Source organism: uncultured Aggregatibacter sp. (genome assembly GCF_901873365.1).
Lineage (GTDB): Bacteria > Pseudomonadota > Gammaproteobacteria > Enterobacterales > Pasteurellaceae > Aggregatibacter.
The window spans coordinates 1-51,664 of record NZ_CABFLM010000043.1 but is presented as its reverse complement, the minus strand read 5'-3'; the positions used below and the strand labels follow the sequence as shown (position 1 = coordinate 51,664).

The following is a 51,664-nucleotide window of genomic DNA, read 5'->3' as shown; positions in this document are numbered from 1 at the left end:
GTGCAACTTGTTGCACGAATAATTAACCTCGATGCGTAATTCACGATTTCATGCGTAGCGTGCATCTTGATGCACGATCAAATTACGCACGGAACGTTATTTAACTCTTTCAGGTATTCATGATTTCGTGCAACAAGTTGCACGCTACGATTCACTAAAATAGTGATATGAAAATAAACACGCTTACCAGTTTTCACAAGCCCCTTGAGGTGGTTGTGAAGTATAGGCCCTTATAGGGGAGCCTAAAAGTGCGGTCGAAATTTACTTTAAATGCTATAATTCAGGTTCGTTTAATACGTTAAGTAACGTCAAACGCTTACGATAATTTTTCAAGACACTATCGATATGTGACTGTGGCATAAATGATTGCGAATAAATCCGCTCGACCTTCTCTCTTTCTTGTGTAATTTCAGGAATGAATTTTTGAATAATCACATTCTTACTTAATCCAATATTTTCCCCAAACTCGACAAAATCATCGCCGATATATTCGCCGTAGAGAAAGACTTTTCCCGAGCGGACTAAATTGCGCATAGCGATACTCCTAATGTTTGAGCGACAAGAAAAACGGTGGTAAATCGAACTTGGCTTGGATCTTGAAATAAGCGATTTAGCGTAGAAATAGACACGCCGGTTTGCAACTCCAACATACTCAGCTCAATACCAAGTGATTTCCGTTTATCATTTAGCATTTTCCAAATGCCTTGAGATCAGTAATTTTTCCGGCATAAAGCTGTTGCCTTAATAATCTACCTCCTCAAAGGGAGATGATTCATTCAAGTGAGCTGACAATGATGCCGTATCTGCACAATATGAAAATACAGAATAAAGTTGTGCTAATGCTTGGTTTATGAAACAATTTGTCGCTATTTAGTGTAAAAAATGAGACAGATTAAGGGATACGATAGTGATCGATTTCGATGGCTACCGTCCGAATGTAGGCATTGTTATTTGTAACGACAAAGGGCAAGTGCTGTGGGCGAAGCGATACGGACAGAATTCTTGGCAATTTCCGCAAGGGGGCATTAATGATAACGAAACTCCCGAGCAAGCCATGTTTAGAGAATTATTTGAAGAAGTGGGGCTAACGCCTAAAGATGTGCGTGTGCTATATGCGTCTAAACAGTGGTTACGTTATAAATTACCGAAGCGTTTATTGCGTCACGATTCCAAACCGATGTGTATCGGGCAGAAGCAACGTTGGTTTTTATTGCAGTTAGTGACTGATATCAAGAATATCAATATGCAGTGCAGTAAAACGCCCGAATTTGACGGATGGCGTTGGGTGAGTTTTTGGTATCCGGTGCGTCAAGTGGTGTCTTTTAAAAAAGAGGTTTATCGTAAAGCCATGAAAGAGTTTGCGGCAGTGTTATTTGAGGAAAACAGTAAAGCCTTGTCGCAGACTGAAACCTCAACTGTCGGCGACAAGAAACCCGCGTTCTCTTCTCACAAGCAACATTATTCTAAATCGCCCAAACGCACACCGCGTAAATATAGAGGATAATTATGTTAACCTTCTTTCTCTTCTGCTTACTTGCCGGTTGTGCTGCCGGCTTCTTGTCGGGGCTTTTCGGCATTGGCGGCGGCATGGTGATTGTACCGATGATGGTTTATCTACTGCCGATTGTGGGCGTGCCGGATTCATTGCTCATGTCCACCGCACTTGGCACGTCTTTTGCCACCATCGTGGTTACCGCGTTTTCCTCCGCACAACGACACCACAAACTTGGCAACGTGGTTTGGTCAACGTTGAAATATTTTGCGCCCGCGTTAATGATTAGCGCCTTTATTTCCGGGCAATACATCAGTAAATTGCCACCTGAAATTTCCGGTAAGTTATTTGCCTGCTTAGTCACCTATCTGGCGATTAAAATGATTTTGTCCATTAAGCCGAAAAATCTCGATCCGAACAAAAAAATCACGCCTTTATCCTCAATTATCGGCGGTGCTTTAATCGGTATAATATCAAGCGTTGCCGGTATTGGTGGCGGCGGCTTTATCGTGCCATTTTTAAATTCACGCAATGTGGACATTAAAAAGGCCATCGGCACCTCCGCATTTTGTGGCATGTTAATGGGCATTTCCGGTATGTTGAGCTTCATGCTGAGCGGTTGGGGAACACCGGGCATGCCGAATTATTCCATTGGTTTTGTGTATCTTCCTGCGGTCTTAGGCATTACCGTCACCTCATTTTTTACTTCCAAACTCGGCGCCAATATGACCAATCGATTACCGGTGCCGACCTTGAAGAAAGGATTTGCTGCCTTTTTAATTGTGGTGGCAATTAATATGTTATTGAAATAAGGAAAGTTATGAGTTCAGATTATTTAGTTCTCCCCCATTTCGACCCGGCAATTTTTGAATTTGGCCCGATTGGCTTGCGCTGGTACGGTTTAATGTATTTACTTGGTTTTATTTTCGCCCGCTGGCTTGGCGTACGTCGTGCCAAACAGCCAAACAGCGGTTGGACGGTAGATCAAGTGGACTCTTTGCTATTTAACAGCTTTATGGGGATTTTCTTCGGCGGACGAATCGGCGATGTTTTCTTTTATAATCTGGATCGTTTTTTACAGGATCCGCTTTATTTATTCCGTGTTTGGGAAGGGGGCATGTCTTTCCATGGCGGTTTAATCGGTGTGATTATCGCCATGATTATCACCTCTAAGATACAAAAGCGTCGCTTTTGGGCAACGGCTGATTTTATGGCACCCTTAATTCCATTCGGACTCGGCATGGGGCGTATTGGTAATTTCATTAACCTTGAATTATGGGGACGTCAAACTGATGTGCCTTGGGCGATGATTTTCCCAACGGATCCGTTGCTCTTGCCTCGCCATCCGTCTCAGTTATATGAAGCGGTATTGGAGGGTTTAGTGTTGTTCTTGATTCTCAATGGGTTTATTCGCAAACCACGTCCGACAGGTTCTGTGGCTGGGTTGTTCCTTATCAGCTACGGGTTTTTCCGTTTTATCGTTGAATATGTGCGCGAACCGGATGTAGAACTTTTCCTCAATGTGATCACGCGCGGGCAGTTACTTTGCGTGCCTATGATTGTGGGGGGCATTGCCATTATGCTTTGGGCATATCGCAAAAGTGCGGTGCAAAAATCCGTTAAATAATGCCTTTGGCATGATTTCATTTTCTTCATGTTATTACATAAACGACCGACTTCTGATTAAAAGTCGGTCGTTTTGTATTGGCTTGCCTATGCACCAATCCACGCCAAGAACTCCTCCTCACTCAACACCTGCACGCCTAATTCTGCTGCTTTGCTGAGTTTGGAACCTGCCGCTTCACCGGCGATAACATAGTCGGTTTTGGCTGAAACACTGCCGCTGACTTTAGCACCAAATTGTTGTAACAGCGCTTTGGCATCGTTGCGTCCCATTTGGGAAAGTGTGCCGGTGAGCACCACAGTCTTGTCTTTGAATGGATTTTCTTTCGCTTCCTGTACTTCAACGGTTTCCCAATGTATGCCTTGGGCGATGAGGTCATTCACCACCGCAACATTGTGTTCTTCACGCCAGAATACAAAAATGCGATTTGCCACGACTTCGCCCACATCAGGCACTTGTTGTAGCTGTTCTAAATCGGCATTTTGTAAGGCTTCTAAGGTTTTGAAATGGTTTGCCAGATTTAATGCGGTGGCTTCACCCACATCACGAATACCCAACGCAAAGATAAAACGGGCAAGGGTCGTGTGTTTGGCTTTTTCTAAGCTGGCTAATGCATTTTCAGCCGATTTCGGCCCCATACGTTCCAAGCGGATGAGAGTGGTTAAATCCAACTTGAACAAATCTGCCGGGGTATGAACCAATTCGCGATCCACCAGTTGCTCAATCAGTTTGGCACCTACACCGTCAATGTCCATGGCTTTGCGTGAGACGAAATGTTTTAGCGCTTCTTTGCGTTGTGCCGCGCAGAATAACCCGCCGGTGCAACGTGCCACCGCTTCGCCTTCAATGCGTACGATTAAGGAATCGCACACCGGACAGTGTGTTGGAAAAACAATTTGGCGCGCATTGGCCGGGCGTCGATCGTGTACGACGCCAATAATTTGTGGAATCACATCGCCGGCGCGACGAATAATCACCGTATCGCCGATAGCAATGTTGAGGCGCTCGATCTCGTCGCCATTATGTAAGGTTGCGTTACTTACCGTTACACCGGCAACGAATACCGGTTGTAGTTTAGCCACAGGCGTGATGGCACCGGTTCGACCGACTTGGAATTCCACGTCATTTAACACTGTCAGTTCCTCTTGGGCTGGAAACTTGTAAGCAATTGCCCAACGCGGTGCTTTGGAAATAAAGCCCAGTCTTTGTTGCAATTCAATGTCATTGACTTTTAATACCGTACCGTCAATGTCATAGCCCAAGGCACTGCGTTTTTCCATCATAGTGCGGTAGAAATTCAGCACGTTTTCAATGCCATCGCATAAACGGATCTCGCTATTTACCGGCACACCGACGGATTTCAACCATTGTAGGCGTTCATAGTGTGTTGGCGGCAAATCTACGCCTTCGGCAATGCCAATGCTGTACGCATTGAGCATTAATGGACGTTGGCTAGTGATTTTCGGATCCAATTGGCGTAAGGAACCTGCCGCCGCATTACGTGGGTTAGCAAAGGTTTTTTCGCCCTGTTCCAAGGCGCGTTCATTTAAGCGCTCGAAACCCTCGTGCGGCATAAACACTTCACCACGCACTTCCAAGCGTGCTGGCAGATTATCTGTTAGTAATTGCAACGGAATGTTGCGAATGGTACGAATGTTTTGCGTAATGTCTTCACCTGTTGTGCCATCACCACGGGTTGCCGCTTGGGTCAGCACACCATTCACATACAAAATACTGACTGCCAATCCGTCCAATTTAGGTTCGCAACAAAATGTCAATGGTTCTGGCACAAGTCCTAAACGATCTTGAATACGTTTCACGAACGCCAGAAATTCCTCATCCGAAAAGGCATTATCCAACGAGAGCATCGGAAGTTCATGTTTAATTTGCGCAAATTCTGATAACGGACGAGCACCCACGCGCTGGGTCGGCGAATCGGCGGTGATCAATTTGGGATGTTGTTGTTCTAAGGCTTTGAGCTGATGAAATAAGCGATCGTATTCGCTGTCGGGAATCTGCGGATCGTCTAACACATGATATTGATATTCGTGATAACGCAGGGTTTTTCTCAGATCGTCAATTTGTTGTTGGATTGAAGTTGTCATTGTTATTCCATAAAAAATAATCAAAAAAAACGACCACACTTTAGGGCGGCAAATTGAAGAGGGCAATGTGATGCACCTTGTCTAAACTATGGCGCGAGGACATCAAGCCGTTCAGTGAAAATACGGCACATTATAAGGGAAAAGCACGCTAACCAAGCAGTACTAATCAAATTTTCCACTGACTTTTTAGGCGATTTTTTGGTTCTACGGCGTTATTGTGCAAACTTCTACGGCGGATTCTGATAGAATAGCCCAACTTAAATCAATCGATAACCCATGAACCCATAGGAAAAATATGAAATTTATTGATGAAGCTTTGATTCGTGTCGAAGCCGGGGACGGAGGCAATGGTTGTGCCAGTTTCCGTCGTGAAAAATATATCCCGAAAGGCGGGCCGGACGGTGGCGATGGCGGCGATGGTGGTGATGTTTATTTAGTGGCGGATGAAAATTTAAATACGTTAATTGACTACCGATTTGAAAAACGTTTCGCTGCCGAACGTGGCGAAAATGGTCGCAGTGCAAATTGCACCGGACACCGCGGCAAAGACATTACATTACGCGTGCCGGTGGGGACGCGTGCTATTGATAACGACACCCAAGAAGTCATCGGCGATTTAACCCAAAACGGCATGCGATTATTGGTTGCCAAAGGCGGTTATCATGGGCTTGGCAACACGCGTTTTAAATCCTCTATCAACCGTGCGCCACGTCAAAAAACCATGGGCACCCCCGGGGAAAAACGCGATTTATTATTAGAGCTTATGTTACTTGCGGATGTAGGTATGCTGGGCTTACCTAATGCCGGTAAATCCACCTTTATCCGTGCCGTTTCCGCCGCTAAACCGAAAGTCGCGGATTACCCGTTCACCACCTTAGTGCCAAGTTTAGGCGTGGTGAAAGTGGACGATAACCGCAGCTTCGTGGTAGCCGATATTCCGGGCTTAATTGAAGGCGCCTCCGAAGGCGCTGGCTTAGGCATCCGCTTTCTAAAACATTTGGAACGTTGCCGCGTATTGATTCACCTGGTGGATATTCACCCAATCGATGAATCCGATCCGGCGGACAATGTGGCGATTATCGAATCGGAATTGTTTCAATACAGCGAGTCCTTGGCTGAAAAACCGCGTTGGTTAGTCTTCAATAAAATCGATACCATGAGCGATGAAGAAGCCCATGAACGCGCAGAAGCGATAGCAGAACAGCTCGGTTGGGAAGAGGATTATTATTTGATTTCTGCCGCTACCGGCAAAAACGTGCCACAGCTTTGCCGTGATATTATGGACTTCTTGGAAGCTAACCCACGCGAAATAGAGGTCGCGCCGGTTGAAAACGAAGAAGTGAAATTCAAGTGGGAAGAGTATCATCAAGCGCAATTAGAAAATGCCGATATTGATGATGAAGACGATGATGACTGGGATGACTGGTCGGAGGAAGACGAAGAGGGCGTAGAAATTATTTATAAGCCCTAATCCGATATAAAATGGGGTGAGCCTAGAGAATAGGCTCTCCCTATTGTCAATTTGTCAACAGACAGTTTAAACATGCCTACTGTGAAACAGTATTCTTCTGACTTGCTAAAATATTCCCTAAATTCATTTCCAACCAATCCACCAACTCAAACATTTTATTGGATGCCTGCGCGCCGAATTCCGTTAAGGTGTAATCCACTTGTGGCGGCACTGTGTTGTAGGATTTGCGAATTAACATGCCGTCCGCTTCCAGTTCTTGTAGCGTTTTTGTCAACATACGTTCACTCACACCATCAATAGCTCGGCGAAGTTCACTAAAACGCTTGGTGCCGGAATGCAAACTCACCAATACCAACGCCCCCCAACGACTGGTTAAATGCTGCAAAATTTGCCGGGAAGGACAGGCAGAAGCCAACACATTGCCACGCTCAACACTTTTTTCCATTTTTATTTCCTTAAAAATCAATAGATTAAAAATTATTTTCAAAAAATTTCAAAACTTACGTTTATGTAAGTACTTCTAAAAAGTAAGTATTGAAATATAATACGTCACATCAAGCGAACAAGCAAATGTTCAAACATCATTTCAACTTAACGAGAAGGAAAACATCATGACAACGAAAACTATCGCAATTACCGGTGCAACAGGTCGATTCGGCGCAATCGCGTTAAATTTATTAAAAGCCCAAAACGCCAACGTCATCGCACTTGTGCGTTCCCCGGAAAAAATTTCCGGCGTAGAAGCCCGCAAATTTGATTATTCAAAAACAGAAGGCCAAGTAGAAGCGTTACAAGACGTGGATACGTTAATTTTAGTCTCAAGCAGTGAAGTGGGGCAGCGAATTCAACAACATAAAAATGTGATTGAAGCGGCAAAAAAAGCCGGTGTAAAACACATTATTTACACCAGCTTACTCGGTGCCACTAACGACAATACGGTAAAATCCCTTGCCGGTGAACACGTTGAAACCGAAGCCGCCTTAAAAGCCTCCGGCATCACTTATACGATTTTACGCAATGGCTGGTACACAGAGAACTACACGGCTTCAATTCCAGCAGCATTAGCAAACAATGCTTTCTACGGTTCAGCAAAAAACGGAAAAATTTCCTCCGCACTTCGTGCAGAACTTGCAGAAGCGGCCGTAAATATTGCTTTAGGTGAGGGCCATGAAAACCAAACTTACGAGCTTGCCGGATCAACCAGCTGGACATTAGCCGACCTTGCTGCAGAAATCAGCAAACAAACAGGTAAAGAAATCCCTTACGTAGATATTCCGGCAGAAGACTACGCCACTGCGCTTGTTCAAGTAGGCTTAGACGCGGGCTTTGCAGGTTTAATTGCACAATGGGATGTGGATGCGTCAAACGGTGCATTATTCTCAGAAGACAAAACCCTTGAGAAATTGCTTGGACGTCCAACAGCAGGATTGGATGTAGCGGTGAAACAAGCTTTATCCCACTAATAACATTTGACTAAAACAAGGTGCGGTTATTATCGCACCTTTTTAAATGGCGTTTGTTTATTCGGGGAGTAATAAAAATAAGGAGAATGATCTGCCCCCAAAAAAGTTAGACTGATTTAGTTCAAGGACTGAGTTCTGTAATTCACAGGGCTGAGTCCTTTTAGTTTCCCCTGAATACGCTCATGGTTGTAATAATGAATGTACTCGAGGATTGTTTTTCCAGTTGTTTGAACGTCTCAAATAGCTTACCGTAATAATATTCCGTTTTTAATCGTCCTTTTGCTTCATGATTCTGTCCCTCATATCAAATATTGTCTTATTTTAGCACCTCACCAAAAATTTTCGAATAAATATTGACTTTAACCTTAGGTCAAGGTTTATGATTCGTGCTAATTCAGTTATCACATAGGAGAAAAACATGAAAAAACTTATGACTTTTATCACACTTAGCGCTGCTGCAGTTTCAATTTATGCCCAAGCTAATGAACAACCGCATCAAGCACACATGAATATGCCAATGTCGACAGATTCTGCAATGCAACAAGAATTAATGCAAGGTATGAATCAAATGCATCAAGACATGATGGCAGCTGCGCAATATAAAGATCCTGATGTTGCTTTTGCAGCAGGTATGTTGCCACACCATATTGGCGCAGTAAAAATGGCGGAAGTTGAATTAAAATACGGAAAAGATCCTGAGATGCGTAAGCTTGCTGAGAATATTATTAACGCACAACAAGCGGAAATTGAACAAATGCAAAAATGGCTTAAAGCACACAATAAAAAAGCTCCGTAAAATGATCTGACCCTAAAAGTTAGACTGATTTAGTTCAAGGACTGAGTTCTGTAATTCACAGAGCTCAGCCCTTTTAGTTTCCCCTGAATGCGCTCATGGTTGTAATAATGAATGTACTCATGAATCGTTTTTTCCAGTTGTTAGAACGTCTCAAATCATTTACCGTAATAACATTCCGTTTTTAATCGTCCAAAGAAGCTTTCCATCACACTATTATCTAAACAATTTTCCTTCCTTGACATACTCTGTTGAATGCCATTCTCTCGTAAAATCGCCTGATAACCGACCATTTGATACTGCCATCCTTGGTTAGAATGCAAAATGATTTTTGTGCCTTCAAGCCTTGTTACAGCTTGTACCACGTTAAGTTTAAATTCAGGTGAGTAATTTCACTTCTTATCCAGCGCTGTTAACCTATTGATTCTACTATGATTAAATTGGTTAACCCAATATTCTGATGTTGTTTCGGCAAGTTGAAAATGCCTGCGGGTAAGTGAACGATTTTTACTATTTTGAAGATAAAATTCGATGACTTGTTGTTTGAAAAGAAAATTGTATTTGGTCATAAAAAATCTGCACCTTAGTTAGTTGGTTGTTTAGTCCAACTGTTGGGGTACAGATCATGTTTTGAATTAATTAATGCACAAGACAAATTAGAAGCTACAGGCAAGGCAAAAATCACGCCGGCGTTTAATTTACCATCTAAATTTGTGTTACACACCGTCGGACCAATTATCTACGAAAACGTCAATGAAACTGACCGCACTTTGCTTGCCGATTGCTACCGTTCTTGCTTAGAACTCGCCAAAATAAACGATCTAAACTCTGTCGCATTTTGTTGTATTAGCGCAGGCGAATTTCGTTTTCCAAATCAATTAGCAGCAGAAATTGCGGTAGAAACCGTGCGAGCATTTTTGGACAAAAATCCGAAAATGAAGGTGGTGTTTAATGTGTTTAAAGAGGTAGATTGGGCGATTTATGAAAAACTATTGGCAAGATAATCAAGAAAGTGCGGTTGATTTTAAAAATGTTTTACACCAACCGCACTTTTTATTTTCAAATACTTCCCGCCTTTTCAATTACCAAAATCCGTGCTTCGCCTTGCGGGTGGGCAATGTGTTCAGTACCAATACCTGCATAGCATCGTAGCGTGCAACTTGTTGCACGAAATCGTAAATGCCTGAAAGGGTTAAATAACGTTCCGTGCTTGGTTTGGTCGTGCATCAAGATGCACGCTACGCATGAAATCATGAATTACGCATTGAGGTTAATCCTTCGTGCAACAAGTTGCACGCTACACATGAAATCATGAATTACGCATTGAGGTTAATCATTCGTGCAACAAGTTGCACGCTACACATGAAATCATAAATTACGCATTGAGGTTAATTATTCGTGCAACAAGTTGCACGCTACGTACGAAATCATGAATTGCGCATTGAGGTTAATTATTCATGCAACAGATAGCCAGACTTTGGCTGGCTATAAGAAAAAAATGCGGTCAAAATTTACCGTGAATTTTGACCGCACTTGGGATGAAAGGATTAGTGGGTTTTCAATTTGCTCCAATATTTTTCATAAATATCGACAGCTTCGCCCACATCACTTTGGATAATGCCTTTTTCCACTTCCGCTGCCGGTGGGAATAAAGTTGGATTTTCCGCCATAGCCGGTTCTAACAAGGCTTTCACCCCATTATTTGGCATAGAATAACCCAATCGTTCCAACACCACTTTGGCATTTTCAGGACGCAATAGGAAGTCAATGAATTTATAGGCATTTTCGACATTTTTTGCGCTTTTTGGAATCGCGTAGTTATCCATCCAGAAAATCGCGCCTTCTTTCGGATACACAAAAACAATTTTGTCGTTTTCTTTATGCGCTAAATAAGCGGAACCATTCCAAATCATGCCTAATGACACCTCGCCTTGCACGTAAGGCAATTCCGGCGAATCGGAGTTAAACACCGCCACATTTGGCAGCAGTTTCACCAAACGTTCATAAGCTGCCTTAATCTCTTCTTCATTGGTGGTATTCGGTGATTTGCCGTCTAACAATAACGCAATATGAAATACTTCGCGCGCATCACTGGTCAGCAATACTTTGCCTTTGTATTCAGGATTCCATAAATCCGCCCAGCTGGTGATTTTGCTTGGGTCAATATCTTCGGAATTCACCGCTAATCCCGTTAAGCCGTAAACATAAGGTAAGGAATACTCGTTGTTCGGATCGAAGTCTTTATGCAATAAATTGTCCGGAATTTGTTTGAAATTGCTTAACTTACTGTGATCGAGCTTTTGCAACATACCGTCTTTCGCCATTTTGTTCACATAATAGCTGGACGGAAACACCAAATCATAACCGGCGTTATCGGAAATCAGTTTGAGTTTGGCATACATTTCTTCGTTGCTTTCAAAGGTGGAATAAATCACTTCAATACCGGTTTCTTTGGTAAATTCAGCAACAAGACTGGAAGGGACGTAATCGGTCCAGTTATAAACGTACAGTTTTTCTTGCGCAAAGGCGGTGGTGGAAAGGAGAGTCAGCGTCAAGCCGAGGGTTTTAAGCGTTTTTGCAAACAAATTTTTCAATTTATTGTCCTCCAAAGCTAATCATAGCGAGTGGTTAATTTTCATAAAAGAATTGAGTAAAAACTCGGCGGGCAGTATAGCAGATTTTTAGGTTTTGTCCTGCTCTTTCAGGTGGAAGGCGTTAAGCAGAAAAATGCCTTCATACAAAACAGACCGATATGCACGCTTCCGCATTCGGTCTGTTTTCGGGATCGGTAATCAAATTAGTGTGAATTGAAGATTGTCAAACCAAACCCTAATCCTTGCAAAAAGCGATGTTCAAGCAGCAGTTCGTTTTTGATTAATGGGTTATGTTGCAAGTAATCCGCTGAAAATTGCAACGTCCAATGATGCAAAGTGCGGTCGATTTTTAAGGCGATTTCTTCTGTCTTTTCTGTGGCTTGGCGGGAACGATTAAGAATAATCGCCAAGCGCAAGATCCGAATCAACGCCAACACATCTTTTTCATGATAACGGGAGAATTTGAACATTTCCGGTAATTTAAAATTCCCCATGTGATAACGCACCAGCGTGGAAAGAAGACGATGTTGTTCGTTGTCGTAACCCGGTAATTCGGTGTTATATAAAATATACGCAGAATGTTTTTGCAGGTTTTTGTGGTTGATCACAATGCCCACCTCATGCAAGCGAGCCGCCCAAAACAGAACGTCTTGCATGTCGTCAATCAGTTCCGGATTTTGCCAACATGAATATTGTCCGAATAACAATGCGGCGGTTTGATACACCCGCTCCGCCTGCGCTTGGTCGATATTAAATTGTTCCGCTAAGCCTAATGCGGTGCGCTCACGAATGTTATTGACCTGAAAATTTTTTTCTAGGCTATACATCACGCCTTCACGCAATGCACCATCGGAATAACGCATTTTTTCGATTTGGAAATTTTCAAATATCGCTTTTAAAATCGCCAAGCCGGGAACAAACACATCAGCGCGATCAGGATTTAAGCCATGCAATTTCAGTTCGTTAAAATGAGAAAACTGCAAGGTTTGTTGAATAAGGTGATCCAACCGTTCTACGGTGATAATACCGTCCGAATCGATATTTTCACTGATTACTTGATGCACGGTTTTAATCGTCCCCGATGAACCGAGCACCGACTGCCAACCCAAGTTGCGATATTCCCATGCCAAATCTTCGATTTTATTCACCGCACTTTGTTTAGCTAAACGGAAATTTTCTTCGGAAATTTCGCCATTCGGGAAGAATTTCTTGGCAAAACTGACACAGCCCATGTGACGACTTTCATAAATTAAAGGGGTGAAATTATCGCCGATAATCATCTCAGTGGATCCGCCACCAATATCAATGACAAATTTTCGCCCCATTTCCGGTTGGGTGTGGCAAACCCCGGCATAAATGGTTTTAGCTTCGGTTTTGCCGCTGATGATGTTAATCGGATAAGGAAAAACGGTCGCGGCTTGACGTAAAAATTCTTCGTTATTAATGGCACGGCGTAGCGTGTAAGTGCCAACCACGCTGACATTCTCCACCGGAAAGCCTTGTAAACGTTCGGCAAACAATGCCAAGCAATTTACCCCGCGTTCAATCGCCGCTTGACTTAACACTTGATTTTCATCCAAGCCTTCCGCTAATTGTACTTTTTGTTTCAATCGCGATAACACTTGCAATGTGCCGTTGACAATGCGGGCAACGATCATATGAAAGCTGTTGGAACCGAGATCGATGGCGGCGATTTCGCGCACCTCGCCTCGTCGTGTGTGCAGTTCGCCGGCTTTGCTCAGTAAGTTTTCGTTATTCATAATTAGGGAGATTTTCTATTGGCTAAAATTCAAATTGATAGAGGAAATCAAAGGCCTGATTGACACCTGACACGGATTGTACATAAAGTTGCGGTAACAAGCGATAGCGCAATGTGACTTCGGCTAAGCCGTCAAATAGTCCAACGCCGTATTTCACTTGTAAACGCGGCGTAATGCTGCCGCTTACTACCACTTTTGAGCTGTCGCCAACCCCTTGCGTGCCGAGGTTCAAGTCATTGATACCAAATGCTTTTCCGATACCACCGACCACCTTACCTGTTTTTGCCAATCCCATGCCTAACAAGGCAGCACCAACAGAACCGCTGGATGTCGAATCACTGCTATTTTCTAATGAACGACCAGTTAAAATATAAGAAAGCGCCTGATCTTGCGGCATGCCCGGTTCAGCGAAAATCGTCACGCTTGGCGCGCTAGCGATACCGGTGACTTTCACCCCGGCGGTCACATGGCTGTCTTCCATCGCTTCCGGATTGCGAATGGCTTCAATGTTCAAAGAGGGTTGCGACGGCTGTCCCACGAAACTGATCAATCCTTTGCGAATCAATAAATCTTGACCAAAAGAGGCATAGCGCCCGTTTTTCAAATTCACTTCGCCATACAATCCCAAATTGCCGCGTTCTTGCTTCACGGAGAGTAAACCGTGCAAATTCGTATTCAACCCGTAAGCATTTAAACGGACATCATCACCGATTTTAATTTTAAGATCTGATCGGATTTCCATCCCGCCTCGTGTTTCCGATGGGATCGTTTTCGGCAAGGCTTTTGCGGTTTTTCCATCTAAAATGATCTCATCGGCACTCACTTCAACGGCGCTGTCCGGCAAGGACTCAATCGCAATTCTCGCCCATGGAATATCCACATTACCGGACAAAGACAACAATTTCGGTGAGGCACTGATTTCCACATCCGGGCTGATTTTTAAGCTCGCCATAGACGGAATATTCACTTTAAATTGATCCGCTTGCGCGCGCAAATGGGTGCGCCAATCGTTGATATTTTTCCAGTTGGCATCACCGCTAAGATGAAGACGACTCTCTACCGTTTGTAGATGACCTTTGAGCGTGGATTGCGTTCCAGTAAAGTGTAATGCCAGTTCACCGTCTTTAATATCAAACGGCAAAGAACGCATTTTGGCGGTGAGTTTATCTAAATTCACGCTTCCATTTAAGGTCGGCGCATTCAGATTACCGCCTAATGTCAGATTCGCCTTGAGTTCGCCATCAACCTTTTCATCGCTAGCTAACAATTGATTGGCAAGGCTTAAATTTAAGTTATGAATATGAAAAGTTCCACCAAGTTTACGTGCGTTAGCAATATCTTGTAAGGTTAAATCCGTGCTGATTTTGCCTTGATTGTGAATGTTCACTTCCGATTTAACCGCCAAATTATTATTGGCTAAATTTCCGTTAAGGCTAATTTGCGGAAAATCCAATTTGAGCGTGCGATTCTCCAACTTTTGCGCTAGGGAAAGATGGTTGCCTTTCACTTGCAGTTCCGCCAACATCGGTTTATCGCTAAACCAAGCCACGCGCCCCTTGCCGGAAAGATGGCCGGTGAGCATCTCCTGCGCCAAGATTTTATTCACTAACGCGAGGTCAAAACGTTTAATTTCAAATGGCACATCGCCATTCGCTCCCACCTTGAACGTTTGTGGAAAGCAGAGATCCGTGTTGCTGTGCATCCAACAATGGGCGGAAATTGTCGTCTCCGCCGTTTTATTATCAAAGGTTATCGCCACGTTTTGGTTGGTTTGGACATTGCCAAATTCCGATTTAATCATGGCTTGGCTTAACGTGCCTTGCCAACGCGCTAAAGTGCGATCGAAATTGCCGGTTAAATTCAGGTTTGCTGCCACCGGCTTGCCATCAGAAGTCAGGTGTAGCACGTGTTTTTGCTCATCGCCCGAGGCAGCAAGTTTCAGCTGGTTAATACTGATATCATTATAATGAAAACCGTTGAGGTGAAGATCCAGTTCGCCTTTTACGCGTTCTTCGCCGTTAATTTGACCTTTTATCACCGCTTGATTTAAATGCATTTGCTGAAAAGCCACGTGGTTAGCCGTGAGATCCACATCCACCTGTGGGCGCATCACATCGCCATTTAATTTTATGTGACCGGCAACGCCTGCAGATAAATCCGCCCATAACCCATGCAAATTCGGCGCATGAATGTTTAAGGTGAAATCTGATTGTTTACCCATCGAACCTTGCGCATTGATCTTATTTTCCCCATAAGTCAACACCAACTGCGGAATCGTTATCCCCTGTTGGTCGCCAGCCGTTAAACCGCCCTGTAACGCGAGAGAATGTTGTGCCAAGGTGCCTTGAATATCCACTTGTGGCACCGCCACTTGCCAACCTTTTTGATTAACCTGACCTTGTGAGCTTAACTCGCCCGATAACACGGCAGGAAACGCAGATAAATAACGACCAAGATTCATTTTGGCTAACTGCAAATGGCTATTCCATTCCACCCCATCACGCCAATTCACATCGCCTTTCAGTTCGGCTGAACCCTCTAAGGCGTTAAGTTTCAAGTGGTGTATTTCAATGTTGGATAAATGGCCGATCGCCTGTAAATCAAGATGATTGGCAGGAATGCCCATGCCGTTGACAGCGCCGTTTAACTGAATTTGAGAGGTCAATATATCGCCGTTAATCGTTAAATTAACGTCTTTTATGCTTAACGGATCATTGCCGTCAAAAGGATATTGACCACGAGCAACGGCTAATTTGATATTTAACGGTGTTTTCGGCGCGGTCAGCTGAGCTTCTGCGCTAAGCTCAGCATCTAATGCACCTTGTGTTTGAAACAAAAGTGCGGTCTGTTTTTTTAGCATTCCTGACAGCGTTAAATTCGCTTTCGTTGCCGGCAGCAGCACCGTCTCTTTCTGTTTTAAGGTATTTAAATCGGCGTTGATATTCAGTTGGAGCGGAAAATCTGCTTGCAACTGGATTTGCCCCTTGGCTTGTACTTCACCAAGTGAGCTTTTCACCGACAATGTTTGTAATTGCACGTTATCACCGGTGGCATCCGCCAACAAATCGGCAGCACTGACTTGAATCGCAAATTCGCTTTCGCCTTTTGTGTTAATGGCTTGGTATTGCCAGTTTGTGCCGTGAATGCCTTGAATATGCATATCAAAAGGCAGTTCGATTTGCTGCCCTAAATCCGCGAGAAGCGGTTGACTAAGCGTTTGTTCTAACGCCGTCCAATCAATCGGGTTATTAGGCGTGGCTTGCGGCTGTGGCTCATCTTCCGAGGTATCGCCGATTTTATGGATAAAGGCAAAATCCTGAATGGTTGTGGGTGCTAATGTTAAACCGCTTGCATGATTGAGAGATGCCGCCGTTTGAAATGTGCCCAACGTCATTTTCTGCTGATCAATGATGAGGCTCAGATCATGAATGGCGACCTGATGAATGTCTATGCCGATAGGCAGTTGAATCCGCTTCATGGGTGCGCTGTCGGTGTCCGGTTTATCTTCCGAAGGTGGCAATAACGCGGTGTCAATTTGAATGGAAGGCTTTTGCAAGCGAATGTCGTCAATGCAAATATCTGCCCGCCATAAACAACTTAATTGCAGTTGCAAGCGGGCTTCCGCCACTTGCGTATCGACACCGGCTGTTTGGAATCGGAGGTTTTTTAGCACCAGTCCTTCGCTCAAATTCCCTTCGACCTGTTCAATCGAAAGTTCATCAAGCAAGGCATCTGTCCATTGGATGAGTTTATGCTGTCCGCCTTGTGTCGCGAGTAGCCCGAGCAGCGTAAAAACAGGCAAAAAAATGACCGCACTTGATACGCATCCAATGCGACACCAAAGGGATTTTTTCTGTTTTTGGGGTTTAGGCGCTTCAGGCGCTTGTTCCTTGTGTTCTGTCATTATGGTATCCGTTTGACTGTTTAGATTTCGGCGCCAAGCCCAATATAAAATTGAATATTTTTGCTGTTGTCTTTGTCATGTACCGGTGTAGCAATATCGAATTTAATCGCGCCCACAGGCGATGCCCATCGCACGCCAACGCCGGTGCCATAGCGTAATTCGTCCGGATCAAACGTATTGGCTGCCAATCCGCTATCCACAAAGGTCGCCAACCACCAATTCGGATAAACCTGATATTGATATTCCAGCGTACCGGTCAGCAAGCGTGAACCGCCGATAAGTTTGCCGTTGCGATCTTTCGGTGAGATTTTTTTGTATCCGTAACCACGTACACTACGATCGCCACCGGCAAAAAAACGTAAGGCAGGAGGAAGGCGGTGAATATTGGCAGTATTCAATATGCCCACATCCAAACGGGTCAGAAAACGGTGATTTTGCGCATAGGTGCGAATCCACGCGGTAGAGCCTTGAATTTTCCAGAAATTCACATCTGATAGCCACAGTTTACGTCCGAAATCTGTCGTAATGCGTTGCGAATCACCCCAATCAGGAAAAGCCCCACCACGTAAACGGGTACGGCTTAAGGAGGCTGTTGGATAGAGTAATAGCGTGCTGTCGGAAATATCCGCTTGCGTAAAGGAATCATGGCGCACCCGCAAACCGAGCGAATATTGCCAGCCGGTCGGGTGATTCCAATAACGCAAGGCGGCAACCGTCGTGGCGGTGGTTTGAGTGTCGTTTTTATTTTCACGCTCAAAACCTGCCGAATATTCATAGTAATAATTCAGCGGATTTTTTAACAATGGCTGTTTATAGGTTAATTCAAGGGTTTGTTTCGGAGAAGAAAGATACAGATTGCTGCGGATACTGTGCCCGCGATCATTAATCCAAGGTTTGGTCCAACTCCATTGTAAACGAGGGCCAACATCGGTGGAATAGCCTATCCCGACGCTCATAATATTTTTCTTACGCGGATACAGTAACACATCTAAATCCACCGATTTGCTTTCTTCATTAAGATGCGGCTGTAATAACACGGAGCTAAACCAATTACTCGAAGAATAGTTATTGTTTAGCGTAGAAAGATCGCTTAATAAATAAGGTTCACCGGGTTTAATATTAAGCATATTGCGCAAAAATTCTTCACGAATTTGGGCGTGCAGAAAGTTAATTTTTCCATAGCGGTAACGTTTTTGGCTATTAAAGGCGAGTTTCCACCATGCCTCATGGGTGGATTTCATGACTTCCAAACGGGAAGTCTCAAATGCTGCATCAAAATAACCACGGGTGAGCGCCAGTTGTTGTAGTTGACTTTTATAGTCCTCATACACCTCATGATTCAGCACGGTGCCGACTTTCGGCAGTTGGGTCTTTAGCTTGAGAAAAAACGGATCCTGTTCGGCATCACCGCGAATCATGACCTCGGTTCCGGCAAGTTTCACCGGTTCTCCCGGTGACACATGCGCAATAAGCAAAGGCGCTTTGCCTTCGCGGGGTTTCAGCTCAAACCGAATCGTCGAATCATAATAACCTAAGGCGCGCAATCCCTTATCAATCGCAGCGCTGACCACATCCTGATAGCGTGCAATATCCGTCGTATCGTATTTCTCAACGGCATTGAGGTGAAGTCGAATATTTTCATCTAAGGCATGATTTTTAACGCCTTCAATGCGCAACGCCACCGGATTTTCCGCCCAAGCAGCGGTAGATCCAAACAAGCCGAAAGAAAGAAGCGCACACAGGCGCCATGTCGTGATATTGCTACTCAGTTGCTTCATACTTACCCCAAAATTAAAGGCTTGTAGTGTACCGTTTAGGCCACAGCCCTGCAATGTAAAGTGCGGTGGATTTTTAAAAAATTTCCGGAATCCGGCAACGATGAAAAAACAGAAAAAAATAGCCGGAAGAAACCGGCTATTGCAGAAAGGAAAAAACGTTATCCGTTTTGGTGTTTAAAATATAACACGGTGGCGGCAACGCGTGAATGTACGTTCAGTTTACGCAACAAATTGCGGATATGTACTTTAACGGTTTCTTCCGAAATAAACAATTGTCCGGCAATTTGTTTGTTGGAAAGTCCGGTGGCAATTAAACGCAACACATCCATTTCACGATCCGTTAAAGAATAAATCGGCTCTTGAGAAGATTGGCGTTCAATCAGTAAATCTTTAATGGAATCACTTAAAATCACTTCCCCTTGCGCAATGCGTTTAAGTTGGGAAAGCAGGGTATCCGGCTCGGTGTCTTTGAGTAAATAGCCATCCGCACCGGCATCAATTAAGGTGAAAATATCACTTCTCGCATCAGATACCGTTAAGATCACAATACGGGCATCCACGCCTTCCGATCTTAACGCTTTTAGTGTATCCAAACCGGACAACCCTTTCATATTCAGATCTAAAATGATGAGATCCGGTGACGTTTGTAATGCCAAGCTAATGCCTTCGCTGCCGCTCCCTGCACCACCGACGACTTCAAAACCCTCTTCCAATTCAACAAGTTGTTTGATGCCTCGACGCATTAACGGATGATCGTCAATAATTAATACTTTTAATTTATCAGTCATGTGACCCCCTTAAGATAAGGCTAGGCGACTATGAAACGGCACGATAGTCATCCCGTCTTTTGTCGTTAATAGCTGGTAAAATTGTGGATAATTGAAATCACGTTGCACGATTTTATACGGATTGTTATTTTCATCCAACCCTGACGCTTGATAAATTCGGTTAATTTCGTGAATTTTTTTCTCTTTTGTGCCATCACAGTTACGATAAATCTCAATGCGATTGAGTTCATCTAAAATGTACACATTAAAACTCCCGTTCGGATTATCTTCAAAAAAGAATTGCAAGAACCCTTCACTGGCAAAGGCGTCAATTTCACGTGGGTATTTATGATGTTTCACCACGGCAGGATAAGTCGGATTGACTTTGTAGCTAAGTGCGGTGTCAATTTGGCTTGTTTTAGTGAGTTTAGCATTGTGGATTTCTTGTAAACTAATGCCGCGTTCTTCAAAGAAAAACTGCCAGTTTTTCCCTGCCACGCGCAATAAATTATTTTTAGGTGGTTGCGCGGCACCGATTTGAATGCTAATGCATTTATTAATCAAGGTCGTCACAATGCGGCGTAAGGCGCGGCGATAATACCGACTGTAACAAAACACTTGCACCAATTTTGGCAACGGCGCACCACGATAAATTTTGTTGGAAAGCACTTTTAACGCTAACAAAATGGCATTCGGCCCTTCAAAATGCAATGTCCGCACTTCGTTCCAAACGTTGCGATACGTGAGATCAATGCTGCCGACTAAACTTTCTTCGTTCGCACCGAAACTAAATAAGTCGCTTGATTGGATGCTGGATTTAATGTCGGTTAAATGTGCGGTCGGATCTTGGGTCAAATTAATAATGACCGCAAGACTGCGAATTTCACAAGGATGACTCAGGTCGGAATTGCTGGCAGAGGCGTTGTCGATAGGAAATGTCAACCGCAAATCCGTCACAAACTGGCGCAACGTGTTAAGCTCGACATTTTTACTGGCAACAAAGAGCTCAGTATTTGCCGTAAGCAAACGATTGAAATACGCCCACGCCACTAATTTATTCAGACTTTGGCTATATTCTGTATAACGTGGACGACAAAAACCGTGAATGTCCGGCGTTTGGTTAATCATATACCAACCGTCCTTAAACTGACGGTTATTACGCACTTCAATAAACGTTAGATAGCGTTCCGATAAATCCACAGCAAACTGTGGATTCAGCAAGGTCACTTTGCCCGGCAATTCTTCAAATGCCGTGTAAAGTTTACGGGTTAATATGCTCATATCTTGTGGCATAATGCTGACATTGACCTGATGTTTGCGGGCAAAATTCACTAAGTTACGATAACTCAACATTAAAAACTTAATCAGGTCATTATGCATTTTTTCGGCTTGCTTAATTTTCCATTGTTGGCGCTGGTTTAATAATTCCACTTGCCCACAATGCCAGCCCCATTGTTGCGTCAGCTTAAGTAAGGCATCCAATCGCCAGTTACTTTTATTTACCTCTGCTTCGTTCTCATGCACTTTGATATAAAAGCAACAACGCACAAAATCCAGCCGTTTATATTCTTTTCGTTCGGTCAAATAAGCAGTTACCCGTTGCAGCATCGCCAAATAAGGATCAAATTGATGAGCAACGTTCAATTCACCGGTTAATAAGGCGTGTTTAAATTCACGAGAAATCAAATACGTGTTTGGATAACGCCAAGAATAGGTTTCTAACAACAAAATTTTGAGCAGAGATTTATAAGGGTAATCAATCCCTTTATACAGCTGCCATAAGGTCGCACCAAAATACTCATTGGCGGACAAGGTGCCTAACCCCCCGAAATCCACCCAATCATTTAAATCTAATTGCTGCGTTTGCGTTAAGCGTTCAATTTCTGCCTCATAATCCGCTTCATTTTCAATGAGCAAATGCAGCCACAATAACGGCTTCCCGGCAAGGCGTATGGCTGAACGGTAAAATTCATCCAGCAACAACATATATTGTGCCGAACCGCAATTCTCGGCAGTCATTGGCTCGACATAACGAAAACACCGAAACCGTCTTTGATCCATTAAATAGAAATTCATTTCTACGTGAACACGCTTTGCCCATTGTTGAATACGCTCGACTTTTTGTTGTAAAAGTTCACGCGCTGATGGACTCAAATCTTCTCGATGACACAGCCAAATATCTAAATCAGATTGTGGCGTTTGGGCAATAGAGGCAATGCTGCCCATCACATAGACGCCAAGAATGGCTTCTGATTCAAAAGTGCGGTGTTTTTTGAGGAAATTTTTCACGCTTTCATCTGTCAGCGTATGCGCAAGATATTCCTGTTGGAATGGCGTTGGGGAAAAATGGGCAATGCCGGTGGGCGCATCAGAAACATAGCCCGGCAAATCAGGATGATTAAAATGGAGTAATAATGGGATCAGTTTGAAAATATGTTGAAAGGATTCAGGCGTGTCGGATAAAGCCCGCTGGATACGCAACCTATCTAAATCGTCCACACGTTGTTTAGCTTTATCGAGATCAAACTTCAAGTAATATCCTGTTTTTTACGACGGTCATGCTTCGCTGGCGGCTACTCTATCATCAGTATTGACGGAAAGCAAAAAAATTAAATGAACACTGACTTTTGAAGTTAACAGTGATAGGATAATCCCTCATTAGACCTGATCAACATGTTGTTATTATGCTTGAAAAAACCTTAAAAATTGCGACTCGCCAAAGCCCGTTAGCGTTATGGCAGGCAAATTATGTGAAAGACCGTCTGCAACAGTTATATCCCGATTTAACCATTGAATTAGTGCCGATGGTAACTAAAGGCGATGTGATTTTAGATTCACCACTGGCGAAAATTGGTGGCAAAGGCTTATTTGTCAAAGAATTAGAAAATGCGTTATTAACTAAAGAAGCCGACATTGCCGTGCATTCCATGAAAGATGTGCCGATGCAATTTCCCGAAGGCTTGGGATTAGCCGTGATTTGCCAACGCGAGGATCCGCGTGATGCCTTTGTGTCTCATTCTTACCGCACTTTTGCAGAGTTGCCGCAAGGCGCGGTGGTCGGGACATCAAGTTTGCGTCGCCAATGCCAATTAAAAGCCTTACGCCCCGATTTAGATATTCGCTCCTTGCGCGGCAATGTAGGAACACGTTTAAGCAAATTAGATAACGGCGATTATGATGCCATTATTTTAGCTTCTGCCGGTCTCATTCGTTTGGGCTTAGCAGATCGTATCGCATCTTTTATTGACGTTGAACAATCCTTACCGGCGGCCGGACAAGGTGCTGTGGGGATTGAATGTCGTACCGATGATGCGCAGGTGCAGGCATTGCTGGCGCCGCTGGCGGATGCAGAAACCACTTACTGCGTATTAGCAGAGCGCGCCATGAATAATCATTTACAAGGCGGTTGCCAAGTACCGATTGGCGGTTATGCCGTATTACAACAAGGGCAGCTGTATTTAAGAGCCTTAGTGGGCGATATTGACGGCAGTCGCATTATTCGCGCAGAAGGCAAAAGTGCGGTGGAAAATGCCGAAATTTTAGGCGTGAAAATTGCCGAACAGCTTTTAGCGCAAGGCGCTGACAAAATTTTGCAAGCAATTTATTCATAAATCGTGGGGGCACAATGGCCGTTTTGGTAACTCGCCCTGATGAACGTGGGCAACAACTCGTGGAGATGCTGGCAAAAGCCGGAATCGTCGCCATTCATTTGCCTTTATTTACCATTGAAGCCGGTGCAGAACTCAATGAGTTACCGAATAAATTTGCCAAATTAAAAGCGGATGATTATGTCTTTATCGTCTCCAAAAGTGCGGTGGATTTTGCCGACAAAGCCTTAAAAGATACCGGTTTTGCATGGCGTGATGATTTGCACTACTTCACCGTAGGGCAAGGCACCGCACAGTATTTTGCCGCCACAACCGCCACGGCCGTGCATTATCCGACAAGCCAAGAAAACAGCGAAGGCGTATTACAACTTCCTGCAATGCAAAATTTACAAGGCAAAACCGTTTTGATTTTGCGCGGTAATGGCGGACGCGAACTCCTCTCAGAACAAGTGCAACAACGCGGTGCTAACGTTGAGATCGTTGAATGTTACCGAAGAGAACCGCTTGTTTATAATAATGTGGAGCAAACCAGTCTGTGTAAGCGTGCCGGTATTCAAACCATTGTGGCGACCAGCGGAGAAATTCTGACGCAACTGCTGGATTTTGTCCCACGAAATGAACATAATTGGCTAAAAAGTTGTCAACTCATTACCGTCAGTGAGCGAATTTCCCATTTGGCGCAGGCATTGGGCTGGCAGAATGTGATTGTTTCACCTCGTGCAGATAATCAAACATTATTACAAACCTTATTACAATGTCGTTAACGCAACATGTCTCTTTTATAGGTAATCAATATGGCTAACAAGAAATCGAATCATCTGGAAAATCATGCAGAAATTGAACACGAAATTGATGTGAATAAGGATCTTGATTTAGCAAAACAAGACACCACAGAAAATGAACACGTTGACCCCAAGGTAGAGGATAAACAAGCAACCATGCAGCATAAAGAGAACGAAAATAGACAGTCTTCCGCGTCCACTCCACACGAAACCGTTATTGTGAAGAAAAACGGTTCTGCGCTGAGTGTATTAGCGATTTTGATTGCCCTTGGCTTGGGCGGTAGCGGTTATTATTTCGGGCAGCAACAGGTTGACGAAATGCAACAAAAACTGACCGCACTTCAAACGCAACTTCAGCAAAAAAATACGGCTGAACCCGTCAATCTCCCAAGCTTTGAAGCAGAAAAAACTCAGTTGGCGAAGTTAGCCGAGTTTTCTCAAGTGGCGAGCGACCAAATCAGTGCCTTGAATCAAGAATTAGCCGCCAAAGAACAACAGTTATCTGCGTTGCAACAACAGGTCCAGCGTTTGACCAATCAAAGCAAAGCGGAACAACCAAACGATTGGTTGCTAACCGAAGCAGATTTTTTATTAAACAATGCCTTGCGTAAATTGGTGTTGGATAACGATGTGGACACCAGCGTATCGCTATTAAAAGTGGCTGGTGAGACCTTGTCCAAAGTGGCAATGCCGCAAGTCGCCACTGTTCGTAGCGCAATTAATGCAGATTTGAAGAAGCTGTTATCCCTCAACAACGTGGATCAAAACGCTATCATGCAGGAATTGTCTCAATTGGCAAATGACGTGGATGAGTTGAATGTATTAAATGTGAATTTTGATGAAGATCCAAACACGGACAAACTCACCGATTCTTTGGAAGATTGGAAATCCAACGCTGAAAAAAGTGCGGTCAGTTTTTTAAATCATTTTATTCGCATCACGCCAAAAAAAGCGGATAACAAAGCTTTATTAGCACCAAATCAAGACATTTATTTGCGTGAAAACATTCGCTTACGCTTACAAATTGCGATTTTAGCCGTGCCACGTCAACAAGATGATTTATATAAACAATCTTTGGAAACGGTGGCTTCTTGGGTTCGTACCTATTTTGATACCAGCACGGAAGTAGCGCAAAACTTCCTGAAAAAACTGGATGAATTGGCAGAACAATCCATTTACGTGGATGTGCCAACCCAGCTTAGCAGCTTAAATGCCTTGGATAAATTACTGAATAAACAACCGCAAGAAGTGCAAAAAATCACGCTTTCCGCTGACAAAGATTTCGATCCGGAAAATGTCAAAGCGACAGAAAACCATGCCACAAGCCCTGCAGAGCAAGGAAATGGCGCAGATACAAGCACCGCCCCGAATCAACCTGAACAACAGGAGAAATAGACCATGATAAGATCACTATTTTTAATGTTGCTATTATTAGCCGGATTGATTGCCGGCCCATATTTATCCGGCAAGCAGGGTTATGTCCGTATTGAAACTGCCGACAACATTGTCGAAATGTCTCTTACCACATTGGTGATTTTCTTTGTGATTTCACTGGCGGTGGTCTATAGCATTGAAGCGGCAATCAGCCGTTTTTGCCGTTTAAGTAATAACACTTACAGTTGGTTTTCCCGCCGTAAACGCGTAAAAGCGCAAAAACAAACCTTGGAAGGGTTAATGCGTATGGATGAGGGCGATTATTCTAAAGCAGAAAAACTCATCGGCAAAAACGCGAAACATTCCGATGAGCCGGTATTAAACTTTATTAAAGCGGCCGAAGCGGCACAACAGCGTGGCGATGAGTTCAGCGCCAACCGTTATTTAATTCAAGCGACAGAACTTGCCGGCACCGACAGCCTGATTCTAGAAATTGCCCGCACCCGCATTTTATTGCAACAAAACAAATTGCCTGCCGCACGCAGTTCCGTAGATAGCCTATTGGTCATGGCAGGTCGCAATAAAGAAGTCTTGAAATTAGCCGTAGATATTTATTTAAAATCAAACGCTTACCAAGCTTTGGATAATATTCTTGAACAGGTAGAAAAATCTGCTCTCTATAGCCACGCTGAGTTCGAACAACTCCAACACCAAGTGGAAGACGGCTTGTTAGATGAAAAAATTAACGAAGAGGGTGTAGATGGTTTGCTGGCATGGTGGAATGAACAACCGCGCCAACGTCGCCAAGATGCCTATGTGAAATTAGGTGTGATCCGTCGTTTGATTGATGGCAATGATCATGAATCTGCCTATGAATTAACGTTGGAATTGGCGAAAAAATTAGAGACCGACAGTCCGCTAATGCAACCGTTATTTAAACAAATTAGCCGCTTACAACCAGAAGATAACAGCAAGTTAGTAAAAATTGTTACCAAGTGGCTAAAAACCGCTAGTCCGTCAATACAATGTTGCGCCCAACGCGCATTGGGGTATTTGTATGTGCGCAACAACGATTTTACTCATGCCAGTGAAGTGTTTAAAGAACTGATTGCCCATAAAGACCAATTAGATCCTAATGATATTCACATGGCCTCTTACGTCTTCGAACAAGTGGGAGATAACGAGACGGCACAGCAATTACGCGAAGAAGGGTTGAAATCCGCCATGTCGGTAGCCACCTTATCCTCGGAAGAAACATCGGAAAAATCCACCGCACTTTAAGCGTAGTCCAATTACATAACCCTCATTAATGCGCCAGAACTCCAAACCGGAGCTGGCGCATTTCAATATGCAAAACCGACATCACATACAACTTGTTGGACAAACAGGCAAATCATTCTCTTAAAAAGGGCGGTGGTTTTGCCATGTATTTTTTGTCTTATACCTTCAAATTTGGGGTGATTTTATTTCATGCATCAAGATGCACGCAACGGTCTCAAGGTAGCGTGCAACTTGTTGCACGAATAAGACCGATCACTCTCTTAATAAAGTGCGGTAGTTTTGGGGCGTATTTTTAGCTTATGCATTCAAATTCAATGGGGTTTTATTTCGTGCATCAAGATGAACACAACGGTCTCAAGGTAGCGTGTAACTTGTTGCACGAATAAGATAGAACTAAAAAAGCTATTTCCGTTTCTCTTGCAATGCCTTTAACACCACCGGTGGGACAAGTTGGCTCATGTCGCCGTTGTGTAAATAAATTTCGCGAATCATGGTGGAAGAAACGTAAGACCACTGTTCCACCGGTGGGAAAAACAAGCTTTCCACGCCATGGGTAAGAAGTCGGTTAAGATGGGCTAACTGCACTTCATATTCAAAATCTGTCGTACTCCGCACTCCGCGGATAATCGCCTTGACGTCATACTCCGCGATAGTATGCGCAAGCAAATTATTAAACCCAATGACCTTAACATTGGACAAATGCGCCACCGATTGACGAACCAACTCGACACGTTCGTCTAACGTAAACAAAGGCTTTTTACTTGGGCTTTCCGCCACCGCCACCAAAACGTTTGAAAAAATCACCGCACTTCGCTCAATAATATTCAAATGCCCGTTCGTAAGCGGGTCAAATGTACCGGGATAAATTACCGTTGTCATTGCTCCATCCTAGTTCAAATAAGGTTTTAATAAATTCATTACACGTTGCAACGCACCGCGATTTTCATTTAACACAGCATAACCTGCCTGACCATAACGTTCGCCAAGCTCAGGCGACTGCAAAAAGGTTGCCACCGCTTTAGCTACGGCTTGTGGCGTGTCTTCCGTGATTAACACACCTTGTCGTTCAATTAATTTTGTGAAAATCTCAGGAAAGTTAAAGGTATGTTTTCCGCTGATCACCGGCAATTTGAATGCCAACGGTTCTAAGGGATTATGCCCACCGTGCGCCACCAAGCTGCCACCAACCAACGCGACCTTTGCCATACCGTATAGCAACATGAGTTCGCCCATGGTATCACCGAGCAAGACCTGCGTTTCTTCTGTCGGTATTTCGTGGCTGCTACGCCGCATGAAACCAAAGCCCTCTTGTTCAAGAAGTTGAGCCACCGAATTAAACTGCTCTGGGTGGCGTGGCACCAAAATCAGCAATAAATCAGGGTATTGGCACAATAAAGTGCGGTGACTTTTTAAGATGATTTCATCTTCACCTTCATGTGTGCTGGCGGCAATCCAGATAGGGCGCTGCGTATTCCATTGTGCCTTTAATGTTGTAATCTGATGAAAGAGTTCATCGCTCACATTCAAGTCATATTTGATATTGCCGGTTACGACCAATTGCTCGGGTGCAATGCCTAATTGCGCATAACGTTGCCCACTCACATCATCTTGCGGGGCAATCAATGTGATGTTATTCAACAGCGGTTTTAACGGTTCTCTAAACCAACCGTAACGCGTGGCAGAACGTGCGGATAAGCGAGCGTTCACAATGATAAAGGGAATACTGCGCCGTGCGAATTGGTGAATCAAGTTAAACCAAAGTTCCGTTTCAATAACAATGCCGACGCGCGGTTGTACAAATTCAATAAAACGGGACACGGCATCCGGCAAATCATAGGGCAAATACACATGGGTCACACTGTCGCCAAAAACCGCTTTTACCCGTTCGGAACCGGTGGGCGTCATTGTGGTCACTGTGATCGCCAGTTGCGGATAATCTTGCTGAATCCGCTTAATTAAAGGAACGGCGGCAATCACCTCACCAACAGACGCGGCGTGAAGTAAGACACCGTTCGGCGAAGGAGATTGCGTGTTACCATAGAAGCCATAACGCTCGGCGAGACGTTTACGATAGTGGGGCGCACGAAAACTGCGCAAGACCATAAAAAGGCACAGTAGCGGCTGAGCAAGATACATCAAACAGGTATAGAAAAAACGTAACATAGCAAATGTGTCGGCTTATGCTAGAATTGCAAAATTAATCAAGACAAACAGGTGTTTAGTATAAGCGTTTGTCACTCATTCACAAAGGATAAAAACGATGCCGACTCTTAGTGTTGCAATGATTGTTAAAAATGAAGCCCACCACCTTGCACAATGTTTAGACACGGTAAAAGCGTGGGTGGATGAAATAGTGATTTTAGATTCAGGCAGCACCGATGCGACCCAACAGGTTGCTGAACAATACGGCGCAAAATTCTACCAAAATACCGACTGGCCGGGATTCGGCAAACAGCGACAATTAGCACAACAGTATGTCACCTCCGACTATGTTTTATGGCTCGATGCAGATGAACGGGTAACTCCAGAGCTACGTCAATCTATTCAAGCAGCTATTGCTCAAGATGCGCCGAATACCGCCTATAAAATCCCACGATTAAGTGAAATTTTTGGTCATAAAATTCGTCATTCCGGTTGGTATCCGGATTATGTTATTCGGTTATATCGTAAAGATTTTGCCCGTTATGGCGATCAACTGGTGCATGAAAAAGTAGAACTGCCAACAAACGCCAATATTCAAAAGCTACAAGGGGATTTGTTGCATTATACTTACCAAAATATCCATCATTACCTAGTTAAATCTGCCGGCTATGCCAAAGCGTGGGCTGACCAACGAGAAAAAGCCGGTAAAAAAGCGACGTTATGGCAAGGCATCAGCCATGCTGTAGGCTGTTTTATCAAAATGTATTTTATTCGTTTGGGATTCTTAGATGGTAAAGCAGGCTTATTACTGGCGATGCTTTCAGCACATTCTACTTTTGTAAAATATGCTGATTTATGGGTAAGAACACAAAAATAATCCGGCTCATAAAAAAACGCACCTTAGCAAGGTTACTTACTAAGGTGCGAATCATTTGGATGTAAGACGGAATCCGAGGAATTACATCATTCCGCCCATACCTCCCATGCCACCCATGCCGGCAGCACCGAGGTCAGCTTTGTCGTCTTTCGGTAATTCGGTCACCATACATTCAGTGGTGATCATTAAACCGGCAACAGAAGCTGCAAATTGTAATGCAGAACGAGTTACTTTAGTCGGATCCAAAATACCCATTGCGAGCATATCGCCGTATTGCTCAGTACCTGCGTTATAACCAAAGTTTCCTTCGCCGTTTTTCACCGCACTTGCGACCACAGAGGCTTCTTCACCGGCGTTTGTGACGATTTGACGTAACGGGGCTTCCATGGCACGAAGGGCAAGTTTAATACCGACGTTTTGTTCCTCGTTGTCGCCACGTAAATCAGCCACTTTGCTGGCTGCGCGAATTAATGCCACACCACCACCGGCAACCACGCCTTCTTCCACAGCTGCACGAGTTGCGTGTAGTGCATCTTCCACGCGGGCTTTTTTCTCTTTCATTTCTACTTCGGTTGCGGCACCGACTTTAATCACCGCAACACCACCGGCGAGTTTCGCCACGCGTTCTTGCAATTTTTCTTTGTCGTAGTCGGAAGTAGATTCTTCGATTTGTTGACGAATTTGCGCCACACGACCTTGGATTTGCGCTTCATCGCCGATACCGTCGATGATAGTGGTGTTGTCTTTATTGATTACAACGCGTTTTGCTTGACCAAGATCTTCAAGAGTGGCTTTTTCTAACTCCATACCGATTTCTTCAGAAATCACCGTACCGGCAGTTAAAATCGCAATGTCTTGTAACATCGCTTTACGACGATCGCCGAAGCCTGGTGCTTTCACTGCTGCTACTTTCACGATGCCGCGCATGGTGTTTACTACCAATGTTGCCAATGCTTCGCCTTCTACGTCTTCCGCAATGATTAATAACGGTTTACCTGCTTTCGCGACACCTTCTAATACCGGTAATAATTCACGAATATTCGAGATTTTTTTATCGACTAATAAAATGAATGGGTTATCTAATTCTACTGTTGCCGTTTCCGGTTTGTTGATGAAATACGGGGAAAGGTAACCGCGATCAAATTGCATCCCTTCAACCACATCCAACTCGTCTTCTAAGCCGGTACCATCTTCTACGGTAATCACGCCTTCTTTACCCACTTTTTCCATGGCTTGTGCGATTAATTGACCCACAATGCTGTCGGAGTTTGCGGAAATGGTACCCACCTGTTCGATTTCTTTAGAGGTTTCGCAAGGTTTAGAAAGGGATTTAAGTTCGGCAACAACGGCAGTAACCGCTTTGTCAATACCGCGTTTTAAATCCATTGGGTTCATGCCTGCCGCTACGGCTTTTAAGCCTTCGTTCACGATGGCTTGTGCAAGAACAGTTGCCGTGGTGGTACCGTCACCGGCGGCATCGTTGGCTTTAGAAGCAACTTCTTTCACCATTTGTGCGCCCATGTTTTCAAATTTATCTTCTAATTCGATTTCACGTGCCACAGACACACCGTCTTTGGTGATGGTTGGTGCACCGAAAGATTTGTCTAATACTACGTTACGGCCTTTTGGACCAAGGGTGACTTTTACTGCGTCGGCTAAAATGTTTACACCTTTTAACATTTTCACGCGTGCGTCGTTACCGAATTTTACGTCTTTTGCTGCCATGTTTAATTTCCTTTTATTTTGTTGCGTGAGATTGCTCTCACCATGATCTATTTCATTTAAAGTGCGGTCGTTTTTCAGCGTGTTTTTGCTTATTCAACGATCGCTAAAATATCGTCTTCGGAAAGGATGAGCACTTCCTCACCATCAATTTTTTCTGTTTTCACACCATAGCTGTCGCTGAAAATCACGATGTCGCCGACTTTTACGTGCATTGGGTGAATGCTACCGTTTTCTAATAAACGGCCTGGACCGACTGCTAATACTTTCGCGCGGGTAGATTTGGTGGCTGCCGAACCGGTCAATACGATACCACCGGCAGATTTGGTTTCCACTTCTTCACGTTTTAAAATCACTTTGTCGTGTAATGGACGAATATTCATCTGAAATTTCCTCTATTTCTTAAATTAATAAAAAAGCTTTTTCTATATGGGAATCATTTTTACGCTTTCAAGGGAAAGGCAAAATTATTTTAACCGTTTATTTTCATCGGCTTCCTTTTCAAATTCCGCCTCAAAAATCTCGTCATCTCTAGGCGGATTGTTTTGGGAGGAATAAAAAGTGCGGCCGGTTTTAAAGATGTTTTGTTGGAAGAACACAAATCGGCTACGAATGAATGTATTTATCAGGTAACGGCCGAAAGGACTTAACAGCACACAGGCAAGAATGTCGGTGACAAAACCGGGAATGACAAACAAGATTCCGGCAACAAGCCAACGTAGCGAGCCAAAAAGCGCATCGGTGGGCAGTTGACCTTGGGTGAGTTGCTGTTTTATCCGTGTAAGGCTGTACCAACCACGAACACGAATGAGAGTAATGCCCAGTAATGAGGAGCCGATCAGTAACAAAATGAGCATAAGAATGCCGAGGTGACTTCCTACCCAAACCAGTAGGCTCAGTTCCACATAAATAAATAGAAAAACAGCAAAAAGAAAGGCGATAAACGGCATAGTAGCTCCTTAAAAACACGTTGGATGTGCATATTACCCGCTTTATTTTGCGGTGCAACTTTTATTCATGGCTACATCTTTCAGGTTAGAAAAACTAATCTGAAAAATAAAAATAACTCTTAAATGCGTATAAAAATCTGTGACTTGGATCAATTTAATTTTAATCGAATTTTCTATAATTTAGACAATTCAACCAAACGTGTTAAGCATAAAGGAGAACGCAAATGACACAATATAGAAAGGAAGTGGATTTGTTAGGTGAACGTGAAGTTCCTGCGGATGCTTACTGGGGTATTCACACCCTAAGAGCGGTGGAAAATTTTAACATTTCGAAAGTAACGATTTCTGATGTGCCGGAATTTGTTCGCGGCATGGTGATGGTGAAAAAAGCTGCGGCATTGGCGAACGGTGAATTGGGTGCCATTCCAAAAGAAATTGCAGAAGCCATTGTTAAAGCTTGTGATGAAGTGTTGGTGAACGGCAAATGTTTGGATCAATTCCCATCTGATATTTACCAAGGCGGGGCAGGCACTTCCGTTAATATGAACACCAATGAAGTGATTGCCAACTTGGCGTTAGAAATTTTAGGTCACAAAAAAGGTGAATATAAATACCTTGACCCAATGGATCATGTGAACGCCAGCCAATCCACCAACGATGCGTACCCTACCGGTTTCCATATTGCCGTGTACAACAGCGTCATTAAACTTCTTGAAAAAGTCGCTTATTTGCAACAAGGCTTTGAAAACAAAGCAAAGGAATTCGAGAAAGTGTTGAAAATGGGCCGTACTCAATTACAAGATGCAGTGCCAATGACTGTGGGGCAAGAATTCAAAGCGTTTGCAGTGTTAATGGCGGAAGAAGTGAAACACTTAAAAGCCGCTGCAGCACACTTGCTTGAAGTGAACATGGGCGCAACCGCTATCGGTACCGGTTTAAATACCCCACAAGGTTATGTGCCTTCCGTTGTGAAACATTTATCCAATGTCACCGGATTGCATTGCACTGGCTCAGAAAACTTAATTGAAGCCACTTCTGACTGTGGTGACTATGTTTCCGTACATGGTGCGTTAAAACGTACTGCCGTGAAATTGTCAAAAATCTGTAACGACTTACGTTTACTTTCTTCCGGTCCTCGTGCAGGTATTAAAGAAATCAACTTGCCTGAATTACAAGCCGGTTCTTCCATCATGCCGGCAAAAGTAAACCCGGTTGTGCCTGAAGTGGTGAACCAAGTGTGCTTCAAAGTGATTGGTAACGACACCACCGTGACCTTCGCGGCTGAAGCGGGTCAATTACAATTAAACGTAATGGAGCCGGTAATTGTACAAGCTATGTTTGAATCCATTGAGATTCTAGGCAACGCCTGTGTGAACTTACGCGATAAATGTGTTGATGGCATCACTGTCAACAAAGAAACATGCGAAAACTACGTTTACAATTCTATCGGTATTGTCACTTACTTGAACCCATTTATCGGTCACCACAACGGCGACTTAGTGGGTAAAATCTGTGCGCAAACTGGTAAAGGCGTGCGTGAAGTGGTCTTGGAAAAAGGTTTGTTAACCAAAGAACAATTGGATGACATCCTTTCCGTAGAAAACTTGATGAATCCGACCTATAAAGCAAAATTAAATAAATAAAAAGTGAACAAATCGACAAATAGTACGTCGAAGAATTAACTTGTTTATTTAGTCAAAATCAGCGTTCTAATGGATTAGGCGCTGATTTTTTTGTATACCGAAATAAAAATGACATGAAAAAACAAAGCGTAAATTCCATTCATATCCCTTGAATTCTCTCAATTAATCTCAATATAACTTCCATATTTTCCATTTTTAAAGGATAGCATTATGACTACGATTGTAAGTGTACGTCGCAACGGTAAAGTGGTTGTCGGCGGTGACGGTCAGGTTTCCCTTGGCAATACGGTGATGAAGGGTAACGCGCGCAAAGTGCGTCGTTTGTATAACGGCAAAGTGTTGGCGGGTTTTGCGGGCGGCACGGCAGATGCCTTTACATTGTTTGAGCTTTTTGAGCGTAAATTAGAAATGCACCAAGGGCATTTGCTGAAAAGTGCGGTGGAATTAGCGAAAGATTGGCGTACCGATCGTGCGTTGCGTAAATTGGAAGCGATGTTAATCGTGGCGGATGAAAAAGAAAGCCTGATCATTACCGGTATCGGCGATGTAGTACAACCGGAAGAAGATCAGATTCTTGCTATCGGTTCTGGCGGCAACTACGCTTTATCTGCCGCTCGTGCGTTGGTGGAAAATACGGAATTATCGGCGCGTGAAATTGTGGAAAAATCTCTCAAAATTGCCGGTGAAATTTGTGTGTTCACCAACACCAATTTCACTATTGAAGAATTGCCGAATTAAAAAATGATAAGGAATAAACCATGTCTGAAATGACACCTCGTGAAATAGTTTCTGAATTAGATCAACATATTATCGGCCAAAGCGACGCCAAACGCGCAGTAGCAATTGCCCTAAGAAACCGTTGGCGCAGAATGCAGCTGCAAGAGCCAATGCGCCACGAAGTAACGCCGAAAAACATCCTCATGATTGGGCCGACCGGCGTGGGGAAAACGGAAATTGCCCGCCGTTTGGCAAAATTAGCCAATGCGCCGTTCATTAAAGTAGAAGCCACTAAATTTACCGAAGTAGGTTATGTGGGCAAAGAAGTGGATTCCATTATTCGCGATTTAACCGACAGCGCCATGAAATTGGTACGCCAACAGGAAATCGTCAAAAATCGAGCTAAAGCGGAAGAAGCGGCAGAAGAGCGAATTTTAGATGCCTTATTACCTGCGGCGAAGAACCAATGGGGTGAAGTGGAAAACCGCGATAGTCAAAGCAACACCCGCCAGGTTTTCCGTAAGAAACTACGCGAAGGTCAGTTAGACGATAAAGAAGTGGAAATTGATGTGGCAGGCGTGCCGATGGGCGTGGAAATCATGGCACCTCCGGGCATGGAAGATATGACCAGTCAATTACAATCCATGTTTGAGAACCTTTCTGGCAGCCAAACCAAAAAACGTAAAATGAAAATTAAGGATGCGTTAAAAACCTTAATTGACGATGAAGCGGCGAAATTGGTGAATCCGGAAGATCTGAAACAAAAAGCCATTGATGCGGTGGAACAAAACGGTATCGTGTTTATCGACGAAATCGACAAAATTTGTAAGAAAGGCGAATACAGCGGTGCGGATGTTTCCCGTGAGGGCGTGCAACGCGATTTATTGCCGTTGGTGGAAGGTTCAACCGTGAACACCAAACACGGTATGGTGAAAACCGATCACATTTTGTTTATCGCTTCCGGTGCGTTCCAAGTGGCACGCCCGTCAGATTTAATTCCGGAATTACAAGGCCGTTTGCCGATTCGTGTGGAGCTTTCTGCACTGACAGCTGAGGATTTCGAGCGTATTCTGACTGAGCCGAATGCTTCTTTAACCGAGCAATACAAAGCGTTAATGGCAACGGAAGGGGTGAATATTGAATTTACTCAAGATGCTATTAAGAAAATCGCCGAAGCGGCATTTCGTGTCAATGAAAAGACCGAAAATATCGGTGCGCGCCGTTTGCATACGGTAATGGAGCGCTTAATGGATAAAATTTCTTTCAACGCCAGCGACATGGATGGGCAAACCGTGAACATTGATGCCGCGTATGTCAGTGAGGCATTAGGTGAAGTAGTAGAAAATGAAGATTTAAGTCGCTTTATTCTTTAATCTTCTGGTTTTACTTAGGGTACGACAAATGTCGTGCCCTTTTATTTATCAAGTGCGGTAGGATTTTAGAAAGTTTTTGTAGTTAGTCACTAAGTTGTTTACAATGTGCCCACTTTTTCATTCGCCTGAGTACAAATTATGCAGACAAAAAAATTATTCATTGCGCTCTTATTAGGCACGGCAACACTCACGGGTTGTTCATCAACCATTGATCCGGAAACCGGAGAACGTAAAGATGCCTTAGAGGGTTTTAACCGTAAAATGTGGGATTTTAACTATCATGTTGCTGATCCTTACGTATTAAAACCTCTTGCTAAAGGCTGGAAAGAATATGTCCCTTCCCCAATACGCACGGGAATTGTTAACTTTGCCAATAATCTTGATGAACCAGCAAGCTTTGCTAACCGTTTAGTGCAAGGTGAATTTAAATTGGCAATGGTTCATTTCAACCGTTTTTGGTTAAACAGTATTTTTGGTTTAGGTGGCATAATTGATATTGCAAGCTACAGCGCACCACTTAAAAAAGAAGAAAATTCCCGTTTCGGCGATACGTTAGGTCGTTATGGTGTGGGAACCGGTCCTTATATTATGCTTCCCGTATATGGCCCGGCAACACCACGACAAGATATTGGAAACCTAGCAGATACCACCTATCCAATGTTGTCATTATTAGGCCCTTGGAGTTTATTAAAATGGACAGTTCAAGGTATCGATACGCGTGCAAGTTTAATGGATAAAGAAGCATTGTTAGAGCAGGCTCAAGATCCTTACGTTACTTTCCGCGAAGCTTATTTCCAAAATATTGACTATCGCATCCGTGCCAACAAGAAAGAAGAAAAAGCAACTCCGGCCTTATCAGAAGATATTCTTAATCAAATTGACTGATTAATTTCCTCTTTAATTCATAATTAGTGAATCGTAGCCTGCAACTTGTTGCACAAAATCGTGAATACCCGAAAGGGTTAAATAACGTTCCGTGCATGATTTGATCGTGTTGTGAATTACGCACAAGGTTAATCATTCGTGCAACAAGTTGCATGCTACGAGGGGGTAAATAATCTTCCTATATATTGAGTTTCGGTTGTCAGTCTTGTTTTCGTTATCGTCATATAGCGAAAATTTTTTTCTGTTCATCGCTTAAGCTATTTAGCTCCATACGCATCGCGTATGGTTTTTATCGCCAGCTGGCTATAATAAAAAAGGACTGACTCTCTTAGGAATCAGTCCTTAATTTTTATGAAATCACTGTGTCCGCTGTAATTAACGTTTAGATTTCACTAACTTCTCTGTCAGTTCGTAAGCACGAAGTTTCGCTAATTCTTTAGAAAGTTTAAGCATTAACAATTCGTAATCAGCATCATGGTGATGTTGATAAATGTTTTCTTCCGCACGTTTCTTAGCAGCAAGAATACGCTCGCTATCAAGCTCTTGACCACGAATTGCGACATCCGCAAGAACAGTCACAATCGTTGGTTGAACTTCTAAAAAGCCGCCGGAAACATAGATAACTTCTTCGTTATCATTTTCTAAAGTAAATTTAACAATACCTGGCTTGATTGCTGTCAATAAAGGGGTATGCCCCGGTAAAACACCGAGCTCACCCTCAATACCTGTTGCTTGAACACTTTTCACGTTGCCGGAAAAGATTTTTTGTTCTGCACTTACGACTGTTAAATTAAATGTTGCCATGTTTTTCTCCTTCAAGTTTGATATGCATCAGCTTGAAGTGATTACATATTTTTGGCTTTTTCTAGCGCTTCGTCAATTGAACCGACCATGTAGAACGCTTGTTCCGGAACATGATCGTATTCGCCGTTTAAAATACCTTTAAAGCCACGAATGGTTTCTTTTAACGGAACGTATTTACCCGGTGTGCCGTTAAATACTTCAGCAACGAAGAACGGTTGTGATAAGAAACGTTCGATCTTACGCGCACGGGCTACAACCAATTTATCTTCTTCAGATAATTCATCCATACCAAGAATCGCAATAATATCTTTCAATTCTTTATAACGTTGTAAGATACCTTGTACGCCACGAGCAACATCATAATGCTCTTGACCAACAACTAATGGGTCTAATTGACGAGATGTAGAATCTAATGGGTCAACCGCAGGATAAATACCTAAAGACGCAATTTGACGGCTCAATACAACAGTTGAGTCTAAGTGCGCAAAGGTGGTTGCCGGAGATGGGTCAGTCAAGTCATCCGCAGGCACATAAACCGCTTGTACGGACGTGATAGAACCTGTTTTAGTTGAAGTAATACGCTCTTGTAATACACCCATTTCCTCAGCAAGGGTTGGTTGGTAACCTACCGCTGATGGCATACGGCCTAAAAGTGCGGATACTTCCGTACCGGCAAGAGTATAACGATAGATATTATCCACGAAGAATAATACATCACGACCTTCATCACGGAATTTTTCCGCCATAGTTAAACCGGTTAACGCAACACGTAAACGGTTACCCGGTGGCTCATTCATTTGACCGTAAACCAAAGATACTTTATCCAATACGTTGGAATCTTTCATTTCGTGGTAGAAGTCGTTACCTTCACGGGTACGCTCACCTACACCGGCAAATACGGAGTAACCTGAGTGTTCAATCGCGATATTACGGATTAATTCCATCATATTTACGGTTTTACCTACACCCGCACCACCGAATAAACCAACTTTACCCCCTTTTGCAAATGGGCAAATTAAGTCGATCACTTTAATACCGGTTTCTAATAATTCGGTACTGTTTGATTGTTCTTCGTAGCTTGGTGCAGAACGGTGAATAGACCAACGTTCTTCTTCACCAATTGGACCTTGTTCGTCAATTGGATCACCTAACACATTCATAATTCGACCAAGGGTTTTTGTTCCTACCGGTACTTGAATTGGAGCATTTGTGTTTTCTACTTTCAAACCACGTTTTAAACCATCGGAGGCACCTAATGCGATACAACGTACCACACCACCACCTAATTGTTGTTGAACTTCAAGGGTTAAACCTGTTTCAACATTTAATGCATCATAAACTTTTGGTACTGCATCTTGTGGAAATTCGACGTCAATCACCGCACCGATGATTTGTACAATTTTACCTGTCGCCATTACCGTTCCTCTTCTATTAAATCGCAGCCGCACCGGCAACGATTTCATTTAATTCATTTGTGATACTTGCTTGACGAGCTTTGTTATACACCAACCGTAGGTCATTAATTAAATTACCTGCATTATCTGTTGCTGCTTTCATCGCTACCATTCGAGCCGCTTGTTCTGAAGCTAAATTATCTACAACCGCTTGATAAACTTGAGATTCTAAATAACGAACTAAAAGGCTGTCTAATAACACTTTTGGTTCAGGTTCGTAAATATAATCCCATGCCTGTTGTCTTTCGCTTAAGTGATCGTCTTCTATTTCCGGTAGAGGAACTAATTGCTGTACAACCGGTTTTTGCGACATCGTATTAATGAATTTATTGTATGCAATATAAATTGCATCAATTTCTCCATTACGATAAGCATCAAACATGGTATTTGCTACACCAATTAATTCTTCTAAAGAAGGGTTATCGCCCAAACCGGAAAGTTGGCTTTTTACCTTAAAACCAAGGGAACGGAAAAAACTAATCCCTTTAGAACCAATTAAGCCAAGCTCAGTTGTCGCATTTTGTGATTTCCAATCTTTAATTTGGTTAAGTGTGGTTTTAAACAAATTCACGTTTAAACCACCGCACATTCCACGATCAGTAGAAATCACTAAAATACCCACTTTTTTCACATCCCGTTCAACTAAGAACGGGTGTTTATAACCGATACTTGCTTTAGACACATGGCTGATAACACTACGGATAGTTTCAGAATACGGACGAGATGCCGCCATACGGTCCTGCGTTTTACGCATTTTCGAGGTTGCAACCATTTCCATTGCCTTAGTAATTTTCTGCGTACTTTGTACGCTGGCAATTTTGGTTTTTATCTCTTTTGCACCTGCCATCTTATTTCTCCGTTACTACCAAGCACTATTCGCTTTGAAACTATCTAAAATACCTTTTAATGTATCTTTGATTTCATCATTATAGTTACCAGTTTTAGTAAGCTCTTGCATAAACTCGGCATAATTACGATTTGCATAATCTAGAAGTGCGGTTTCAAAACTTGCAATTTTAGATAACTCAACATCGTCTAAATAACCAAATTCAACTGCAAATAACACTACTGCTTGCTCAGCAACAGAAAGCGGAGAAAATTGTTTTTGTTTCAATAATTCGGTTACTTTTTCACCATGAGAAAGTTGTTTACGAGTTGCATCATCAAGATCTGAAGCAAACTGAGCAAATGCCGCTAATTCACGATATTGTGCAAGCGCAGTACGAATACCACCCGCAAGTTTCTTAATAACTTTAGTTTGTGCAGAACCACCCACACGAGAAACAGAAATACCCGGGTTCACCGCAGGACGAATACCTGAGTTAAACAAGTTAGATTCTAAGAAAATCTGACCATCGGTAATAGAAATTACGTTAGTAGGAACGAACGCAGAAACGTCACCCGCTTGAGTTTCAATAATTGGAAGAGCAGTTAAAGAACCGGTTTTTCCTTTTACTTCACCTTTGGTGAATTTTTCTACGTATTCTTCATTTACACGAGAAGCACGTTCAAGCAAACGTGAGTGTAAGTAGAATACGTCACCAGGATATGCTTCACGACCTGGCGGACGACGTAATAATAGGGAAATTTGACGATAAGCTACCGCTTGTTTAGAAAGATCATCGTAAACGATTAATGCATCTTCACCACGATCACGGAAATATTCACCCATTGCACAACCGGCATAAGGTGCTAAATATTGTAATGCAGCAGATTCAGACGCAGATGCCGCAACCACGATAGTGTTAGCTAATGCACCATGCTCTTCTAATTTACGTACTACGTTAGCAATTGTTGACGCTTTTTGACCAATTGCCACATAGATACATTTAATGCCTGAATTACGTTGGTTAATGATAGCATCAATCGCTAATGCTGTTTTACCGGTTTGACGGTCACCGATAATCAATTCACGTTGACCACGACCAATTGGCACCATGGAGTCAACCGCTTTATAACCGGTTTGTACTGGTTGATCAACGGATTTACGTTCAATTACACCCGGCGCGATAACTTCAACCGGAGAAAAACCGTCATTTTCAATTTCACCTTTACCATCAATTGGTTGACCAAGGGTGTTTACAACACGACCTAATAAACCACGACCAACCGGCACTTCAAGAATACGGCCGGTACATTGCACTTCCATTCCTTCAGCAAGATCGGCATAAGGCCCCATAACTACCGCACCAACCGAATCGCGTTCAAGGTTAAGTGCCATGGCATAACGGTTGCCCGGTAAGGCGATCATTTCGCCTTGCATCACATCGCTTAAACCATGGATACGAATAATCCCATCACTAACAGAAACAATCGTTCCTGTATTGCGGGCTTCGCTCACCACATCAAATTGAGCAATGCGTTTTTTAATCAATTCACTAATTTCAGTTGAATTTAGTTGCATTTTCTAATCCTCTTATAATTGCAACTCATTTGCTAAACGGGCAAGCTGTCCGCGACTACTGCCGTCTATGACAAAATCCTCTGTACGAATGATAACACCGGCAATGAGCGAGCTATCAACGTTGCAATTTAACTTAACTTTTTGGGCTAATCTTTTTTCCATTGCGGCTGCAATTCTTTCTTGTTGCATGACGCTTAATGGTTGAGCCGATATGACGTTCACTTCCGCAATGGCTTTATATTCCTCAACATAATGTTGGAATTCTTTAAAAACTTGCGGAAGAACAGTTAAACGCTTATTTTCAGCCATTAACCGAACTAAGTTTTGCCCATATTGATCTAATTGTTCACCACAAATTGAGATCACCGTATCTGCTAATTTTTGTGCAGAAAGAGAACCTGTTAGATAATTTTGCATTGTTTCGTTTTTCACTAATTCAGCAAGAAAACCTAACATTTCATTCCATTTTTCTACCGCACTTTTGTCAGATGTACTTTGTTCAACGGCAAAATCAAACGCTGCTTTAGCATAAGGGCGAGCTATGGTAGTTAATTCTGACATAAGCTCAACCTTCTTATAGTTCTGCAACTAATTTATCAATAATGTCATTGTTGGCTGCTTCATCCACAGTACGTCCAACAATTTTTTCAGCACCTGCAATGGCCAAAGACGCAACTTTTACACGTAATTCTTCTTGAACACGTTTACGTTCAGCTTCAACCTCAGCATAGCCTTGTTCAATGATTTTCGCTTTAAGTTCTTCGGCTTCTGCCTTCACTTCGTCTAAAACTTCATTGCGACGTTTATTGGCTAAATCTAAAATTTCTTGCGCTTGAATTTTCGCTTCAGAAATTTCCTTTTCAACAAGCATTTTAGTATCTGCTTGTTCTTTTTTAGCCGCTTCAGCAGAAGCTAAAGCATTCGCAATTTGGCTTTGACGTTTTTCAATTGCACTAATAATTGGTGGCCAAACAAATTTCATGCAGAACCACACGAAAATTGCAAACGCAATCAGTTGACCAATTAATGTTGCATTTAGATTCACAACGTCCTCCTTAATCTGCTTGTTTTACGTTGATAAGCAAATAAGGTGATTATTGTAATAAACCGATGAATGGGTTTGCGAAAATGAAAAGTAAAGAAATACCAACAGCAATCATCGCAATCGCATCCAATAAACCTGCAACGATAAACATTCTTGTTTGCAAGCTAGAAGCAAGCTCAGGTTGACGAGCGGAAGATTCTAAGAATTTACCACCTAAAATCGCAAAGCCGATAGCTGTACCTAATGCTGCGAATGCAAGAAGGATTGATGCACCGATAATTGTAGCTGTAATTACAGTTTCCATAATGTTCTCCAATAGAAGTTAAGTTTAGCCCTAGAGCCGGTTAATAAAAAATAAAATTAATGATCTGCTTTGTTATAAGCGATACTTAAGTAAACCACCGTCAACATCATAAAGATGAATGCTTGTAGCGTAATAACCAAAATATGGAAAATCGCCCAAACAAGGTGTAATGGAATTCCCAATGCCGCAATTGCCATATTGGCAGAATACATCACAGCAATGAGAATAAAGATTAATTCCCCTGCATACATATTACCGAATAAACGGAATGCGAGAGAAATTGGTTTAGCCAGTAAAGTAACGGTTTCAAGAATAAAGTTAACCGGAATAAACGCCCAGTGATTAAATGGGTGTAAGGTATATTCCTTAACCAATCCACCAAAACCTTTAGATTTTACTGTATAGAAAAGAATTAAGAAAAAGACACAGATTGACATGCCGAGCGTTGCACTAATATCTGCTGTTGGCACAGCTCTCAAGTAGTGAATACCGAACAAACCTGCGAATTGTGGAAGAAAATCGACTGGGATTAAGTCGATGGCATTCATAATGAATACCCAACAAAAAATGGTTAATGCTAACGGTGCAACAACATTGCGTGGACCATGAAAGTTTTCTTTTACGATACCATTGACCCATTCCACTAAAATTTCGACCAAACATTGCATTTTGCTTGGTACGCCCGGTGTCGCTTTTTTCGCAACACGTGAAAAAACGAAAAGGAAAATAATGGCTGATACGATAGAGAAAAACAGCGTATCGACATGAATATGCCAAAAACCCTCACCGGTCTTTAAAAAAGACAAATGGTGGCCGATATACTCAGAGGTTGTTTGTCCGGACATAGTTGACCCTTTATATAGAACTTAAAATTAAGACCTGTTCAGCAAAAATGGAACGACATTGTTCAACACTAATGCCACGAAAAAACCTGCAAAAAATAAAATGAATTCACTTACATGAAATCCTTTAAACGCAGCAATAATACATAGTATCGTTAATGCAAACTTTACCGCTTCCCCACGATAAAGTGCGGTCAATTTTGTTGATAAATGCTGTTTACGATAAAAAATAAGATACACAAAAGCACAAAAAGGCAGAAAAGCACAGAAAAATCCAAGACAGAAATCAACCGCACTTTCCCACTGCCAAAGTGAAATTAACGCACCGATAATGAGTAAAATCCCCATTTCAATCCATATTGATTTTTGGTAACAATGTTTCGCTTGCGTTAAAACCCTAGACATCACATTATTTTTTAGTATGCAAAAACTGGCTAATTATACATTTAGCACAGAGAGATTCAACTTAAAAAAGGGGAAAAACTGTTAAATAAATCACACTTTTAGAAATTTAATGCAGAATGATTAAATGTCGTTCACCTACAAGCTCAGGAACATGGAGTTTAATCACCTCTTTAACCATAAATTTCCCCTCTAAGGCTTGAACTTCCTCATCGTGATAGAGGCCTTTTAAGGCATAAAAATGCCCCTCTTTTTTCGGTAAATGATGGCACCAGTCGGTCATCTCCTTTAACGAGGCAAAAGCACGACTTAATACCCCGTCAAATTGGTGATCGGGTTGATATTCTTCCGCGCGACTCAACACTGCTTCAACATTGGTAAGCTCTAACTCACATACTGCATTGCGAATAAAACTGATCCGTTTACCCAAGCTATCTAACAAAACAAATTGTTTTTGCGGATTAATGATAGCTAAAGGCAAGCCGGGCAAGCCCGGGCCGGTACCGACATCAATAAAACGATCACCTTGTAAATAAGGGCTCACCACAAGACTGTCCAAAATATGTTTAACCATCATTTCCTGCGGATCACGCACAGACGTTAGATTATAAGCCTTGTTCCATTTATTCAGCAGCAAAACCAGCTTCACTAACTGTTGTTGCTGTTGTTCTGTCACAGAAAGTGCGGTCTGTTTTAACAATGTTTTTAGCTTATCCGTTAATTGAAGTTCTAAATTAGTCATTATTCACCACGTTTTAGCATGCCTTGCTTTTTCAAATTCACCAGAATGATGGAAATCGCTGCCGGCGTAATACCGGAAATACGGCTCGCTTGTCCGATAGATACCGGACGATGTTGTTCCAATTTTGCCCGCACTTCGTTGGATAAACCGGAAACTTTGCTGTAATCAAAGTGAGCCGGAATAGCTGTATTTTCGTGGCGTTTTTGTTTTTCGATTTCCTCTTGTTGATGCTCTATATAGCCTTGATATTTAATGGCGATTTCTACTTGTTCTACCGCTTCTTTATCTTCCATTGCCGGTTGATATGGCGTTAAGGAAGTCAAAATATCGTAAGTCATTTCCGGACGGCGTAATAAATCTTCACCACTGGCTTCACGCACTAATGGACTATTCAATACTTTATTGGCTTCTTCTAGGTATTCAGAACGTGGATGTAACCAAATACTGCGTAAGCGTTGACGCTCTTGCTCAATATTTTCCATTTTTTGGTTAAAACGAGCCCAGCGTGCGTCATCAATTAATCCTAATTCATGGGCAATTGGCGTTAAACGAATATCGGCATTATCTTCACGCAATAACAAACGGTATTCCGCACGAGAGGTAAACACGCGATAGGGTTCTTTTGTTCCTAATGTACAAAGGTCATCCACCAACACACCGGTGTAAGCTTGATCACGGCGCGGAAACCAGGCTTCTTTCTCTTGTACGTAAAGACCAGCATTAATCCCAGCCAATAAGCCTTGTGCTGCTGCTTCTTCATAACCGGTCGTACCATTAATTTGACCGGCAAAGAATAAACCTTGAATGGATTTGGTTTCTAAGGTCGGTTTTAAATCACGTGGATCAAAATAATCATATTCAATGGCATAACCCGGTTTCACAATGCGGGCATTTTCCAACCCTTTCATGGAATTGACGATACCCATTTGCACGTCAAAAGGTAAACTGGTTGAAATCCCATTCGGATACACTTCATTGCTGGTTAAGCCTTCTGGTTCTAAATAAATTTGGTGCGAATTACGATCCGCAAAGCGCATTACTTTATCTTCGATCGATGGACAATAACGTGGCCCGATCCCTTCAATGACACCGGTATACATCGGGCTACGATCCAAGTTATTACGGATCACATCATGGGTTTGTTCGTTGGTGTGGGTGATATAACAAGGAATTTGTTGCGGGTGATCAGAAACGGATCCCATAAAAGAGAACACCGGCAATACTGCATCGCCATGTTGTTTAGCTAAGACTTCAAAATTGATCGTACGTGCATCAATACGTGGCGGTGTTCCGGTTTTTAAGCGATCCACACGTAAACCAAGATCTCTTAAACGATGAGAGAGGGTTACCGAAGCCGGATCACCTGCACGTCCCCCTTCATAATTTTGTAAACCAATATGAATCTTACCGGCTAAGAAGGTGCCGGCAGTTAAGATCACAGATTTTGCATGAAACGTAAGCCCCATTTTCGTTGTAACACCGGTTACACGATCTTGTTCAATTAAGATATCCGTGGCTTCTTGTTGGAAAATATCTAAATTCGGTTGATTTTCAAGGGCGATTCTGACGGCTTGACGATATAACACACGATCCGCTTGCGCACGTGTTGCGCGTACGGCCGGGCCTTTACTGCTGTTTAATGTACGAAATTGAATACCGGCTTTATCGGCGGCATGCGCCATTAATCCGCCCATGGCATCCACTTCTTTTACTAAATGCCCTTTGCCAATTCCGCCAATCGCCGGGTTACAAGACATTTGTCCGAGAGTATCTACATTATGCGTAAGTAATAGGGTTTTTAATCCCATACGTGCAGGTGCCAATGCGGCTTCTGTTCCTGCATGACCGCCACCGATCACGATGACATCATAGGTTTCAGTGTAAAACATGATTATGAATGATCTCTATTTTAAATGAGGTACGGATCTGTTGATCCTTGAAAAAATTGGTCGCTATTTTACTGAAAATCTTAGGTGGTTAAAAGATGCGTTTCAGTGAAAGAAAAAAGAGGGATCGGGAGAAGGATCTTCGCTAATAAGAAATAAGATCTTTATATAGAGATCTTTTATTATTACTATTATAAGGATCATCAAAACCGTTGAATAAGATCGTTTTTACGTTGTAAATGAAATGCATAGATCATTTTCAAACGTGTTAAGATCTTCCCGATCAATACCGTTAATTCTTGTGTATAACTTCCTTATTTATCCACAGGTTGATTAGCATCAGAATTTATTCATTACATAAAAACAGATTTTTAACAATAATTAACGAAGTTATCCACACGCTGTTTGCTTTTTTATTGATTAAATATTATGCGTAAAATTAGGTAACCAGTCTTCTGCGCACTGTTCTTGATCAGATTCTGTTAAGACGTCAATGCGTAAAGCATCGGTTATTTTGACCGCACTTTTTGCCAACAAACTTTGTTCTACTTTGTCCACGGCAAAGCAAAAGGTGTCGTAATCAGAATTTCCTAAACCGATCACCGCAAATCTTAAGTGGGAAAGGTCATTATCACTTGCATCCAGAGCTTCAAATAACGGTTTGAGGTTATCCGGTAATTCGCCTGCGCCATGGGTGGAAGTCACCACTAGCCATAATTTTTCATTGATTACATCATTTAATGCCGGGCCGTGGTGCAATTCAGTACTGAAACCTTGTTGTTGTAATCGGCTTTCTATGTGTTCGGCAACATATTCGGCACCGCCTAAAGTGCTGCCGGTGATTAAGCAAATGTGAGGTTGCATTTTTTCTCCCAAAAAAGAAGGCTTAGATTAACTAAGCCTTGGTTTAATAAAGAATCATTAGATACTGTCAGTGATGCCTAAAAGTGAGCGTAAACGTTCTTGAATATTTTGATGTTCGCTTCTTAATTGTTCGTTTTCACTGCGTAATGCATCGTTTTCTTGTTGTGATCTGCCGTTTTTTTCTTTTAATTCATCCACTTCGAGTTGAAGGAGTTGAATGGTTTCAACGGCTTGTTTAATTTTGTTTTCTAACTGATCTAAAACTTCTAATGACATAGTGATTTCCTCTAAAAAATGGATAAAAAGTAGAGGTATTCTACCGATTTAATTGATTTTATTAAAGCAAAGAATCGCATTATCTGTTAATTCATGGGGGTAGTCGTCCTCCTTAAAGGGAATTTACTTAAAAATTCGCCATGAGGCAGAAAAAACTTTGAAAAAACTGACCGCACTTTTGAGTTGATGAAGACGTCAGTCCGTCTAGGGCAGACGCATCCATGGAAATCTAGCAGTCTTCACGGCTAGATTGTTATTTTTATTCTTTTTTATTAGAATATTGAGACAATTACTAAGGTTATTTCAGGAATCAATTATGGCGAATTGGAACGGACAATACATTAGCCCTTATGCAGAACATGGCAAAAAAAGCGAACAAGTGAAAAAAATTACGGTTTCCATTCCAATTAAAGTGCTTGAAATTTTGACAAATGAACGCACTCGTCGCCAAATTCGTAATTTACGCCACGCAACAAACAGTGAATTGCTTTGTGAAGCTTTCTTACACGCCTTTACCGGCCAGCCTTTGCCAACAGATGAGGATTTGCTCAAAGAGCGCAGCGATGAAATTCCTGAAGAAGCGAAAGTGATTATGCGTGAGTTAGGTATTGATCCGACCAAATGGGAATATTAATTTCTCATTTCTCTCTTTGCCCTCTTCTTTTCTGTTATGATAGAACCATGATTTTTAGTTAATGTTCTATTATGCGAGTACCTAGAATTTATCATCCTACATCGTTGAATCATCTCACTTTTTGCACTTTGTCTGAAGACGGTGCAAATCATGTGGGGCGTGTTTTGCGTATGCAACCCGGCGACCATCTCGAACTTTTTGATGGCAGTAACCAAACATACCAAGCAATGATTACGCAGGTGAGTAAAAAAAGCATCGATGTAGAAATTTTAAGCCGGCAATTTGACGATCGGGAAAGCCCATTGTTTATTCATCTTGGGCAAGTGATTTCGCGTGGCGAACGCATGGAATTTACTATTCAAAAATCCGTCGAATTAGGTGTGAACGTGATTACACCGCTGTGGTCGGAACGTTGTGGCGTGAAATTAGACGGTGATCGTATGGAGAAAAAAATCCAACAATGGCAAAAAATTGCCATTGCGGCTTGTGAACAATGCGGCCGGAATAAAATTCCGGAAATTCGCCCATTAATGAAATTACAACAATGGTGCGCCGAACAAGATGGCGCACTGAAATTAAATCTTCATCCGAGAGCAACACATTCCATTCGCACATTGCCAACGATACCCACTGCCGGCGTGCGCTTATTAATTGGTTCTGAAGGTGGCTTATCAGCGCAAGAAATTGCACAAACCGAACAACAAGGTTTTGTGGAAGTGTTATTAGGAAAGCGAGTATTACGCACCGAAACAGCAGCGATGGCGGCGATAACCGCATTACAAGTCTGTTTTGGTGATTTAGGGGAAATATTATGATGGATTTGCAAGATCATTTGCTCATTGCCATGCCAAATTTAGAGGATAGTTATTTTTATCGGACGGTCATTTATATTTGTGAGCATAATGAAAAAGGGTCTATGGGATTGGTGATTAATCAACCCACCGATTTAAGCATTGCAGAACTGAGTGCAAAAATGAATTTCATGATGGTAACCGACCGCACTTATAACAATAAATTGGTGCTTGCCGGTGGGCCGGTGAACGTTGATCGTGGTTTCATTTTGCATACGCCTGTTCCAAAAGTATTTAATCACAGTTATAAGGTGAATGATAATCTTGTCCTGACAACCTCTGCCGATGTGGTGGATACGTTCGGCACTCCTGAAGAACCGGAGAAATATTTGGTTGCTTTAGGTTGTGCCAGTTGGGAAGCCAATCAGTTAGAGCAAGAAATCGCCCATGATTCTTGGCTGGTCGTGCCGGCAACGGAACAAATCCTGTTTGATTTACCATGCGATCAACGCTGGTTGGCGGCCAATCAATTGCTCGGCATTGATATGTATAATTTTGTCGGCCAAGTAGGACATTGTTAATGGGCATTACGGTTTTAGCCTTTGATTTCGGCACAAAAAGCATTGGTTGTGCAGTGGGGCAAAGCATCACCGGCACAGCACAGTCGTTGCCGGCATTTAAAGCACAAGACGGCATTCCTGATTGGGATGCTATCGGTAAAGTCATCAAAGAATGGCAGCCGGCACGATTAGTTGTTGGTTTACCGCTGAATATGGATGGCACCGAACAAGAACTGACCTTACGCGCCAAAAAATTTGCCAATCGCTTGAATGGACGCTTTAATTTACCGGTGGAATTACAGGATGAACGCCTCACAACCACGGAAGCTCGCAGTGAAATTTTCAGCCGCGGCGGTTATCGAGCTTTAAATAAAAGCAAAGTGGATGGCATTTCCGCCTGCTTAATTTTAGAAAGCTGGTTTGAACAACACAGTGAAGAACTACGTTGAAAACACATAAAAAAGCGACCGCACTTTGAGGTTGATAGATAAAAAAAGCCATTTAGCGTTCACTAAATGGCTTTTCTTTATCGCTTAAATAATCTTTGAAAAAATGATTTTTTGGGCTGTTTATTGATTGGTTGTTCAGTAGAATTTTGTTTAGATGAAGTTATTAATTCATTTATCTCAGATAAATCCATCCTTATGTTCTTATCTAATACCCAATGTCGGTAACCATACCAGTTCTGATCAAATAATATATTTGTTTCAGAATTAAAATTTGGGTAGTTTTTTAATAATGATGTAAGATGTTTATAAATTAATCCAGGACGAGCACAATATCCGTATACACTATATCTATTTTCACTTGGCTGCCTTGTTCTTACAGTTATAACCCCTTCACCTTTTTTATAGATATCAAAAATGAAACTTTCAAATGTATCGATCTCATCTTCATTGTACCCATTCTCTAATATTACAAACATAAAAAAAGAAAACGGATAATCAATAGAGCCAACTAAGTGATTTGCCAACTTATTTCGCATAGGGATAAAGCCATTCATTATCCCTACCTCTTCACCTGATAATGCTGGGAGAAGATATCTATCAAAATGATATCCTTCATTTTTGCCAGAATGTCCTAGCTCATTAATCCATATATTATTAAATGTATCGTATAGTTTAGATAGAGGTATAGGATTTTCTGGAATGTACTCTAACATTCTTATTGAATTTATTTTGCTGTACATACTCCATTCACCTAAAACAAATCGAATAATTACAAATGCAATATCAAATCTATCTTCGCTTATGTTTTTAGAAAAGAACTCAACATCAATCAATCCTTGATTTTTTGATAGCTTGAATTGTATATCATAGGAATCTGCAAAATCTAATTTATATTGATTTATCATATCCTCTTCAATTAATGATATTCTTAAACCAAAATCGATTTTCTTTTTATCTAAAAACCATAAATAAATAAGATTATTAATATTGCTATAATCTAAATTTATTAGGAATATTCTTCCGGTTATTTCAGGATAATATCCAAAACCAATACTTATAGTAGGAAAGTAAAGTTTAAATGTTTCATTCAAATGATCAACAA

At 42.5% G+C, this 51,664-nt stretch carries 47 protein-coding genes and 5 pseudogenes; 20 read left to right on the top strand and 32 right to left on the bottom strand.

Translation table 11 applies throughout. The features are described 5' to 3' along the window. Window positions 1–273 precede the first annotated feature (273 nt). Both QZ106_RS01750 and QZ106_RS01745 read right to left on the bottom strand, forming a co-directional pair. Window positions 274–498, bottom strand: a pseudogene (locus QZ106_RS01750) (type II toxin-antitoxin system HipA family toxin); the annotation flags it as partial. Window positions 499–521: 23 nt separating this feature from the next. Continuing rightward, window positions 522–742: pseudogene (locus tag QZ106_RS01745) on the bottom strand (helix-turn-helix domain-containing protein); the annotation flags it as partial. A 165-nt stretch (window positions 743–907) separates the two neighbouring features. On the opposite strand from QZ106_RS01745, the gene rppH reads away from it, so the two are divergent. The 3 genes from rppH to lgt are packed head-to-tail and all read left to right on the top strand — an operon-like array spanning window position 908 to window position 3,119. Beyond that, window positions 908–1,504, top strand: coding sequence for an RNA pyrophosphohydrolase (gene rppH / locus QZ106_RS01740; RefSeq protein WP_295973459.1), 597 nt, complete (start codon window positions 908–910; stop codon window positions 1,502–1,504). 2 nt (window positions 1,505–1,506) lie between these two features. Beyond that, complete coding sequence (locus QZ106_RS01735; protein ID WP_295973456.1) at window positions 1,507–2,304, top strand: sulfite exporter TauE/SafE family protein; 798 nt, start codon at window positions 1,507–1,509, stop codon at window positions 2,302–2,304. An 8-nt stretch (window positions 2,305–2,312) separates the two neighbouring features. Further along, entirely contained in the window at window positions 2,313–3,119 is an 807-nt protein-coding gene (gene lgt, locus QZ106_RS01730; protein WP_295973454.1) for a prolipoprotein diacylglyceryl transferase, read from the top strand. A gap of 86 nt (window positions 3,120–3,205) precedes the next feature. On the opposite strand, the gene ligA is transcribed toward lgt, so the two are convergent. Continuing rightward, the gene (ligA, locus tag QZ106_RS01725; RefSeq protein WP_295973452.1) at window positions 3,206–5,221 is read right to left on the bottom strand and encodes an NAD-dependent DNA ligase LigA; all 2,016 of its coding nucleotides are present in this window, start codon (window positions 5,219–5,221) and stop codon (window positions 3,206–3,208) included. Between the two features lie 295 nt (window positions 5,222–5,516). Between ligA and cgtA the strand changes: the two genes are divergently transcribed. Next, window positions 5,517–6,692, top strand: a complete 1,176-nt coding sequence (cgtA, locus tag QZ106_RS01720; protein WP_295973450.1) for an Obg family GTPase CgtA — start codon at window positions 5,517–5,519, stop codon at window positions 6,690–6,692. A 76-nt stretch (window positions 6,693–6,768) separates the two neighbouring features. On the opposite strand, the gene QZ106_RS01715 is transcribed toward cgtA, so the two are convergent. Further along, on the bottom strand, window positions 6,769–7,137 hold the full coding sequence (locus QZ106_RS01715; protein WP_295973447.1) for a helix-turn-helix domain-containing protein: 369 nt from the start codon (window positions 7,135–7,137) through the stop codon (window positions 6,769–6,771). Between the two features lie 166 nt (window positions 7,138–7,303). On the opposite strand from QZ106_RS01715, the gene QZ106_RS01710 reads away from it, so the two are divergent. Next, the gene (locus QZ106_RS01710) at window positions 7,304–8,155 is read left to right on the top strand and encodes an SDR family oxidoreductase (RefSeq protein WP_295973445.1); all 852 of its coding nucleotides are present in this window, start codon (window positions 7,304–7,306) and stop codon (window positions 8,153–8,155) included. 116 nt (window positions 8,156–8,271) lie between these two features. Here QZ106_RS01710 and QZ106_RS01705 read toward each other — a convergent pair. Beyond that, window positions 8,272–8,432, bottom strand: a pseudogene (locus tag QZ106_RS01705) (IS3 family transposase); the annotation flags it as partial. A gap of 141 nt (window positions 8,433–8,573) precedes the next feature. Here QZ106_RS01705 and QZ106_RS01700 point away from each other — a divergent pair. Then, window positions 8,574–8,951 carry a DUF305 domain-containing protein gene (locus QZ106_RS01700; RefSeq protein ID WP_048750582.1) on the top strand — a complete coding sequence of 126 codons (378 nt, stop codon included), beginning with the start codon at window positions 8,574–8,576 and terminating at the stop codon, window positions 8,949–8,951. 29 nt (window positions 8,952–8,980) lie between these two features. On the opposite strand, the pseudogene QZ106_RS01695 reads toward QZ106_RS01700, so the two are convergent. Further along, window positions 8,981–9,322, bottom strand: a pseudogene (locus QZ106_RS01695) (transposase); the annotation flags it as partial. Window positions 9,323–9,559: 237 nt separating this feature from the next. On the opposite strand from QZ106_RS01695, the gene QZ106_RS01690 reads away from it, so the two are divergent. Beyond that, window positions 9,560–9,952 carry a macro domain-containing protein gene (locus QZ106_RS01690; RefSeq protein WP_295973439.1) on the top strand — a complete coding sequence of 131 codons (393 nt, stop codon included), beginning with the start codon at window positions 9,560–9,562 and terminating at the stop codon, window positions 9,950–9,952. A 55-nt stretch (window positions 9,953–10,007) separates the two neighbouring features. Here QZ106_RS01690 and QZ106_RS01685 read toward each other — a convergent pair. The 7 genes and pseudogenes from QZ106_RS01685 to QZ106_RS01655 all read right to left on the bottom strand — a co-directional run. Further along, window positions 10,008–10,091 (bottom strand): annotated as a pseudogene (locus tag QZ106_RS01685) (cupin); the annotation flags it as partial. 404 nt (window positions 10,092–10,495) lie between these two features. Next, entirely contained in the window at window positions 10,496–11,542 is a 1,047-nt protein-coding gene (locus tag QZ106_RS01680) for an extracellular solute-binding protein (RefSeq protein WP_295973436.1), read from the bottom strand. Window positions 11,543–11,745: 203 nt separating this feature from the next. Continuing rightward, window positions 11,746–13,302, bottom strand: coding sequence for an exopolyphosphatase (gene ppx, locus QZ106_RS01675; RefSeq protein ID WP_295973434.1), 1,557 nt, complete (start codon window positions 13,300–13,302; stop codon window positions 11,746–11,748). Between the two features lie 22 nt (window positions 13,303–13,324). Beyond that, complete coding sequence (locus QZ106_RS01670) at window positions 13,325–17,206, bottom strand: translocation/assembly module TamB domain-containing protein (RefSeq protein ID WP_295973433.1); 3,882 nt, start codon at window positions 17,204–17,206, stop codon at window positions 13,325–13,327. Between the two features lie 20 nt (window positions 17,207–17,226). Continuing rightward, the gene (locus QZ106_RS01665) at window positions 17,227–18,984 is read right to left on the bottom strand and encodes an autotransporter assembly complex family protein (protein WP_295973431.1); all 1,758 of its coding nucleotides are present in this window, start codon (window positions 18,982–18,984) and stop codon (window positions 17,227–17,229) included. Window positions 18,985–19,142: 158 nt separating this feature from the next. After that, window positions 19,143–19,772: a two-component system response regulator NarL gene (gene narL, locus QZ106_RS01660; protein WP_295973428.1), complete on the bottom strand. Its 630-nt coding sequence runs from the start codon at window positions 19,770–19,772 to the stop codon at window positions 19,143–19,145. A gap of 9 nt (window positions 19,773–19,781) precedes the next feature. Further along, window positions 19,782–22,283 (bottom strand): class I adenylate cyclase, encoded by a 2,502-nt coding sequence (locus tag QZ106_RS01655; protein ID WP_295973426.1) that lies wholly within the window; start codon window positions 22,281–22,283, stop codon window positions 19,782–19,784. A gap of 152 nt (window positions 22,284–22,435) precedes the next feature. Here QZ106_RS01655 and hemC point away from each other — a divergent pair, with 152 nt between their 5' ends. From hemC to QZ106_RS01635, 4 genes are read left to right on the top strand one after another with little or no spacing between them, the layout of a single operon-like run. Beyond that, complete coding sequence (hemC, locus tag QZ106_RS01650; RefSeq protein ID WP_295973423.1) at window positions 22,436–23,362, top strand: hydroxymethylbilane synthase; 927 nt, start codon at window positions 22,436–22,438, stop codon at window positions 23,360–23,362. 14 nt (window positions 23,363–23,376) lie between these two features. Then, entirely contained in the window at window positions 23,377–24,123 is a 747-nt protein-coding gene (locus QZ106_RS01645) for a uroporphyrinogen-III synthase (protein ID WP_209363747.1), read from the top strand. Between the two features lie 30 nt (window positions 24,124–24,153). Further along, window positions 24,154–25,536: a uroporphyrinogen-III C-methyltransferase gene (locus QZ106_RS01640; protein ID WP_295973418.1), complete on the top strand. Its 1,383-nt coding sequence runs from the start codon at window positions 24,154–24,156 to the stop codon at window positions 25,534–25,536. A 3-nt stretch (window positions 25,537–25,539) separates the two neighbouring features. Continuing rightward, complete coding sequence (locus QZ106_RS01635; protein WP_295973415.1) at window positions 25,540–26,796, top strand: heme biosynthesis protein HemY; 1,257 nt, start codon at window positions 25,540–25,542, stop codon at window positions 26,794–26,796. Between the two features lie 402 nt (window positions 26,797–27,198). Here the strand turns inward: QZ106_RS01635 and coaD are convergent, their stop codons facing one another. Further along, window positions 27,199–27,675, bottom strand: a complete 477-nt coding sequence (coaD, locus tag QZ106_RS01630; protein WP_290521129.1) for a pantetheine-phosphate adenylyltransferase — start codon at window positions 27,673–27,675, stop codon at window positions 27,199–27,201. 9 nt (window positions 27,676–27,684) lie between these two features. Beyond that, window positions 27,685–28,959 (bottom strand): lipid IV(A) 3-deoxy-D-manno-octulosonic acid transferase, encoded by a 1,275-nt coding sequence (waaA, locus tag QZ106_RS01625; protein ID WP_295973409.1) that lies wholly within the window; start codon window positions 28,957–28,959, stop codon window positions 27,685–27,687. A gap of 97 nt (window positions 28,960–29,056) precedes the next feature. Here waaA and QZ106_RS01620 point away from each other — a divergent pair, with 97 nt between their 5' ends. Then, on the top strand, window positions 29,057–29,815 hold the full coding sequence (locus tag QZ106_RS01620; RefSeq protein WP_295973406.1) for a glycosyltransferase family 2 protein: 759 nt from the start codon (window positions 29,057–29,059) through the stop codon (window positions 29,813–29,815). 81 nt (window positions 29,816–29,896) lie between these two features. On the opposite strand, the gene groL is transcribed toward QZ106_RS01620, so the two are convergent. The 3 genes from groL to QZ106_RS01605 form a co-directional block, all read right to left on the bottom strand. Next, complete coding sequence (gene groL, locus QZ106_RS01615; RefSeq protein ID WP_021616099.1) at window positions 29,897–31,540, bottom strand: chaperonin GroEL; 1,644 nt, start codon at window positions 31,538–31,540, stop codon at window positions 29,897–29,899. Window positions 31,541–31,629: 89 nt separating this feature from the next. Continuing rightward, window positions 31,630–31,920, bottom strand: a complete 291-nt coding sequence (locus QZ106_RS01610; protein WP_048749674.1) for a co-chaperone GroES — start codon at window positions 31,918–31,920, stop codon at window positions 31,630–31,632. A gap of 84 nt (window positions 31,921–32,004) precedes the next feature. Beyond that, window positions 32,005–32,487, bottom strand: coding sequence for an FxsA family protein (locus QZ106_RS01605; protein WP_295973399.1), 483 nt, complete (start codon window positions 32,485–32,487; stop codon window positions 32,005–32,007). Window positions 32,488–32,711: 224 nt separating this feature from the next. Here QZ106_RS01605 and aspA point away from each other — a divergent pair, with 224 nt between their 5' ends. The 4 genes from aspA to QZ106_RS01585 all read left to right on the top strand — a co-directional run bounded on the left by aspA (window position 32,712) and on the right by QZ106_RS01585 (window position 37,105). Next, on the top strand, window positions 32,712–34,130 hold the full coding sequence (aspA, locus tag QZ106_RS01600; protein WP_295973396.1) for an aspartate ammonia-lyase: 1,419 nt from the start codon (window positions 32,712–32,714) through the stop codon (window positions 34,128–34,130). Window positions 34,131–34,340: 210 nt separating this feature from the next. Beyond that, the gene (gene hslV / locus QZ106_RS01595) at window positions 34,341–34,868 is read left to right on the top strand and encodes an ATP-dependent protease subunit HslV (protein WP_005704683.1); all 528 of its coding nucleotides are present in this window, start codon (window positions 34,341–34,343) and stop codon (window positions 34,866–34,868) included. Between the two features lie 20 nt (window positions 34,869–34,888). Then, window positions 34,889–36,220 (top strand): HslU--HslV peptidase ATPase subunit, encoded by a 1,332-nt coding sequence (gene hslU / locus QZ106_RS01590; RefSeq protein ID WP_295973393.1) that lies wholly within the window; start codon window positions 34,889–34,891, stop codon window positions 36,218–36,220. Between the two features lie 138 nt (window positions 36,221–36,358). Next, the gene (locus QZ106_RS01585) at window positions 36,359–37,105 is read left to right on the top strand and encodes an MlaA family lipoprotein (protein ID WP_295973390.1); all 747 of its coding nucleotides are present in this window, start codon (window positions 36,359–36,361) and stop codon (window positions 37,103–37,105) included. A gap of 375 nt (window positions 37,106–37,480) precedes the next feature. Here the strand turns inward: QZ106_RS01585 and QZ106_RS01580 are convergent, their stop codons facing one another. The 13 genes from QZ106_RS01580 to zapB all read right to left on the bottom strand — a co-directional run bounded on the left by QZ106_RS01580 (window position 37,481) and on the right by zapB (window position 48,128). Then, window positions 37,481–37,909 carry a F0F1 ATP synthase subunit epsilon gene (locus tag QZ106_RS01580; protein WP_295973387.1) on the bottom strand — a complete coding sequence of 143 codons (429 nt, stop codon included), beginning with the start codon at window positions 37,907–37,909 and terminating at the stop codon, window positions 37,481–37,483. Between the two features lie 41 nt (window positions 37,910–37,950). Beyond that, window positions 37,951–39,324, bottom strand: coding sequence for a F0F1 ATP synthase subunit beta (gene atpD, locus QZ106_RS01575; RefSeq protein ID WP_021616107.1), 1,374 nt, complete (start codon window positions 39,322–39,324; stop codon window positions 37,951–37,953). A gap of 16 nt (window positions 39,325–39,340) precedes the next feature. Further along, entirely contained in the window at window positions 39,341–40,210 is an 870-nt protein-coding gene (gene atpG / locus QZ106_RS01570; protein ID WP_295973384.1) for a F0F1 ATP synthase subunit gamma, read from the bottom strand. A 15-nt stretch (window positions 40,211–40,225) separates the two neighbouring features. Next, window positions 40,226–41,767 (bottom strand): F0F1 ATP synthase subunit alpha, encoded by a 1,542-nt coding sequence (atpA, locus tag QZ106_RS01565; protein WP_021616109.1) that lies wholly within the window; start codon window positions 41,765–41,767, stop codon window positions 40,226–40,228. Between the two features lie 12 nt (window positions 41,768–41,779). Continuing rightward, entirely contained in the window at window positions 41,780–42,328 is a 549-nt protein-coding gene (atpH, locus tag QZ106_RS01560; protein WP_033002533.1) for a F0F1 ATP synthase subunit delta, read from the bottom strand. A 13-nt stretch (window positions 42,329–42,341) separates the two neighbouring features. Continuing rightward, entirely contained in the window at window positions 42,342–42,812 is a 471-nt protein-coding gene (atpF, locus tag QZ106_RS01555) for a F0F1 ATP synthase subunit B (RefSeq protein WP_021616111.1), read from the bottom strand. Window positions 42,813–42,861: 49 nt separating this feature from the next. Then, on the bottom strand, window positions 42,862–43,116 hold the full coding sequence (atpE, locus tag QZ106_RS01550) for a F0F1 ATP synthase subunit C (RefSeq protein WP_021616112.1): 255 nt from the start codon (window positions 43,114–43,116) through the stop codon (window positions 42,862–42,864). Between the two features lie 56 nt (window positions 43,117–43,172). Then, window positions 43,173–43,961, bottom strand: a complete 789-nt coding sequence (gene atpB, locus QZ106_RS01545) for a F0F1 ATP synthase subunit A (protein ID WP_021616113.1) — start codon at window positions 43,959–43,961, stop codon at window positions 43,173–43,175. Window positions 43,962–43,988: 27 nt separating this feature from the next. Beyond that, on the bottom strand, window positions 43,989–44,363 hold the full coding sequence (locus tag QZ106_RS01540; RefSeq protein ID WP_295973377.1) for an ATP synthase subunit I: 375 nt from the start codon (window positions 44,361–44,363) through the stop codon (window positions 43,989–43,991). A 106-nt stretch (window positions 44,364–44,469) separates the two neighbouring features. Beyond that, entirely contained in the window at window positions 44,470–45,102 is a 633-nt protein-coding gene (rsmG, locus tag QZ106_RS01535) for a 16S rRNA (guanine(527)-N(7))-methyltransferase RsmG (RefSeq protein ID WP_295973374.1), read from the bottom strand. Then, window positions 45,102–46,991, bottom strand: a complete 1,890-nt coding sequence (gene mnmG, locus QZ106_RS01530; RefSeq protein WP_021616116.1) for a tRNA uridine-5-carboxymethylaminomethyl(34) synthesis enzyme MnmG — start codon at window positions 46,989–46,991, stop codon at window positions 45,102–45,104. The genes rsmG and mnmG overlap by 1 nt, the downstream gene beginning before the upstream one ends. Window positions 46,992–47,408: 417 nt before the next feature. After that, complete coding sequence (gene mioC, locus QZ106_RS01525; RefSeq protein WP_295973370.1) at window positions 47,409–47,852, bottom strand: FMN-binding protein MioC; 444 nt, start codon at window positions 47,850–47,852, stop codon at window positions 47,409–47,411. 57 nt (window positions 47,853–47,909) lie between these two features. Next, window positions 47,910–48,128, bottom strand: a complete 219-nt coding sequence (zapB, locus tag QZ106_RS01520) for a cell division protein ZapB (protein WP_021616118.1) — start codon at window positions 48,126–48,128, stop codon at window positions 47,910–47,912. 316 nt (window positions 48,129–48,444) lie between these two features. Here zapB and metJ point away from each other — a divergent pair, with 316 nt between their 5' ends. From metJ to ruvX, 4 genes are all read left to right on the top strand, one after another. Next, entirely contained in the window at window positions 48,445–48,762 is a 318-nt protein-coding gene (gene metJ / locus QZ106_RS01515; RefSeq protein ID WP_209363785.1) for a met regulon transcriptional regulator MetJ, read from the top strand. A 71-nt stretch (window positions 48,763–48,833) separates the two neighbouring features. Continuing rightward, window positions 48,834–49,577 carry a 16S rRNA (uracil(1498)-N(3))-methyltransferase gene (gene rsmE / locus QZ106_RS01510; protein ID WP_295973361.1) on the top strand — a complete coding sequence of 248 codons (744 nt, stop codon included), beginning with the start codon at window positions 48,834–48,836 and terminating at the stop codon, window positions 49,575–49,577. Then, a complete protein-coding gene (locus QZ106_RS01505; protein WP_295973359.1) occupies window positions 49,574–50,134 on the top strand; it encodes a YqgE/AlgH family protein in 561 nt (186 codons plus the stop codon). The genes rsmE and QZ106_RS01505 overlap by 4 nt, the downstream gene beginning before the upstream one ends. After that, window positions 50,134–50,562: a Holliday junction resolvase RuvX gene (ruvX, locus tag QZ106_RS01500; RefSeq protein ID WP_295973356.1), complete on the top strand. Its 429-nt coding sequence runs from the start codon at window positions 50,134–50,136 to the stop codon at window positions 50,560–50,562. The genes QZ106_RS01505 and ruvX overlap by 1 nt, the downstream gene beginning before the upstream one ends. Window positions 50,563–50,639: 77 nt before the next feature. On the opposite strand, the gene QZ106_RS01495 is transcribed toward ruvX, so the two are convergent. Then, window positions 50,640–51,664 (bottom strand): hypothetical protein (locus tag QZ106_RS01495; RefSeq protein WP_295973354.1); only part of this gene is annotated, 1,025 nt, incomplete at its 5' end.

Bases quoted from the DNA above. Each gene is read 5' to 3' on its own strand.
- QZ106_RS01735 (WP_295973456.1), top strand. From the start codon at position 1,507: ATGTTAACCTTCTTTCTCTTCTGCTTACTTGCCGGTTGTGCTGCCGGC.
- lgt (WP_295973454.1), top strand. From the start codon at position 2,313: ATGAGTTCAGATTATTTAGTTCTCCCCCATTTCGACCCGGCAATTTTT.
- ligA (WP_295973452.1), bottom strand. From the start codon at position 5,221: ATGACAACTTCAATCCAACAACAAATTGACGATCTGAGAAAAACCCTG.
- cgtA (WP_295973450.1), top strand. From the start codon at position 5,517: ATGAAATTTATTGATGAAGCTTTGATTCGTGTCGAAGCCGGGGACGGA.
- QZ106_RS01715 (WP_295973447.1), bottom strand. From the start codon at position 7,137: ATGGAAAAAAGTGTTGAGCGTGGCAATGTGTTGGCTTCTGCCTGTCCT.
- QZ106_RS01710 (WP_295973445.1), top strand. From the start codon at position 7,304: ATGACAACGAAAACTATCGCAATTACCGGTGCAACAGGTCGATTCGGC.
- QZ106_RS01700 (WP_048750582.1), top strand. From the start codon at position 8,574: ATGAAAAAACTTATGACTTTTATCACACTTAGCGCTGCTGCAGTTTCA.
- ppx (WP_295973434.1), bottom strand. From the start codon at position 13,302: ATGAATAACGAAAACTTACTGAGCAAAGCCGGCGAACTGCACACACGA.
- QZ106_RS01670 (WP_295973433.1), bottom strand. From the start codon at position 17,206: ATGACAGAACACAAGGAACAAGCGCCTGAAGCGCCTAAACCCCAAAAA.
- QZ106_RS01665 (WP_295973431.1), bottom strand. From the start codon at position 18,984: ATGAAGCAACTGAGTAGCAATATCACGACATGGCGCCTGTGTGCGCTT.
- narL (WP_295973428.1), bottom strand. From the start codon at position 19,772: ATGACTGATAAATTAAAAGTATTAATTATTGACGATCATCCGTTAATG.
- hemC (WP_295973423.1), top strand. From the start codon at position 22,436: ATGCTTGAAAAAACCTTAAAAATTGCGACTCGCCAAAGCCCGTTAGCG.
- QZ106_RS01645 (WP_209363747.1), top strand. From the start codon at position 23,377: ATGGCCGTTTTGGTAACTCGCCCTGATGAACGTGGGCAACAACTCGTG.
- QZ106_RS01640 (WP_295973418.1), top strand. From the start codon at position 24,154: ATGGCTAACAAGAAATCGAATCATCTGGAAAATCATGCAGAAATTGAA.
- QZ106_RS01635 (WP_295973415.1), top strand. From the start codon at position 25,540: ATGATAAGATCACTATTTTTAATGTTGCTATTATTAGCCGGATTGATT.
- coaD (WP_290521129.1), bottom strand. From the start codon at position 27,675: ATGACAACGGTAATTTATCCCGGTACATTTGACCCGCTTACGAACGGG.
- waaA (WP_295973409.1), bottom strand. From the start codon at position 28,959: ATGTTACGTTTTTTCTATACCTGTTTGATGTATCTTGCTCAGCCGCTA.
- QZ106_RS01620 (WP_295973406.1), top strand. From the start codon at position 29,057: ATGCCGACTCTTAGTGTTGCAATGATTGTTAAAAATGAAGCCCACCAC.
- groL (WP_021616099.1), bottom strand. From the start codon at position 31,540: ATGGCAGCAAAAGACGTAAAATTCGGTAACGACGCACGCGTGAAAATG.
- QZ106_RS01610 (WP_048749674.1), bottom strand. From the start codon at position 31,920: ATGAATATTCGTCCATTACACGACAAAGTGATTTTAAAACGTGAAGAA.
- QZ106_RS01605 (WP_295973399.1), bottom strand. From the start codon at position 32,487: ATGCCGTTTATCGCCTTTCTTTTTGCTGTTTTTCTATTTATTTATGTG.
- aspA (WP_295973396.1), top strand. From the start codon at position 32,712: ATGACACAATATAGAAAGGAAGTGGATTTGTTAGGTGAACGTGAAGTT.
- hslV (WP_005704683.1), top strand. From the start codon at position 34,341: ATGACTACGATTGTAAGTGTACGTCGCAACGGTAAAGTGGTTGTCGGC.
- hslU (WP_295973393.1), top strand. From the start codon at position 34,889: ATGTCTGAAATGACACCTCGTGAAATAGTTTCTGAATTAGATCAACAT.
- QZ106_RS01585 (WP_295973390.1), top strand. From the start codon at position 36,359: ATGCAGACAAAAAAATTATTCATTGCGCTCTTATTAGGCACGGCAACA.
- QZ106_RS01580 (WP_295973387.1), bottom strand. From the start codon at position 37,909: ATGGCAACATTTAATTTAACAGTCGTAAGTGCAGAACAAAAAATCTTT.
- atpD (WP_021616107.1), bottom strand. From the start codon at position 39,324: ATGGCGACAGGTAAAATTGTACAAATCATCGGTGCGGTGATTGACGTC.
- atpG (WP_295973384.1), bottom strand. From the start codon at position 40,210: ATGGCAGGTGCAAAAGAGATAAAAACCAAAATTGCCAGCGTACAAAGT.
- atpA (WP_021616109.1), bottom strand. From the start codon at position 41,767: ATGCAACTAAATTCAACTGAAATTAGTGAATTGATTAAAAAACGCATT.
- atpH (WP_033002533.1), bottom strand. From the start codon at position 42,328: ATGTCAGAATTAACTACCATAGCTCGCCCTTATGCTAAAGCAGCGTTT.
- atpE (WP_021616112.1), bottom strand. From the start codon at position 43,116: ATGGAAACTGTAATTACAGCTACAATTATCGGTGCATCAATCCTTCTT.
- atpB (WP_021616113.1), bottom strand. From the start codon at position 43,961: ATGTCCGGACAAACAACCTCTGAGTATATCGGCCACCATTTGTCTTTT.
- QZ106_RS01540 (WP_295973377.1), bottom strand. From the start codon at position 44,363: ATGTCTAGGGTTTTAACGCAAGCGAAACATTGTTACCAAAAATCAATA.
- rsmG (WP_295973374.1), bottom strand. From the start codon at position 45,102: ATGACTAATTTAGAACTTCAATTAACGGATAAGCTAAAAACATTGTTA.
- mnmG (WP_021616116.1), bottom strand. From the start codon at position 46,991: ATGTTTTACACTGAAACCTATGATGTCATCGTGATCGGTGGCGGTCAT.
- mioC (WP_295973370.1), bottom strand. From the start codon at position 47,852: ATGCAACCTCACATTTGCTTAATCACCGGCAGCACTTTAGGCGGTGCC.
- zapB (WP_021616118.1), bottom strand. From the start codon at position 48,128: ATGTCATTAGAAGTTTTAGATCAGTTAGAAAACAAAATTAAACAAGCC.
- metJ (WP_209363785.1), top strand. From the start codon at position 48,445: ATGGCGAATTGGAACGGACAATACATTAGCCCTTATGCAGAACATGGC.
- rsmE (WP_295973361.1), top strand. From the start codon at position 48,834: ATGCGAGTACCTAGAATTTATCATCCTACATCGTTGAATCATCTCACT.
- QZ106_RS01505 (WP_295973359.1), top strand. From the start codon at position 49,574: ATGATGGATTTGCAAGATCATTTGCTCATTGCCATGCCAAATTTAGAG.
- ruvX (WP_295973356.1), top strand. From the start codon at position 50,134: ATGGGCATTACGGTTTTAGCCTTTGATTTCGGCACAAAAAGCATTGGT.